53 protein-coding genes and 1 pseudogene (1 of these 54 cut by a window edge) are annotated in these 57,532 nt (G+C 70.7%); 17 read left to right on the forward strand and 37 right to left on the reverse strand.

From position 1 onward, the window contains the following. A partial coding sequence (locus tag AWB89_RS27290; RefSeq protein WP_193791363.1) for a hypothetical protein occupies positions 1-251 on the forward strand: 251 nt, incomplete at its 5' end. Positions 252-259: 8 nt separating this feature from the next. Here AWB89_RS27290 and AWB89_RS15275 read toward each other — a convergent pair. Continuing rightward, the gene (locus tag AWB89_RS15275) at positions 260-1,357 is read right to left on the reverse strand and encodes a M24 family metallopeptidase (protein WP_085174790.1); all 1,098 of its coding nucleotides are present in this window, start codon (positions 1,355-1,357) and stop codon (positions 260-262) included. A 33-nt stretch (positions 1,358-1,390) separates the two neighbouring features. On the opposite strand from AWB89_RS15275, the gene AWB89_RS15280 reads away from it, so the two are divergent. Then, complete coding sequence (locus tag AWB89_RS15280; RefSeq protein ID WP_085174792.1) at positions 1,391-2,077, forward strand: B-4DMT family transporter; 687 nt, start codon at positions 1,391-1,393, stop codon at positions 2,075-2,077. Here the strand turns inward: AWB89_RS15280 and aroQ are convergent. The 10 genes from aroQ to AWB89_RS15330 all read right to left on the reverse strand — a co-directional run bounded on the left by aroQ (position 2,074) and on the right by AWB89_RS15330 (position 11,528). After that, complete coding sequence (gene aroQ / locus AWB89_RS15285) at positions 2,074-2,505, reverse strand: type II 3-dehydroquinate dehydratase (RefSeq protein WP_085174795.1); 432 nt, start codon at positions 2,503-2,505, stop codon at positions 2,074-2,076. The two genes, AWB89_RS15280 and aroQ, sit on opposite strands and share 4 nt — an antisense overlap. Continuing rightward, positions 2,498-3,586, reverse strand: a complete 1,089-nt coding sequence (gene aroB, locus AWB89_RS15290; RefSeq protein WP_085174797.1) for a 3-dehydroquinate synthase — start codon at positions 3,584-3,586, stop codon at positions 2,498-2,500. The genes aroQ and aroB overlap by 8 nt, the downstream gene beginning before the upstream one ends. Next, entirely contained in the window at positions 3,583-4,107 is a 525-nt protein-coding gene (locus AWB89_RS15295) for a shikimate kinase (RefSeq protein ID WP_085104084.1), read from the reverse strand. Before AWB89_RS15295 ends, aroB begins: the two co-directional genes overlap by 4 nt. Next, positions 4,107-5,321 (reverse strand): chorismate synthase, encoded by a 1,215-nt coding sequence (gene aroC / locus AWB89_RS15300; protein WP_085174799.1) that lies wholly within the window; start codon positions 5,319-5,321, stop codon positions 4,107-4,109. The genes AWB89_RS15295 and aroC overlap by 1 nt, the downstream gene beginning before the upstream one ends. 118 nt (positions 5,322-5,439) lie before the next feature. Then, the gene (locus tag AWB89_RS15305) at positions 5,440-5,847 is read right to left on the reverse strand and encodes a prepilin peptidase (protein ID WP_085174801.1); all 408 of its coding nucleotides are present in this window, start codon (positions 5,845-5,847) and stop codon (positions 5,440-5,442) included. 10 nt (positions 5,848-5,857) lie between these two features. Beyond that, entirely contained in the window at positions 5,858-6,664 is an 807-nt protein-coding gene (locus tag AWB89_RS15310; RefSeq protein WP_241520508.1) for a shikimate dehydrogenase, read from the reverse strand. Then, on the reverse strand, positions 6,642-7,823 hold the full coding sequence (locus AWB89_RS15315; protein WP_139830885.1) for an endolytic transglycosylase MltG: 1,182 nt from the start codon (positions 7,821-7,823) through the stop codon (positions 6,642-6,644). The genes AWB89_RS15310 and AWB89_RS15315 overlap by 23 nt, the downstream gene beginning before the upstream one ends. A gap of 55 nt (positions 7,824-7,878) precedes the next feature. Next, a complete protein-coding gene (gene ruvX / locus AWB89_RS15320) occupies positions 7,879-8,370 on the reverse strand; it encodes a Holliday junction resolvase RuvX (RefSeq protein WP_085104075.1) in 492 nt (163 codons plus the stop codon). After that, positions 8,371-11,076, reverse strand: a complete 2,706-nt coding sequence (gene alaS / locus AWB89_RS15325) for an alanine--tRNA ligase (protein ID WP_085174805.1) — start codon at positions 11,074-11,076, stop codon at positions 8,371-8,373. A gap of 62 nt (positions 11,077-11,138) precedes the next feature. Then, a complete protein-coding gene (locus tag AWB89_RS15330) occupies positions 11,139-11,528 on the reverse strand; it encodes a secondary thiamine-phosphate synthase enzyme YjbQ (RefSeq protein ID WP_096866117.1) in 390 nt (129 codons plus the stop codon). Positions 11,529-11,698: 170 nt separating this feature from the next. On the opposite strand from AWB89_RS15330, the gene AWB89_RS15335 reads away from it, so the two are divergent. Beyond that, positions 11,699-12,319: an antibiotic biosynthesis monooxygenase gene (locus AWB89_RS15335; protein ID WP_085174807.1), complete on the forward strand. Its 621-nt coding sequence runs from the start codon at positions 11,699-11,701 to the stop codon at positions 12,317-12,319. Between the two features lie 111 nt (positions 12,320-12,430). After that, positions 12,431-13,054, forward strand: a complete 624-nt coding sequence (locus AWB89_RS15340; RefSeq protein WP_085104069.1) for a hypothetical protein — start codon at positions 12,431-12,433, stop codon at positions 13,052-13,054. On the opposite strand, the gene AWB89_RS15345 is transcribed toward AWB89_RS15340, so the two are convergent. After that, positions 13,051-13,386: a hypothetical protein gene (locus AWB89_RS15345; RefSeq protein WP_085104067.1), complete on the reverse strand. Its 336-nt coding sequence runs from the start codon at positions 13,384-13,386 to the stop codon at positions 13,051-13,053. The genes AWB89_RS15340 and AWB89_RS15345 overlap by 4 nt on opposite strands. Beyond that, positions 13,383-14,729 (reverse strand): replication-associated recombination protein A, encoded by a 1,347-nt coding sequence (locus tag AWB89_RS15350; protein ID WP_085174809.1) that lies wholly within the window; start codon positions 14,727-14,729, stop codon positions 13,383-13,385. The genes AWB89_RS15345 and AWB89_RS15350 overlap by 4 nt, the downstream gene beginning before the upstream one ends. A gap of 139 nt (positions 14,730-14,868) precedes the next feature. Between AWB89_RS15350 and AWB89_RS15355 the strand changes: the two genes are divergently transcribed. Genes AWB89_RS15355 through AWB89_RS15365 form a run of 3 tightly spaced genes read left to right on the forward strand, consistent with a single transcriptional unit; the run spans position 14,869 to position 21,784 of the window. Beyond that, positions 14,869-15,783, forward strand: coding sequence for a hypothetical protein (locus tag AWB89_RS15355; RefSeq protein ID WP_085174811.1), 915 nt, complete (start codon positions 14,869-14,871; stop codon positions 15,781-15,783). Positions 15,784-15,842: 59 nt separating this feature from the next. After that, the gene (locus tag AWB89_RS15360; protein ID WP_085104063.1) at positions 15,843-19,166 is read left to right on the forward strand and encodes a transglutaminase family protein; all 3,324 of its coding nucleotides are present in this window, start codon (positions 15,843-15,845) and stop codon (positions 19,164-19,166) included. After that, a complete protein-coding gene (locus AWB89_RS15365; protein WP_085174813.1) occupies positions 19,166-21,784 on the forward strand; it encodes a circularly permuted type 2 ATP-grasp protein in 2,619 nt (872 codons plus the stop codon). Before AWB89_RS15360 ends, AWB89_RS15365 begins: the two co-directional genes overlap by 1 nt. On the opposite strand, the gene AWB89_RS15370 is transcribed toward AWB89_RS15365, so the two are convergent. The 3 genes from AWB89_RS15370 to AWB89_RS15380 are packed head-to-tail and all read right to left on the reverse strand — an operon-like array spanning position 21,781 to position 24,454. Continuing rightward, positions 21,781-22,464, reverse strand: coding sequence for a DUF6629 family protein (locus tag AWB89_RS15370; RefSeq protein WP_085174815.1), 684 nt, complete (start codon positions 22,462-22,464; stop codon positions 21,781-21,783). The genes AWB89_RS15365 and AWB89_RS15370 overlap by 4 nt on opposite strands. A 9-nt stretch (positions 22,465-22,473) precedes the next feature. Then, positions 22,474-23,529: a zinc-binding metallopeptidase family protein gene (locus tag AWB89_RS15375; RefSeq protein WP_085174817.1), complete on the reverse strand. Its 1,056-nt coding sequence runs from the start codon at positions 23,527-23,529 to the stop codon at positions 22,474-22,476. Then, positions 23,522-24,454 (reverse strand): transglutaminase family protein, encoded by a 933-nt coding sequence (locus AWB89_RS15380; protein ID WP_085174819.1) that lies wholly within the window; start codon positions 24,452-24,454, stop codon positions 23,522-23,524. Before AWB89_RS15380 ends, AWB89_RS15375 begins: the two co-directional genes overlap by 8 nt. A 71-nt stretch (positions 24,455-24,525) precedes the next feature. Here AWB89_RS15380 and AWB89_RS15385 point away from each other — a divergent pair, with 71 nt between their 5' ends. Next, the gene (locus AWB89_RS15385) at positions 24,526-24,915 is read left to right on the forward strand and encodes an MmcQ/YjbR family DNA-binding protein (protein ID WP_085174821.1); all 390 of its coding nucleotides are present in this window, start codon (positions 24,526-24,528) and stop codon (positions 24,913-24,915) included. Here AWB89_RS15385 and AWB89_RS15390 read toward each other — a convergent pair. The 3 genes from AWB89_RS15390 to aspS are packed head-to-tail and all read right to left on the reverse strand — an operon-like array spanning position 24,910 to position 28,160. Continuing rightward, complete coding sequence (locus tag AWB89_RS15390; protein WP_085174823.1) at positions 24,910-25,941, reverse strand: FUSC family protein; 1,032 nt, start codon at positions 25,939-25,941, stop codon at positions 24,910-24,912. The genes AWB89_RS15385 and AWB89_RS15390 overlap by 6 nt on opposite strands. Before the next feature lie 9 nt (positions 25,942-25,950). Continuing rightward, on the reverse strand, positions 25,951-26,382 hold the full coding sequence (locus tag AWB89_RS15395) for a nitroreductase family deazaflavin-dependent oxidoreductase (protein ID WP_085104049.1): 432 nt from the start codon (positions 26,380-26,382) through the stop codon (positions 25,951-25,953). Continuing rightward, positions 26,379-28,160, reverse strand: coding sequence for an aspartate--tRNA ligase (aspS, locus tag AWB89_RS15400; RefSeq protein ID WP_142282548.1), 1,782 nt, complete (start codon positions 28,158-28,160; stop codon positions 26,379-26,381). Before aspS ends, AWB89_RS15395 begins: the two co-directional genes overlap by 4 nt. A 56-nt stretch (positions 28,161-28,216) precedes the next feature. Between aspS and AWB89_RS15405 the strand changes: the two genes are divergently transcribed. Genes AWB89_RS15405 through ypfJ form a run of 3 tightly spaced genes read left to right on the forward strand, consistent with a single transcriptional unit; the run spans position 28,217 to position 30,496 of the window. After that, entirely contained in the window at positions 28,217-29,104 is an 888-nt protein-coding gene (locus AWB89_RS15405; protein WP_193791364.1) for an oxidoreductase, read from the forward strand. Between the two features lie 9 nt (positions 29,105-29,113). Continuing rightward, the gene (locus tag AWB89_RS15410; RefSeq protein WP_085104047.1) at positions 29,114-29,611 is read left to right on the forward strand and encodes an SRPBCC family protein; all 498 of its coding nucleotides are present in this window, start codon (positions 29,114-29,116) and stop codon (positions 29,609-29,611) included. Between the two features lie 9 nt (positions 29,612-29,620). After that, positions 29,621-30,496 (forward strand): KPN_02809 family neutral zinc metallopeptidase, encoded by an 876-nt coding sequence (gene ypfJ / locus AWB89_RS15415; RefSeq protein WP_085104045.1) that lies wholly within the window; start codon positions 29,621-29,623, stop codon positions 30,494-30,496. Here ypfJ and AWB89_RS15420 read toward each other — a convergent pair whose 3' ends face one another. Beyond that, positions 30,497-30,928 (reverse strand): hypothetical protein, encoded by a 432-nt coding sequence (locus AWB89_RS15420; protein ID WP_085104043.1) that lies wholly within the window; start codon positions 30,926-30,928, stop codon positions 30,497-30,499. Between the two features lie 48 nt (positions 30,929-30,976). Here AWB89_RS15420 and AWB89_RS15425 point away from each other — a divergent pair, with 48 nt between their 5' ends. After that, positions 30,977-32,548: a purple acid phosphatase family protein gene (locus AWB89_RS15425; protein WP_085174825.1), complete on the forward strand. Its 1,572-nt coding sequence runs from the start codon at positions 30,977-30,979 to the stop codon at positions 32,546-32,548. Between the two features lies 1 nt (position 32,549). Here the strand turns inward: AWB89_RS15425 and AWB89_RS15430 are convergent, their stop codons facing one another. Beyond that, on the reverse strand, positions 32,550-33,575 hold the full coding sequence (locus tag AWB89_RS15430; RefSeq protein ID WP_085174827.1) for an Rv2578c family radical SAM protein: 1,026 nt from the start codon (positions 33,573-33,575) through the stop codon (positions 32,550-32,552). A gap of 86 nt (positions 33,576-33,661) precedes the next feature. Between AWB89_RS15430 and AWB89_RS15435 the strand changes: the two genes are divergently transcribed. Next, complete coding sequence (locus AWB89_RS15435) at positions 33,662-33,913, forward strand: DUF2510 domain-containing protein (RefSeq protein ID WP_241520509.1); 252 nt, start codon at positions 33,662-33,664, stop codon at positions 33,911-33,913. A gap of 12 nt (positions 33,914-33,925) precedes the next feature. On the opposite strand, the gene AWB89_RS15440 is transcribed toward AWB89_RS15435, so the two are convergent. The 3 genes from AWB89_RS15440 to AWB89_RS15450 are packed head-to-tail and all read right to left on the reverse strand — an operon-like array spanning position 33,926 to position 37,357. Beyond that, positions 33,926-35,395, reverse strand: a complete 1,470-nt coding sequence (locus tag AWB89_RS15440) for an HNH endonuclease signature motif containing protein (RefSeq protein ID WP_085174831.1) — start codon at positions 35,393-35,395, stop codon at positions 33,926-33,928. 43 nt (positions 35,396-35,438) lie between these two features. Further along, the gene (gene hisS / locus AWB89_RS15445; protein ID WP_085174833.1) at positions 35,439-36,698 is read right to left on the reverse strand and encodes a histidine--tRNA ligase; all 1,260 of its coding nucleotides are present in this window, start codon (positions 36,696-36,698) and stop codon (positions 35,439-35,441) included. Further along, entirely contained in the window at positions 36,695-37,357 is a 663-nt protein-coding gene (locus AWB89_RS15450; RefSeq protein ID WP_085104032.1) for an MBL fold metallo-hydrolase, read from the reverse strand. Before AWB89_RS15450 ends, hisS begins: the two co-directional genes overlap by 4 nt. Positions 37,358-37,462: 105 nt before the next feature. Here AWB89_RS15450 and AWB89_RS15455 point away from each other — a divergent pair, with 105 nt between their 5' ends. Both AWB89_RS15455 and AWB89_RS15460 read left to right on the forward strand, forming a co-directional pair. Continuing rightward, positions 37,463-38,371, forward strand: coding sequence for a peptidylprolyl isomerase (locus AWB89_RS15455; RefSeq protein ID WP_085104030.1), 909 nt, complete (start codon positions 37,463-37,465; stop codon positions 38,369-38,371). A 79-nt stretch (positions 38,372-38,450) separates the two neighbouring features. After that, entirely contained in the window at positions 38,451-40,184 is a 1,734-nt protein-coding gene (locus AWB89_RS15460; RefSeq protein WP_085104028.1) for a protein kinase domain-containing protein, read from the forward strand. Between the two features lie 4 nt (positions 40,185-40,188). Here AWB89_RS15460 and AWB89_RS15465 read toward each other — a convergent pair whose 3' ends face one another. The 6 genes from AWB89_RS15465 to yajC all read right to left on the reverse strand — a co-directional run bounded on the left by AWB89_RS15465 (position 40,189) and on the right by yajC (position 48,168). After that, entirely contained in the window at positions 40,189-42,537 is a 2,349-nt protein-coding gene (locus AWB89_RS15465; protein ID WP_085104094.1) for a RelA/SpoT family protein, read from the reverse strand. Between the two features lie 43 nt (positions 42,538-42,580). Next, positions 42,581-43,132: an adenine phosphoribosyltransferase gene (locus tag AWB89_RS15470; protein WP_085104024.1), complete on the reverse strand. Its 552-nt coding sequence runs from the start codon at positions 43,130-43,132 to the stop codon at positions 42,581-42,583. Next, positions 43,114-44,748, reverse strand: coding sequence for an ABC transporter substrate-binding protein (locus AWB89_RS15475; protein WP_085174835.1), 1,635 nt, complete (start codon positions 44,746-44,748; stop codon positions 43,114-43,116). The genes AWB89_RS15470 and AWB89_RS15475 overlap by 19 nt, the downstream gene beginning before the upstream one ends. Positions 44,749-44,753: 5 nt before the next feature. Continuing rightward, positions 44,754-45,986 (reverse strand): protein translocase subunit SecF, encoded by a 1,233-nt coding sequence (secF, locus tag AWB89_RS15480; protein WP_085174837.1) that lies wholly within the window; start codon positions 45,984-45,986, stop codon positions 44,754-44,756. Positions 45,987-45,989: 3 nt separating this feature from the next. Next, positions 45,990-47,786 carry a protein translocase subunit SecD gene (gene secD, locus AWB89_RS15485; RefSeq protein WP_085174839.1) on the reverse strand — a complete coding sequence of 599 codons (1,797 nt, stop codon included), beginning with the start codon at positions 47,784-47,786 and terminating at the stop codon, positions 45,990-45,992. 64 nt (positions 47,787-47,850) lie between these two features. Then, positions 47,851-48,168, reverse strand: coding sequence for a preprotein translocase subunit YajC (gene yajC / locus AWB89_RS15490; protein ID WP_085174841.1), 318 nt, complete (start codon positions 48,166-48,168; stop codon positions 47,851-47,853). Between the two features lie 112 nt (positions 48,169-48,280). Between yajC and gabT the strand changes: the two genes are divergently transcribed. Continuing rightward, complete coding sequence (gabT, locus tag AWB89_RS15495; protein WP_085174843.1) at positions 48,281-49,621, forward strand: 4-aminobutyrate--2-oxoglutarate transaminase; 1,341 nt, start codon at positions 48,281-48,283, stop codon at positions 49,619-49,621. Between the two features lie 128 nt (positions 49,622-49,749). Beyond that, positions 49,750-53,256, forward strand: a complete 3,507-nt coding sequence (car, locus tag AWB89_RS15500) for a carboxylic acid reductase (protein ID WP_085174845.1) — start codon at positions 49,750-49,752, stop codon at positions 53,254-53,256. Between the two features lie 60 nt (positions 53,257-53,316). On the opposite strand, the gene AWB89_RS15505 is transcribed toward car, so the two are convergent. The 7 genes and pseudogenes from AWB89_RS15505 to ruvC form a co-directional block, all read right to left on the reverse strand. Then, positions 53,317-54,057: a hypothetical protein gene (locus AWB89_RS15505; protein ID WP_085174847.1), complete on the reverse strand. Its 741-nt coding sequence runs from the start codon at positions 54,055-54,057 to the stop codon at positions 53,317-53,319. Positions 54,058-54,172: 115 nt separating this feature from the next. Next, a complete protein-coding gene (locus tag AWB89_RS15510) occupies positions 54,173-54,559 on the reverse strand; it encodes a DUF1304 domain-containing protein (protein WP_085174849.1) in 387 nt (128 codons plus the stop codon). Positions 54,560-54,669: 110 nt separating this feature from the next. Beyond that, positions 54,670-55,323 carry a hypothetical protein gene (locus AWB89_RS15515; protein ID WP_085104354.1) on the reverse strand — a complete coding sequence of 218 codons (654 nt, stop codon included), beginning with the start codon at positions 55,321-55,323 and terminating at the stop codon, positions 54,670-54,672. Between the two features lie 79 nt (positions 55,324-55,402). After that, positions 55,403-56,449 (reverse strand): Holliday junction branch migration DNA helicase RuvB, encoded by a 1,047-nt coding sequence (gene ruvB, locus AWB89_RS15520; protein ID WP_085174851.1) that lies wholly within the window; start codon positions 56,447-56,449, stop codon positions 55,403-55,405. Next, positions 56,446-56,529 (reverse strand): annotated as a pseudogene (locus tag AWB89_RS28465) (hypothetical protein); the annotation flags it as partial. The pseudogene AWB89_RS28465 and the gene ruvB, both read right to left, overlap by 4 nt. A gap of 2 nt (positions 56,530-56,531) precedes the next feature. After that, the gene (gene ruvA / locus AWB89_RS15525; RefSeq protein ID WP_085104350.1) at positions 56,532-57,122 is read right to left on the reverse strand and encodes a Holliday junction branch migration protein RuvA; all 591 of its coding nucleotides are present in this window, start codon (positions 57,120-57,122) and stop codon (positions 56,532-56,534) included. After that, positions 57,119-57,532 carry the 3' portion of a crossover junction endodeoxyribonuclease RuvC gene (gene ruvC, locus AWB89_RS15530; RefSeq protein WP_085104348.1) on the reverse strand. The gene runs 153 nt beyond the window's last position, so 414 of the gene's 567 nt are visible here — the last part of the coding sequence; the start codon falls outside the window, past its right edge; it ends in the stop codon at positions 57,119-57,121. Before ruvC ends, ruvA begins: the two co-directional genes overlap by 4 nt.

Raw genomic sequence — 57,532 nt, forward strand, 5'->3', positions numbered from 1 at the left:
CCGGTGCCGCCGTCACCCTGGGCACCGGCGGCACCGGCGGGACCGGCGGCGCGGTCGGCGGTGCGGGCGGCACGGCGGGCCACGCGGGCAGCCCCGGTACCGGCTTCCCACAGGTCGGCGGTGCCGCCACCGGTGGCCTCGGCGGCAGCGCCGGCGCGGAGGGCGGCGGCGGTGGTGGCGGCGGCAGCGGTGCCGCGGTCGGTGTCGGCGGGACCGGCACCGGCGGCAAGGGCGGCAACGGCGGCCCCTAGCGCGGCGGCTACGTCAGGACGGCCAGCTCCTTGGGGAACTTGGTCAGCAGTTCCGGTGCCTTATCGCCCACGACCAGCGTGTCCTCGATGCGGACACCGCCGCGGCCGGGCAGGTAGACCCCGGGCTCCACGGTCACCACCGAACCCGCGAGCAGCGTCCCGGCGGACGTCGCCCCGATTCCCGGCGCTTCGTGGATCTGCAGCCCCACGCCGTGGCCCAAGCCGTGGCCGAACTGCTCGCCGTAGCCGGCGTCGGCGATCGGCTGCCGCGCCGCGGCGTCCACGTCGCGCAGGTCGGCGCCCGGCCTCAGCGCCTCCCGGCCGGCCCGCTGCGCGTCGGCGACGAGTTCATAGATCTCCAGCTGCCATTCGGCGGCCTTGCCCAGCACGAACGTGCGGGTCATGTCCGAGTGGTAGCCGGCGACCAGGGCGCCGAAGTCGATCTTGACGAAATCGCCATCGGCCAGCACCGCGTCGGTCGGGCGGTGGTGCGGGATCGCCGAATTCGGCCCGGCGGCCACGATGGTGTCGAACGAGATCGCGTCCGCGCCGTGGTCGAGCATCAGCGACTCCAGCTCGCGGCCCACCTCGCGTTCGGTCCGGCCGGGCCGCAGCCCGCCGCGCTCGACCAGGTCGGCCAGCGCGGCGTCGGCGGCCTCGCAGGCCAGCCGCAGCAGCGCCACCTCGCCGGCGTCCTTGACCTCGCGCAGCGCCTCCACGGTCCCGGCGGCCCGCACCAGCTCGGTGGCGGCCTTGCGCTCCTCGACCTCGCTCCGCAGCGCGTCGAAGCCGTCGACGGTGACCACGTTGCTCTCGAAGCCCAGCTTGCCGACGCCGGCGTCGGCGGCCCGGCCGACCAGGTGGCGCCCGACGGCCCGCTCGATGGCGACCTCGAGGTCGGGGGCCTGCGCGGCCGCCTGCGTACGGTAGCGGCCGTCGGTGGCCAGCACGGGCCCGCGATCGTCGGCGAAAACCAGCAACGCGCCGTTCGAGCCGGTGAAACCCGACAGGTAGCGGACGTTGATCAGGTCCGTGACCAGCATCGCGTCCAGCCCGCTGGCTCCGATTTGCGCTTTCAGATTGTCTCGACGCTGGGAATGTGTCACGACCCTTGACGGTACTCGCTACGCTTTTCCTTCATGAGGAACTGGATGCTGCGCGGATTGGTGTTCGCCGCGGCCATGGTGGTACTTCGATTGCTCCAAGGTGCGCTCATCAACGCGTGGCAGACACAGGCCGGTCTGATCAGCATCGTGCTGCTGATCCTGTTCGTGATCGGCGTGGTCATCTGGGGGGTGCTCGACGGGCGGGCGGACGCCAAGGCCCAGCCGGATCCGGATCGCCGCCAGGACCTGGCGATGACCTGGCTGCTGGCCGGCCTGCTGGCGGGCATCCTCAGCGGCGCCGTCTCCTGGCTCATCGCGCTGTTCTATCAGGGGCTCTACACCGGCGGCCTGATCAACGAGGTGACGACGTTCGCGGCGTTCACCGCGCTGCTCGTCTTCGTGCCCGGGATCATCGGCGTGGCGGTGGGCCGCTGGCGGATCGACCGCAACCCGCCGCCCCGCCCACATGGCGAGGACGAGGAGCGCGCCGACACCGACGTCTTCTCGGCGGTCCGCGGCGACGAGACGCCCACCGGCGAGATACCCGCCCAGACGGCCCCCGGGGCCCGGGCCGAGGAGCGCACCGGGTCGGTCGCGACCGCCGAGCGCGACGCTCCCACCGAAACCATCCCGACGTCCGGCGACGACGCCAAGACCGAGGTGATCCGCACGGACGACGCCAGGCACGCCAAGCCGGGCGAGGAGCCGGAGAAGGGCTAACCCCAGGCCAGGTAGCGCAGGGCGAGCAGATAACCCTGAATGCCGAGCCCGACGATCACGCCGGTCGCGACCGGGCTGATGTAGGAGTGGCGCCGAAATTCCTCGCGCGCATGCACATTAGAGATGTGCACCTCGATCAGGGGCGCGCTCAGCTCGGCGCACGCGTCGCGCAGCGCCACCGACGTGTGGGTCAGGCCGCCGGCATTGAGGATCACGGGCTCGCCGGCATCGGCGGCCAGATGAATCCAGTCCAGCAGCTGGGCCTCGCTATCGCTTTGCCGCACAACGACTTTCAGATCCAGGGCGGCCGCCTCGCGCTCGATCAGCTCGGCCAGCTGGTCGTGCGTGGTGTCGCCGTACACCTCGGGCTCGCGCCGGCCCAGCCGCCCCAGGTTGGGGCCGTTGATGACGTGCACCGTCTTACTCATCGGCCAACCCCGCGTAGGCCGCCGCCAGCAGCGACGGATCCGGCCCCGTCAGCCGGCCCGGCTTCCCGAGCCCGTCCAGGACGACGAACCGCAGCACGCCGGCCCGAGTCTTCTTGTCCCCCGCCATGTATTCCAGCAACTGCGGCAGCGCGTCGGCGTCGTAGCTGACCGGCAGGCCCAGCGAGGTGAGGATGCTGCGGTGGCGCGCCGCGGTGGCGTCGTCGAGCCGGCCGGCGAGCCGGGCGAGCTCCGCGGCGAACACCAGCCCGACCGAGACCGCGGCGCCGTGCCGCCACCGGTAACGCTCCCGGCGCTCGATCGCGTGCGCCAAAGTGTGGCCGTAGTTCAGGATTTCGCGCAGCTCGGACTCCTTCTCGTCGGCGGAAACCACCTCGGCCTTGACCGCGATCGCGCGCCGGATCAGCTCCGGCAGCACCTCGCCCGCCGGGTCGAGGGCGGCCTCCGGGTCGGCTTCGATGAGGTCCAGGATCACCGGGTCGGCGATGAAGCCCGCCTTGACCACCTCCGCCATGCCGGCGACGAGTTCGTTGCGCGGCAACGTTTTCAGCGTCGCCAGGTCGACCAGCACGGCCAGCGGCTGGTGGAACGCCCCGACCAGATTCTTGCCCGCGTCGGTGTTGATGCCGGTCTTGCCGCCGACGGCCGCGTCCACCATGCCCAGCAGCGTGGTGGGCACGTGCACGATGTCGACCCCGCGCAGCCACGTCGCCGCCGCGAAACCGGCGACGTCGGTGGCCGCGCCGCCGCCGAGGCTGACCAGCGCATCCCTGCGGCCGATCCCGATGCGACCCAACACTTCCCAGATGAACCCCACGACGGGCAGGTCCTTGCCGGCCTCGGCGTCCGGGATCTCGATGCGGTGCGCGTCGATTCCCTTGCCCGCCAACCGGCTTCGAATTTCCTCGGCGGTGTCGCCCATGACGGGCTGGTGCAGGATCGCGACGCGGTGCCGACCGGCGAGCAGGCTTTCCAGCTCGCCCGTCAGCCCGGTGCCGATGACCACCGGGTACGGCTCGTCGACGGCCACGTACACGGTGACCGGCCCCTTGGTGTCCGTCACGTGGCGGCCTCGCTCGGCGTCTGCAGCCGCGAAACGATGTGGCGGACCACCGCGCCGGGATTGCGGCGGTTGGTGTCGACCCGGATGGTCGCGACGCGCCGGTACAGCGGGGCGCGCTCGGCCATCAGGGCGCGGTACTTCTCGGCGCGGTCGGGCCCGGCCAGCAGCGGCCGCACGGCGCCGCCGCCGGTGCGCCGCACCCCTTCCCGGGCGCCGATCTCCAGGTAGATGACGGTGTGGCCGGCGAGCGCGTCGCGCACGCCGGGGCTGGTGACCGCGCCGCCGCCGAGCGACAGGACGCCGTCGTGGTCGGCCAGCGCCGCGCGCACCACCTCTTCCTCGATGCGGCGGAACTCCGGCTCGCCGTCGGTGGCGAAGATGTCGGCGATGGTGCGGCCGGTGCGCTGCTCGATCGCCACGTCGGTGTCGAGCAGGCCGACGCCGAGCGCCTTGGCCAGCCGCCGGCCGATGGTGGACTTGCCCGAGCCCGGCAGCCCCACGAGCACCGCTTTGGGGGCCATCACGCGGTACCGCGCGCGGCCGGCGCTTCCCGGTCGGCGACCGCGCGCTGGTAGGACTCGATGTTGCGGCGGGTCTCGGTCAGGGAGTCGCCGCCGAACTTCTCCAGCGCCGCGCGGGCCAGCACCAGCGCCACCATGGTCTCGACGACGACCCCGGCGGCCGGCACCGCGCACACGTCCGAGCGCTGATGGATGGCGACGGCCTCGTCGCCGGTCGCCATGTCGACGGTGGCCAGCGCCCGCGGCACGGTGGAGATCGGCTTCATCGCGGCCCGCACGCGCAGCGGCTGCCCGTTGGTCATGCCGCCCTCCAGCCCACCGGCCCGGTTGGTGGAGCGGACCACGCCGTCGGGCCCCGGGTACATCTCGTCGTGCGCGCGGCTGCCGCGGCGGCGCGCGGTCTCGAAGCCGTCGCCGATCTCGACGCCCTTGATCGCCTGGATGCCCATGACGGCGGCGGCCAGCTGGCTGTCCAGCCGGTTGTCGCCGCTGGTGAACGAGCCCAGCCCCACCGGCAGGCCCGTTGCCACCACCTCGACCACGCCGCCGAGGGTGTCGCCGTCCTTCTTGGCGGCCTCGATCTCGGCGATCATGGCCGCTTCGGCGGCCTTGTCGAACGCGCGAACCGGGCTGTCGTCGATGGCGGGCAGGTCGGCGGGCGCCGGTGGCGGGCCGTCGTACGGCGCCGACGGGCCGATCGAGACGACGTGCGAGAGCACCTCGACGCCGAGCGCCTGGCGCAGGAACGACCGCGCGATGGTCCCGGCGGCGACGCGGGCGGCCGTCTCCCGGGCGCTGGCCCGCTCCAGCACAGGCCGGGCGTCGTCGAAGCCGTACTTGAGCATCCCGGCGTAGTCGGCGTGGCCGGGCCGCGGCCGGGTCAGCGGTTCGTTGCGGGCTGAGCTTTCCAGGTTCGCCAGTTGGCCTGGGTCGACGGGGTCGGTGGCCATCACGGTTTCCCACTTCGGCCACTCGGTGTTGCCGATCTCGACGGCGATCGGGCCGCCGAGGGTGACGCCGTGGCGTATCCCGGACAGGATGGTCACCGCGTCGCGCTCGAACTTCATCCGCGCGCCGCGGCCGTAGCCGAGGCGGCGCCGAGCCAGCTGGTCGGCGATTTCGGTGGAGGTGACCTCCACGCCGGCGACCATGCCGTCGACCACGGCCACCAGCGCGCGGCCATGGGATTCTCCGGCGGTGATCCAGCGCAACACCCGTTCATCTTCCCATGTGGGTACGCGCTGACTTAAATCCCGAGCCATCCGCCGAAATCGACGCCAGCGCGTGGGTCTCTCGCACTTTTCCGCGCTGCCGTCGATTTCGAAAGGAAGGTCACGCAAGTGCCAGGCCGACCGCGGCGGCGGTGGCCAGGCACATCGCGGGGCCGTGCGGAACCGCCCGCATGCCACGGCACACCCCGACCAGTGCCGTGAGCAGCGGCGCGCCCAGCGCCGCCAAGAACCACACCGGGGCGCCGAAGCAGCCGGCCAGCCCGCCCAGCCCGATCGCCAGCTTGACGTCACCGGCCCCCATCGCGTTCGGCGCCAGCAGGTGGACCAGCAGGTACGTCCCGCTCAGCGCCGCCGCCCCGGCGAGCGCGGGCAGCCCGCGGCCGGCCACCGCACCGCCCAGCAGGATCGCGGCGGCCCCCGGCAATGTCCGCGAATTGGGCAGCCTGCGCCGCCAGATGTCGCAGCAGCTCAGGGCGCCCATCCAGAGCAACACGACCCCGGCCACCATGCGCGGCAGGCTAGCGCAGCGCCGCCTCCATCGCCGCTCGCGGCGCCGGCAGCCCGGTGAACTGCTCGACCTGGGAGAAGGCCTGGTGCAGCAGCATCTGCAGGCCGTTGATCACCCGGCCGCGGGCGGCGTCGACCGCGGCGGCCAGCGGCGTGGGCCACGGGTCGTAGACGGCGTCCAGCAGCACCGGGATGGCGGCCAGCGTTGCGGCGTAGCGCGCGGCCACGTCGGCGGGGATGGTGCTGACCAGCACCTCCGCGCCCGCCACCTCGCCGGCCAGCCCGTCGCTGTCCAGCGCGCAGAACCGCGTCGCCACGCCGACCCGCGCGCCGAGCTCCACCAACCGCGACGCCTTGCCCGGGTCGCGGGCCACCACCGTGATGCCCGTGACGCCGAGCCCGGCCAGGCCCACGACGGCCGCCGGGGCGGTGCCACCCGATCCACAGACCAGCGCCCATCCCGAAGCCGAGCCGATGGCGCCGGTGACACCGTCGACGTCGGTGTTGTCGGCCCGCCAGCCCGCCGGGGTGCGCACCAGGGTGTTGGCCGACCCGACGAGCTCCGCGCGCGCGGTGCGTTCGTCGGCGACTCGCAGCGCGGCGAACTTGCCCGGCATCGTGACCGAGACGCCCACCCACTCCGGCCCGAAGCCGCCGACGACGCCCGGCAGCTCCTCGGCGCCGCAGTCGATGCGCTCGTAGGTCCAGCCGTCCAGGCCCAGCGCGCGGTAGGCCGCCAGGTGCAGGTCCGGGGACTTCGAATGGGCGATGGGGCGCCCGAGCACCCCCGCCTTCCTAGCGGGCCGAGTCGAGGACACCGTTGCGCTTAGCCAGCTCGATATTGGCCAAATGCTGCTGATAGTCCTTCGTGAACAGCGTCGTGCCCTGGGCATCGATGGTGACGAAGTACAGCCAGTCCCCCGGCTCCGGATGCTCGGCCGCGCGCAGCGCATCGACGCCGGGCGAGCAGATCGCCGTGGCCGGCAGCCCCTGGGACACGTACGTGTTCCACGGCGTCTTCTGGCCCCGGTCGGCGTCGGTGGTGGCGACCTCGCGGCGGTCCAGCGGATAGTTCACCGTCGAGTCGAACTCCAGCGTGTGGTGCGCATGCAGCCGGTTGTAGATGACCTGCGCCACCTTCGGGAAGTCCTGCGTGTTGGATTCCTGCTGCACCAGCGAGGCGACCACCAGGATGTCGTAGGGCGACAGGCCCATCGCCTGCGCGGAATCCACCAGACCCGACTTCGCGTACTCCACGGCGCCCGCGCTGATCAGGCTCGTCAGGATGCTCTCGGCCGACGACGAGGGGTCGACGTTGAACGTTCCCGGCGCGATCAGGCCCTCGATCCGGCGATGATCCTTGCCCAGCTCGGTGACCGGCTCGACCGCCCACGGCGGCACCGCCAGGGTCGTCGGCGCGGCGTTGGAGGCCGCCGCGCGCAGGTCGTCCACCGAGACGCAGCGCTTGTTGCCGTCGAGGTCCACGCAGGTGGCGCGCGAGATCAACGAGAAGATGCCGGGGTTCACCACGTTGGTCTTCATGTCGGTGGTGTCGTCGAGCTGACGGCCCTCGGGGATGACCAGCCGCCCCACCCGGCTGTTCGGGTCGGCCAGCCGGGCGACGGCGTTGGCCGCCGGGATTTCGGTGCGCATCCGGTAGAAGCCGGGCTGGATCGAGTTGATCGCGGCGTTGCCATGCGCCGCGTTGACGAACGCGCGCACCGTGGCGACCACGCCCTGGTTGTGCAGCGTCTCCCCGACCATCGTCGTCGAGTCGCCGGATTGGATCTGAATCACGATGTCGCGCTTGCCGTTTCCGCTGTAGTCGTCACCGGAGCCGAACACCGTGTTCCACAGCCTGGTGCCGACGAAGACGGCGACCACCGCGATCACGACGAGCACCACCAGGGTGATTCGGCCGGCGACGCGTTTGCGCTGTTTCCCGCGTTCCGCGCGGTTGCGGTCGACGCGGCTCATCCTGCGCCGGGGCGGCCCGACCGCGCTGGGCTCGGCGCGCTCGCGCCGCGCGCTGTCAACCACGGCCGGCTCCCCTGCGCTGGTCGAGCCAGCTCTGCAGGATCGCCACCGCGGCCGCCTGGTCGATCACCGACCGCTGCTGTTTGGCCCGCACGCCCGCGGCCCGCAGCGACCGCTGCGCGCTCACGGTGGTCAACCGCTCGTCGGCCAGCCGCACCGGCGTGGGCGCGATCCGCCGGCCCAGCGACTCGGCGAGCTCGATCGCGTCCTGCGCCGACGGCCCGGTCCGGTCGGCCAGCGTCCGCGGCAGCCCGACGACCACCTCGACGGCTTCCAGCTCGGCGACGAGCTCGGCCAGCCGGCGCAGGTGCCTGCCGGAGCGGTCGCGGCGCACGGTTTCCACCGGGGTGGCCAGGATGCCGTCGGGGTCGCTGACGGCCACGCCGATGCGCACGCTGCCGACATCGACGCCCAGGCTCCTCCCTCGCCCGGGGTCCTGATCGGGATCGCCGGGCCGGTCGGGGAGGCGGTGCTCTGTCAAAACCACTCAGCCGACCCGCGCTATCGCCCTGTGCACTGCAGCAAGCGCGGCGTCGATTCCGGTGGGATTCTTTCCTGAGCCCTGCGCCAGGTCGGCCTTGCCGCCACCGCGGCCGTCGACCTCCACGGCGAGCTCTTTGACCAGGTCGTTAGCGCTGAGACCGAGGTCCTGGGCGGCCCGGTTGGCGGCGACGACGTACGGCACGGTCCCGCCGTCGCCCTCGGCGATGAGCACCACCACCGCCGGGTCGTTGCCCAGCTTGCCGCGGATGTCGCCCACCAGGGAACGCAGGTCGGCCGCCGTCATCCCGCTCGACATCCGCTGCGCCACCACACGCACGTTACCGATCCGCTCCGCGCCGGCGGCGGCGTTGGTGGCGGCGGCGCGGGCGCTCGCCAGCCGGGCGCGTTCGAGTTCCTTCTCGGCGGCCTTGAGCCGGTCGACCAGGTTGGCGACCCGGGCCGGCACCTCGTCGGAGGGCACCTTCAGCGACGACGCCAGCCCGGCCATCAGCGCGCGCTCCTTGGCCAGGTGCCGGAACGACTCCAGCCCCACGTAGGCCTCGACCCGGCGCACCCCGGAGCCGATCGACGACTCGCCCAGGATGGTGACCGGGCCGATCTGCGCCGAGTTGTGCACGTGGGTGCCGCCGCACAGCTCCAGGGAGAACGGCCCGCCGATCTCCACCACCCGCACCTCGTCGGGGTAGGCCTCGCCGAACAGCGCCATCGCGCCCATCGCCTTGGCCTTTTCCAGCTTCTCGGTGAAGGTGTGCACCTCGAAGTCGGCCTGCACGGCCTCGTTGGTGACCTCTTCGATCTGGGTGCGCTGGTCTTCGGTCAGCGGCCCCTGCCAGTTGAAGTCGAAACGCAGGTAGCCCGGCCGGTTCAGCGACCCGGCCTGAACGGCGTTGGGCCCCAGCACTTGTCGCAGCGCGGCGTGCACCATGTGGGTGCCGGAATGCCCCTGGGTGGCGCCCCGGCGCCAGCCCGGGTCCACGGCGGCGACGACGGTGTCGCCCTCGACGAATTCGCCGGACTCCACGTTGACCCGGTGCACCCACAGCGTTTTGGCGATCTTCTGCACGTCGGTGACGGCGGCGCGGGCGCTCTCGTTGGCGCCGGTTCCGCTGATGCTGCCCTCGTCGGCGATCTGGCCGCCCGACTCGGCGTAGAGCGGGGTGCGGTCCAGCACCAGTTCGACCCGGTCCGCGCCGGCCCCCTCCCCCTGCAAGCCGTGCGCGACCACCGGCACCCGCTTGCCGTCGGCGAAGATCCCCAAAATCCTTGCCTCGGAGGTCAACTCGTCGAACCCGGTGAACTCGGTGGGCCCGGCGTCGACCAGCTCGCGGTAGGCGCTCAGGTCGGCGTGCGCGTGCTTGCGCGCGGCGGCGTCGGCCTTGGCCCGCTGGCGCTGTTGCAGCATCAGCTCGTGAAAGCCGCTCTGGTCGACCTGCAGGCCGGCCTCCGAGGCCATCTCGAGGGTGAGCTCGATGGGGAACCCGTAGGTGTCGTGCAGGGTGAAGGCATCCGAGCCCGAGACCACCTGGGCGCCCGACGATTTCGTCGCGCTGACCACCTCGTCGAACAACCGCGAACCCGACGACAGCGTCCGGTTGAAGGCCGTCTCCTCGGCCACGGCGATGCGCCGGATTCGGTCGAAGTCGGTGACCAGCTCGGGATACGACGGGCCCATCGAGTCGCGCACGGTGGCCATCAGGTCGCCGACGATCGGGTCCTCGATGCCCAGCAGCTTGGCCGACCGGATCACCCGGCGCAGCAGCCGGCGCAGCACGTAGCCGCGCCCGTCGTTGCCGGGGCTGACGCCGTCGCCGATCAGGATCGCCGCGGTGCGGCTGTGGTCGGCGATGACGCGGTAGCGCACGTCGTCGTCGTGGTTGCCGACGTCGTAGGGCCGCGGGGCGCGCGCCGCCACGACATCGATGATCGGCCGCAGCAGGTCGGTTTCGTAGACGTTGTGCACGCCCTGCAGCACCAGCGCGATCCGCTCGACGCCCATGCCGGTGTCGATGTTCTTGCGCGGCAACGGCCCAAGGATCGGGTAGTCCTCCTTGGTGCTGCCCTCACCGCGCTCGTTCTGCATGAACACCAGGTTCCAGACCTCGAGGTAGCGGTCCTCGTTGGCGACGGGTCCGCCCTCGGGGCCGAACTCGGGGCCGCGGTCGTAGTAGATCTCCGACGACGGCCCGCACGGCCCGGGAATGCCCATCGACCAGTAGTTGTCGGCCATGCCGCGGCGCTGGATCCGCTCGGCGGGCAAGCCGGCGATCTCCTGCCACAGCTGGACGGCCTCGTCGTCGTCGTGAAACACGGTGGCCCACAGCCGATTCGGATCCAGGCCGTAGCCGCCGTCGGCGATCGGATTGGTCAGCAGCGACCAGGCCAGCTCGATCGCGCCACGCTTGAAGTAGTCGCCGAACGAGAAGTTGCCCGCCATCTGGAAGAAGGTGTTGTGCCGGGTGGTGATGCCCACCTCGTCGATGTCGGGGGTGCGGATGCACTTCTGGATGCTGGTGGCCGTCGCGTAGGGCGGGGTGCGGGCGCCCAGGAAAAACGGCACGAACTGAACCATGCCGGCGTTGACGAACAGCAGGTTGGGGTCGTCGAGGATCACCGATGCGCTCGGCACCTCGGTGTGGCCCGCCTTCACGAAATGATCGAGGAATCGCTTCCTGATCTCGTGTGTCTGCACTTTGAGTTCGCTTCTTCCTGTTGCTTCGACTTGCCTTGATCGGGGATTCCCAGCCTAGACAGCTAGCCCTCCAGGAAGCTCAACCGCACCGACCGCCGCGGATTGTCCCGGTTGAGGTCGACCAGCACGATGCTTTGCCAGGTGCCCAGCTGGGGGTCGCCGCTGGCGACCGGCACCGTCACCGACGGCGCGACGATGGCCGGCAGCACATGGTCGGCGCCGTGTCCCGCCGAGCCGTGCGCGTGCCGGTAGCGGTCGTCGCGCGGCAGCAGCCGTTCCAGCGTGTCGACCAGGTCGTCGTCGGAGCCGGCGCCGGTCTCGATGATCGCGACCCCGGCCGTCGCGTGCGGGACGAACACGTTGCACAGGCCGTCGCCGTAGCTGAAGCAGAACCGCCGCACCGCATCGGTCAAATCGACGACGCGGCGACGGGCGGTGTCCACCTCCAGCACATCGGTATGCACCTGGTCAAGCCTACGGCGAGGCCGGCATGACCGGCCAACCGACTGTGAGGGCGGCCACACCCCCGGGGGGCATTGCCAGCCCGGGCCGGCAGGAGGAACGTATCTCGTTGGACCGGTGGCGCCACCGGGGCGCTGCCCCGACCGGGAGGGGGTGGACCGTGTACGCACGCTCTACCACTATTCAGGCGCAACCCTCGTCCATCGACGCCGGAATTGCGCACGTCCGCGATGAGGTGATGCCCGCGCTGCAAGGCATGCCCGGTTGCGTCGGGGTGTCGCTGCTGGTTGACCGTGACTCCGGCCGGTGCATCGCCACCAGCGCCTGGGAGAGCGACGAGGCCATGCGCGCGAGCACTGAGACCGTGCGGCCGATCCGCGATCGCGCGGCGGAAACGTTCGGGGGCGCGGCAGAAACGAACGAGTGGGAGATCGCGGCACTTCATCGTGACCACCGCGCGCCCGAGGGTGCCGGCGTCCGAGCGACCTGGGTCAAGGTACCCGAAGGTCAAATGGATTCGGGCATCGAGTTCTACAAGTCGTCCGTCCTGCACCAGCTGGAGGACCTCGACGGCTTTTGCAGCGCCAGCCTGCTGATCGACCGGGCCTCCGGGCGTGGCGTGTCGTCCGTGACGTTCGACAGCCTGGACGCGATGGAGCGCAACCGGGACCAGGCGAGCGCGCTGAAGATCGCGTCGATGCGCGAGGCGGGCGTCCAGGAACTCGACGAGCGCGAATTCGAGCTGGCGTTGGCCCATCTGCGGGTACCCGAGCTGGTCTGATCTCGGTTCGAACCCATTGCCACCCCCAGCCGCGAGGAGGAAGGTATTCGTTGGGCCCCGGTGGCTCCCGGGGCCCAACGACATACCCGCCCCGACACGGGAGGCCCGACCATGTACGCACGCTCCACCACCATTCAGGCGCAACCCCTGTCCGTCGACATCGGCATCGCGCACGTCCGCGATGTCGTCATGCCGGCGTTGCAGGAGATGAACGGGTATGTCGGGTTGTCGTTGCTGGTGGATCGCCAGTCGGGCAGATGCATCGCCACCAGCGCCTGGCAGACGATGGAAGCGATGCGCGCCAGCGCCGAGCGGGTGGCGCCGGTCCGCGACCGCGCCGCGTTGATGTTCGACGGCAGCGCCAAGGTCGAGGAGTGGGACATCGCCTTCCTGCACCGCGACCACCACTCCCAGGACGGGGCCTGCGTGCGGGCCACCTGGCTCAAGGTGGTGCCGGATCAGCTGAGCCGGTCCCTGGACTTCTACCGGACCTCGCTGCTGCCGGAGATGGAAAAGCTCGACGGCTTCTGCAGCGCCAGCCTGATGGTCGACCACCCCGCCTGCCGGCGGGCCGTGTCGTGCTCGACGTTCGACAGCATGGACGCGATGGCCCGCAACCGCGACCGGGCCACCGAATTGCGCAGCTCACGCGCGCGCGACCTGGGCGCCGAGATCGTCGACGTGGCCGAGTTCGAGCTGGCGATCGCCCACCTGCGGGTGCCCGAACTGGTCTAGGGCAGGGCGTCCCCGGGGAATCCGCGGCAGGGGTGCACCTGGTAGGTGAACACCCCGGCCGCCACGCCGGGATCGTCGTTCATGATCGCGGTGGTCTCCTCGACCGGCGCGGCGAACACCCCGATGCCGCAGACGTCGGACTCGTCGGTGACCGGCAGCACCACCGCGAGCACCCCGTCGTCGCGCAGCCCGAAGTTGCGCCGGCCGTGCTCCCAGATGACCCCCGGGGACGACTCGTCGCCGAACCTCGGGCCGCGCTTGAGGATCACGACGCTGTATTCCTTGGCGGTGGGCAGCAGTTGGCCCATCTCCTCGTCGGTGAAGGTCTTCATGCCCGCCTCCTGCGGATGATCGCGCGCAGCCGGTCCAGCCGGCCGGCCAGTTCCCGTTCGCCGCCGTGGGCGGTGGGGCGATAGTAGTCCACGCCCACCAGCTCGTCCGGCGGATATTGTTGCGCCACAACGCCATCGGGATCGTCGTGGGAATAGCGGTAGCCCTGGGCGTTGCCCAGCCCCGCGGCGCCGGCGTAGTGCCCGTCGCGCAGGTGGGGCGGCACCAGCCCGGCCTTGCCCGCCCTGATGTCGTCCATCGCCGCCGCCAGCGCGGTGGTGACGGCGTTCGACTTCGGCGCGGTGGCCAGGTGGATGGTGGCGTGCGCCAGCGTCAGCTGCGCCTCGGGCATGCCGATCAGCTGCACGGTCTGGGCGGCCGCGACCGCGGTCGGCAGCGCGGTCGGGTCGGCCAGCCCGATGTCCTCGCTGGCCAGGATCATCAGCCGGCGCGCGACGAACCGCGGGTCCTCCCCGGCGACCAGCATGCGGGCCAGGTAGTGCAGCGCGGCGTCGACGTCGGAGCCGCGGACCGACTTGATGAACGCGCTGATCACGTCGTAGTGCTGGTCGCCGTCGCGGTCGTAGCGCACCGCGGCCTTGTCCAGGGACTGCTCGATGGTCTCGACGCTGACGGATTCGCCGGCCTCGGCCGCCACCTCCAGCGCGGTCAGGGCCCGGCGGGCGTCGCCGGCCGCCAGCTGCACCAGCAGGTCGACAGCCTCGGGCGCGACGGCGACCTTGCCGCCCAGCCCGCGCGGGTCCTCGACGGCGCGCTGCACGACGGTGCGGACGTCGTCGGCCGAAAGCGGCCGCAGCTGCAGGATCAGCGACCGCGACAGCAGCGGCGCCACCACGGAAAACGACGGGTTCTCGGTGGTCGCCGCCACCAGCAGCACCACCCGGTTCTCCACGGCGGACAGCAGCGCGTCCTGCTGGGTCTTGGAGAACCGGTGCACCTCGTCGATGAACAGGACGGTCTGCTCGCCGTTCAACAGGGCCCGGCGCGCCACATCGATGACCGCCCGGACCTCCTTGACCCCGGCCGACAGCGCCGACAGCGCCTCGAACCGGCGCCCGGTGGCCTGCGAGATCAGCGCGGCCAGCGTCGTCTTTCCGCTGCCCGGCGGGCCGTACAGAATGACCGACGCCATGCCCGAGCCCTCGACCAGGCGGCGCAGCGGCGATCCGGGTGTCAGCAGGTGGTCCTGCCCCACCACCTCGTCCAGCGACGCCGGCCGCATCCGCACCGCCAGCGGCGCACCGGCCGACACGCCCAGGCCGTGGCCGGTTGTCTGGGGTGCGCCGGGGAGGTCAAACAGACCGTCGGACACGGTTTTAGGCATACCACGTGGCGGCGACGGCATGCGCCGCTCGAGCCGGCCCGAAATCAATGCGCGCGCCCCGGGCACTTATTTGCTAAGTTCCGGTTTGCCGAGTTTGGACGCGCGTGCCCACAAGTTGAATCCAACAGCTAGGACGGACATGAGCCAGCCTCCCGAATACCCAGGCCAGAACGTCCCAAGTCAGGGCCCTCCCGGCTACCCGCCTCCGCCCGGCTACGGCGCCCCGCCACCGCCGCCCCCCGGCTACGGCGCCCCGCCGGCCGGTTACGGACCGCAGGCGGGCTACGGCGCCCCGCAGGGCCCGCAGTTCAGCGTCGGCGAGGCGTTCCGTTGGGCGTGGGGCAAGTTCACGCAGAACGCCATGCCGTTGGTGGTGTCGGCGCTCATCTACGGGCTGGTGTTCGGCGCCGCCTACGCCCTGATCCCCATCGGCGGCAGCATGGGCTCGACCACCACCACGACCAACTCCGACGGCTACGCGACCACGACGGCGAACATCAGCGCCGCCGGGCTGGCCGTCATGATCGTCGGCTACATCCTGGTCTACGCGATCGGCATCTTCGCCCAGGCCGCGTTCCTGAGCGGATGCCTTGACCTCGCCGACGGCCGGCCGGTGAGCATCGGCTCGTTCTTCAAGCCCCGCAACCTCGGCATGGTGATCCTCGCCGGGATCATCGTCGGGATCCTGACGTCGATCGCCTCGGCCTGCTTCGTCCTGCCCGGCCTCATCGTGGGCCTCTTCGCGCAGTTCACCATCCCGTTCGTCATCGACCGGTCGCAGGGCGCCATCGACGCGTTGAAGTCGAGCTTCTCCACGGTCTCGTCGAACTTCGCCAACGCCCTGCTGGCGTGGCTGGTGCAGCTGGCCGCCGTCGTCGTCGGCGCGGTGCTGTGCGGCGTGGGGCTGCTCGTCGGCGGACCCATCGCCGCGCTGGTCTTGACCTACAGCTACCGCAAGCTTTCCGGCGGCCAGGTGGTCCCGCTGGAGCAGCCTGGCGGCGGCTACCAGGCCGGACCGCCACCCGGCCCGCCGCCGGGCCCGCAGTTCGGGTAGGCCCGGCCGCCGAATCTCGCTGCGCTGCAGGCTTGTCGCGCTTGTGATGAGATCAGCGGGTGAGCATCAAAGTCGCGCTGGAGCACCGCACCAGCTACACCTTTGACCGCCTGGTCCGAGTGTACCCGCACGTGGTGCGGCTGCGCCCGGCGCCCCACTCCCGCACCGCCATCGAGGCGTATTCGTTGCGGGTCGAGCCGGGCGACCACTTCGTCAACTGGCAACAGGACGCGGTGGGCAATTTCCTTGCCCGGCTGGTGTTTCCGAATCCGATGAGCCGCCTGACCATCACGGTCGGACTCATCGCCGACCTCAAGGTGATCAACCCCTTCGACTTCTTCATCGAGGACTGGGCCGAGACGTGGCCCGCCGGCGGGTGGACCTACCCCAAGGCGCTGGCCGACGACCTCAAGCCCTACCTGCGGCCCGTCGACGAGGACGGCCCGGACTCCGAAGGCGCGGGCCCCGGCGAGCTGGTGCGGGCGTGGCTGCAGAACTTCACCGTGCGCGACGGCACGCGCACCATCGACTTCCTGGTCGCCCTCAACCGCGCCGTCAACGCCGACGTCGCCTACAGCCTGCGGATGGAACCCGGCGTGCAGACACCGGATTTCACGTTGCGCAACGGGGTCGGCTCGTGCCGGGACTCGGCGTGGCTGCTCGTCTCGATCCTGCGCCAGCTGGGCCTGGCCGCCCGGTTCGTGTCCGGCTACCTGGTGCAGCTGGCGTCGGACGTCGAGGCGCTCGACGGCCCGTCCGGACCGGCCGCCGACTTCACCGACCTGCACGCGTGGACCGAGGTGTACATCCCCGGCGCGGGCTGGATCGGGCTGGACCCGACGTCGGGGCTGTTCGCCGGCGAGGGTCACATCCCGCTGGCGGCCACGCCGCACCCGGCGACCGCGGCGCCCATCAGCGGCGGCACCGAGCCCTGCGAATCGACGCTGGAGTTTTCCAACACCGTCACCCGCGTGCACGAGGACCCGCGCGTCACGTTGCCCTACCCCGACGACGCCTGGCGGGCGATCTGCGACGTGGGGCGGCGCGTCGACGAGCGGCTGGCCGCCGCCGACGTCCGGCTGACCGTCGGCGGTGAGCCCACGTTCGTGTCGGTCGACAACCAGGTCGACGAGGAGTGGACCACCGCCGCCGACGGCCCGCACAAGCGGCAGCGGGCCTCCGATCTGGCCGCCCGGCTCCGGCAGGCGTGGGCCCCGCAGGGGCTGATCCAGCGCGGACAGGGCCGGTGGTATCCGGGAGAACCGTTGCCGCGCTGGCAGATTGCGCTCTTCTGGCGAACCGACGGGCGGCCGCTGTGGGCCGACGCCGCGCTGCTGGCCGACCCCTGGGACGGGTCGCCGGGCCTGGTGCACCCCGACGCGGCCTACGACGTGCTCTGCGGGGTGGCCGACGGCTTCGCGCTGCCGGCCGCCCAGGTGCGGCCGGCCTACGAGGACCCGCTGGCCCGGCTGGCCGCCAAGGTGCGCAAGCCCCACGGCGATCCGGTGCCACCGGGCGACGACCTCGGCACCGACACGGCCGACGGGCGCGCGGAGCTGCTGGCGCGCCTCGACGAATCCACCACGGCCCCGGCCGCTTTCGTGTTACCGCTGCACCGCCGCGACGACGACCTGGGCTGGGCCAGCGCGAACTGGCGGCTGCGCCGCGGCCGGATCGTGTTGCTGGAAGGCGATTCCCCGGCCGGCCTGCGGCTGCCGCTGGACTCGATCAGCTGGCGGCCGCCCCGGCCGGCGTTCGACGCCGATCCACTGTCCGCGGGAGGCGAGCTCGCGGCGGACGCCGCGAGCGACGCCGTCGTCGTCGAACCCGGCTCGGCGCCGCCGACCGCGATGGTCGCCGAGGTCCGCCGCGGCCTGCTGTACGTGTTCCTGCCGCCCACCGAGGCCCTGGAACACTTCGTGGACCTCGTCGCCCGGGTCGAGGCGGCCGCGGCCAAGGCGGACTGCCCGGTGGTGATCGAGGGCTACGGACCCCCGCCGGACCCGCGGCTGAGGTCGGTGACGATCACCCCCGACCCGGGCGTCATCGAGGTCAACGTGCCGCCCACCGCCAGTTTCGACGAACAGGCGCAGCTGCTGGGCAGCCTCTACGAGCAGGCCCGCCTGGCCCGGCTGTCCACCGAGTCGTTCGACGTCGACGGGACGCACGGCGGCACCGGCGGGGGCAACCACATCACGCTCGGCGGCGTGACGCCCGCGGACTCGCCGCTGCTGCGCCGCCCCGACCTGCTGGTTTCGCTGCTGACCTACTGGCAGCGCCACCCGTCGCTGTCCTACCTGTTCGCCGGGCGATTCGTCGGCACCACGTCGCAGGCCCCGCGGGTGGACGAGGGCCGCGCCGAGGCGCTCTACGAGCTCGAGATCGCGTTCTCCGAGATCGCCCGGCTGTGCGCCGGCGGGGCCGCCAAGCCGTGGGTCACCGACCGCGCGCTGCGGCACCTGCTCACCGACATCACCGGCAACACCCATCGCGCCGAGTTCTGCATCGACAAGCTGTACAGCCCCGACGGCCCCCGCGGCCGGCTCGGCCTGCTCGAGCTGCGCGGCTTCGAGATGCCGCCGCACCTGCGCATGGCGATGGTGCAGTCGCTGCTGGTGCGCTCGCTGGTGGCGTGGTTCTGGGACGAACCGCTGCGCGCCCCGCTGATCCGGCACGGCGCCAACCTGCACGGGCGATACCTGTTGCCGCACTTCCTGATCCACGACATCGCCGACGTCGCCGCCGACCTGCGCGCGCACGGCATACCCTTCGAGACCAGCTGGCTGGACCCGTTCACCGAGTTCCGCTTCCCGCGCATCGGCACCGCTGTCTTCGACGGCGTGGAGATCGAGCTGCGCGGGGCGATCGAACCGTGGAACACCCTCGGCGAGGAGTCCACCGCCACCGGCACGGCGCGCTACGTCGACTCGTCGGTCGAACGCATCCAGGTCCGCATCATCGGCGCCGACCGGCACCGCTACGTGGTGACCGCCAACGGCTACCCGGTGCCGCTGCTGGCCACCGACAACCCCGACATCCACGTCGGCGGCGTGCGGTTCAAGGCCTGGCAGCCGCCCAGCGCGCTGCACCCGACCATCAGCACCGACGTCCCCCTGCAGTTCGAGCTCGTCGACCTCACCACCGGGACGTCGCGCGGCGGCTGCACCTACCACGTCGCGCACCCCGGCGGCCGCGCCTACGACGAGCCGCCGGTCAACGCCGTCGAGGCCGAGTCGCGCCGCGCGCGGCGCTTCGAGGCGACCGGCTTCACCCCGGGCAAGCTGGACCTGGCCGCCATCCGGGAGCGCCAGGCGCGGATCTTCACCGACATCGGCGCGCCGGGCATCCTTGACCTGCGGCGCGTCCGTACCGTGCAGCAGTGATGGCGCTTCCCAACTCGGCACTGGACACCGGCGGGCACTACGACGCCGACCGGCTGCTGGCGGGGTACCGGACCGCGCGGGCCCAAGAGGCGCTGTTCGACCTGCGGCACGGCCCCGGGATCGGCTACGACGAGTTCGTCGACGGCGAAGGCGACGTGCGGCCGGCGTGGTCCGAGCTGGCCGACGCCGTCGCCGAGCGCGGCCGGGCCGGGCTCAACCGGCTGCGCTCGGTGGTGGACAGCCTCATCGACAACGACGGCATCACCTACACCGACGTCGACGCCGGCCGCGAGCCCCGGCCCTGGCGGCTGGACGCCCTGCCGATCGTGGTTTCCGCCGCCGACTGGGAGGCGCTGGAGACCGGGCTGGTGCAGCGGTCGCGCCTGCTCGACGCGGTGCTGGCCGACCTATACGGGCCGCGCACGCTGCTCACCGAGGGCGTGCTGCCGCCGCAGCTGGTGTTCGCCCATCCCGGTTACGTGCGGCCCGCCAACGGCATCGAGGTGCCCGGGCACCACCAGCTGTTCATGCACGCCTGTGACGTCAGCCGGCAGCCCGACGGCAGCTTCCAGGTCAACGCCGACTGGACGCAGGCGCCGTCGGGCGCGGGCTACGCGCTGGCCGACCGGCGCGTGGTGGCGCACTCGATTCCGGACCTCTACGAACGGATCGCGCCGCGACCCACGACGCCGTTCGCGCAGGCGTTGCGGCTGGCGCTCATCGACGCCGCGCCCGACGTCGCGCAGGACCCGGTCGTCGTGGTGCTGTCCCCCGGCATCTACTCGGAGACCGCGTTCGACCAGGCGTACCTGGCGACCCTGCTGGGCTTCCCGCTGGTGGAGAGCGCGGACCTGGTGGTGCGCGACGGCAAGCTGTGGATGCGCTCGCTGGGCACGCTCAAACGCGTCGACGTGGTCCTGCGCCGGGTCGACGCCGAGTACACCGACCCGCTGGATCTGCGCGCCGATTCGCGGCTCGGCGTGGTCGGCCTGGTGGAGGCGCAGCACCGCGGGACGGTCACGGTTGTCAACACGCTGGGCAGCGGCATCCTGGAAAGCCCTGGGCTGCTGCGCTTTCTGCCCGAGCTGGCGCAGCGGCTGCTCGGCGAGGAGCCGCTGCTGCACACCGCGCCGGTGTATTGGGGCGGCATCGCGGGCGAGCGCTCGCACCTGCTGGCCAACCTGTCGTCGCTGCTGATCAAGTCGACCGTCGGCGGCAATACCCTTGTCGGGCCGACGCTTTCGTCGGCGCAACTGACGGGGCTGGCCGCGCGCATCGAGGACATGCCGTGGCAGTGGGTCGGCCAGGAGCTGCCGCAGTTCTCGTCGGCGCCCACCGACCATGCCGGTGTGCTGTCGTCGGCCGGGGTCGGCATGCGGCTGTTCACCGTCGCCCAGCGCGGCGGCTACGCGCCCATGATCGGCGGCGCCGGCTACGTGCTGGCCCCCGGACCGGCCGCCTACACGCTGAAAACCGTTGCGGCGAAGGATGTCTGGGTGCGCCCGACCGAACGCGCGCGGGCCGAGACGATCACGCTGCCGTCGGCGCCCCCACCCGCGAAGACCGCCGCGGGCACCTGGGGCGTCAGCTCGCCGCGCGTGCTGTCCGACCTGTTCTGGATGGGGCGCTACGGCGAGCGCGCCGAGCAGATGGCCCGGTTGCTGATCGTCGCCCGCGACCGCTTCCACGTGTACCGGCACCACCAGGACATCGAGGAGAGCGAGTGCGTGCCGGTGCTGATGGCCGCGCTGGGCCGAATCACCGGCAACGACACCGGCTTTGGCGGCGACGGGGCCGAGACGATCGCCGTCGCCCCCTCCACGCTGTGGACGCTGACCGTGGACCCCCACCGGTCCGGGTCGCTGGTGCAGTCGGTGGAGGGGCTGGCGCTGGCCGCCCGCGCGGTGCGCGACCAGCTGTCCAACGACACGTGGACGGTGTTGGCCGGCGTGGAGCGTGCGATCGCGCTGCGGCCCGACCCGCCGGACTCGCTGGCCGAGGCCGACGCCCTGCTCGCCTCGGCCCAGGCGCAGACGCTGGCCGGGATGCTGACGCTGTCGGGGGTGGCCGGCGAGTCGATGGTGCGCGACGTGGGCTGGACGATGATGGACATCGGCAAACGCATCGAGCGCGGGCTGTGGCTGACCGCGCTGTTGCGCGCCACGCTGACCGAGGTCCGCAGCGCGCCCGCCGAGCAGACGATCATCGAGGCGACGCTGGTCGCGTGCGAGTCGTCGGTGAGCTACCGGCGCCGCACCGTGGGCAAGGTCAGCGTGGCCGCCGTCGCCGAGCTGATGCTCTACGACACGACCAACCCGCGGTCGCTGCTGTACCAGCTGGAGCGGCTGCGCACCGACCTCAAGGACCTGCCGAGCTCGTCGGGGTCGTCGCGTCCCGAGCGGGTGGTGGAGGAGATCGGCACCCTGGTGCGCCGGTCGCACCCCGAGGAGCTGGAGGCGGTCACCGGCGGGCGCCGTGCGGAGCTGGCCGAACTGCTCGACGCCATCCACACCGAGCTGCGCAACCTGGCCGAGGTCATCGCCGAGACCCAGTTGCGGCTCCCCGGCGGCATCCAGCCGCTGTGGGGCCCCGACGAGCGCCGCGTCATGCCGGCCTAGCCGACCTCCGTTGTGGCCGGCTCCCGCTCGTCGCCCTGGTACCGGTGTGGATCGGGCAACCGCCGGCGACGCACCATGTGCACCAGCACCAGGACCGACATCACGGCGGCGTAGATGCACCACAGCGACGCGAACGCCCGCAGGTACAAAATGGCGACCAGGACCAGCCCCACCAGGTTCGCCAGCCCGAACGCGACAATGGAGCGATAGCCCGACAGCAGGGCCGGCCCGATCACGGCGAGGATGTAGAGCACCGCCCAGAAGTAGCTGTTGTGCGCGCCGGTCTGGTATTCCAGCGCATGCGGGCACCGTTGCACCCCAACCGGTTTGGTGAACACGACGTAGGCCAGGTAGGCCGACACGACGGCGCCGAGCGCCACGAACGGCGCCACCCGCAGCCGGGCGCCGCGGGGCTCGAGCAGCAACACCGCCACCGGGACCAGCGCCGGCAGCAACGGCAGCGCGATGAACACATAGGCATACATCGCGAAGTGGGCCACCCCGGCGGACACAAAGCGATTGGGCCACACCGCCGCCTCGAGGAACTGGTGAACCGCGAAGACCGTCGGCAGCAAGGCGAACGGCAGCTCGCGCCAGTGCTTCACCTCGCGCAGGGTCGCCACCGCGACCGGCACCAGCGCGGTTCCCACCACCAGATCCGCCGTGATCGAAAAGCACATGGCCGCGGCCTATCCCGCGACCGCCGCGGGCCCGCTCAGCTCCGAGGTCACCTCGTCGATCACGTCGTGGATGAACTGCATCTTGTCCAGCACCGCCACCGGCAACACGAACGGGTACAGGTCGTCGTGTCCCATCGAGCGGTTCACCATGTTCAGCGACCAGGACAGCGGCAGCCACATCTCGATGATGGTGGGAAAAGCGCTGGGGCCCAAAGGAGTACGGTCGAAGGTCGCCGACGCCGGCGCGAACGCGCACCACGCCGAGGTGTCCAGGGTGTCGCGGATGTGCAGGTAGTGGGCGAACGTCTCGGCCCAGTCCTCGGCGGCGTGCATGGTCGCGTACGAGGAGACGAAGCTCTCCTGCCAACCGTCGGGCGCGCCCTCGTTGTAGTGGCGGTCCAGCGCCTCCTGGTAGTCCGCGTCGGGATCGCCGAACAGCTCGGTGAACCGCGCCACGTACTCGCTCGACGGGGTGATCAGCCGGTAGAAGTAGTAGTGCCCGACCTCGTGGCGAAAGTGCCCGAGCAGCGTCCGGTACGGCTCCTCCATCTCGACCCGCAGCTGCTCGCGGTGCACGTCGTCGCCCTCGGCGAGATCGATTGTGATGACGCCGTTCTCGTGGCCGGTGAACACCTTTTCGTGCGCGCTGGACAGCAGCCGAAAGCCCAGCCCGTAGTCCCGGTCGCGGTCGCGCCCGATGATCGGCAGCTTCATTTCGTGCAGCTCGGCGATCAGCCGCCGCTTGGCCGCCTCGGCGCGGGCGAACGCGGCCAGGCCCTCGGTGTCGGCGTCGTTGGGCCGCTCCAGCGTAAGCGCGCACGACGTGCACAGCCCGCCGGGCAGGTTGGTGGGCACCAGCCAATTACATTCGGCGAGATGGCGATTGGCGCACAGCTCGTATTCGGCGGCGCTGACGAAACCGGCCCGATCGGCGTCGTCGCCGTCGGTGATCACCAGTAGGGCCATCTGCTCGAGGGAGAACCCCAGCGCGCTGCCGCACGACAGGCACGCGGAGTTCTCGAACGTCAGGCGCTGGCCGCAGTTGGGGCAGTGGAAATCACGCATGCAAGGGGTCGCCTTCAATAGGGTCTGTGTAGGGCACCACGTCGACGGCGACGTCGATCACGCTGTGCTCGGAGTTGGTGTAGATGATGCCGCGCAGCGGCGGGACGTCGGCGTAGTCACGCCCGCGGCCCACGACGATGTACCGCTCGTCGACCAGTTGGTCGTTAGTGGGATCGAGGCCCAGCCACTCGAACTGGCCGGGTTCCTGGGGGGTCCACACCGCCGCCCACGCGTGGGTGGCGTCGATACCGATCATCCGATCCTTTCCCGGGGGCGGGTCGGTGGCCAGGTAACCGGACACGTAGCTGGCCGCCAGACCGTTGGCGCGCAGGCAGGCGATCGCCAGCCTCGCAAAGTCCTGACATACCCCTTCCCGGGCCGCCAGAACCTCGCCGACCCCGGTGGAAATCGTCGTCGATCCCGAGCGGTAGGTGAAGTCGGCGAAAATCCGCGACGTGAGGTCGCGGAGCACCTCGACCAGGGGCCGCTCGGGCGCGAAACTGGGCGCCGCGTACTCACGCACCTCGTCCGTGATCTCCGGCGGATTCAGGTCGAGGGCGAACTCCGTCGCCAGCGCTCCCCGGCGCCCGGCCGGCCGGGCGGCCTCCCACGGTTGCAGCGCCGGCCCGCTGCTGTACCGCTGCGCGGGCGGCGGATACACGTCGACGATGGAGTCGCTGGTGATGGTCAGGACCTGGTGCGGCTCGGTGACGTGGAAGTAGGAGCTGACGTTGCCGTAGCTGTCGACGCTGGTCGAGCTGTCGGCGGGCGCCGGGTCGATGGTCAGCACGTGCGCCACGCACCGCTGGCGTTGCGAGTCCCGCGGCGTCAGGAAGCCGCGGCCATAAGAGCTGGTCACGACGTCGGAATAGCGGTACTCGGTGCGATGGGTGACCCGATGCCGGCGGGCCTGGCCTTCTGACACAGGCTGATCCCATCACACCCCGTTTGCCGATCGCGAGCCAAGCGCGCCGTTTCGGGAGCACAATCGAAAGCGTGGCCACGTGGAACGACGTCGCCCGCATCGTTGGTGAGCTGGCACTTACCTCCGAGCCGTCACCGCACGAGTGGCGGGTCGGCAAGAAGTTGCTGGCGTGGGAGCGGCCGCTGCGTTCGTCGGACCGCGAGGCGCTGGCGCACAACGGCGTCGAGCCGCCCGAGGGCGACATCCTCGGCGTCCGGGTCTCCGACGAGGGCGTCAAGTTCGCGTTGATCGCCGACGAGCCGGGGGTCTACTTCACCACCCCGCATTTCGACGGCTACCCGGCGGTGCTGATCAGGCTGGCCGAGATCGGGGTGCGCGACCTCGTGGAGGTGATCACCGAGGCCTGGCTCACGCAGGCGCCGAAGAAACTCGTCCAGGAGTACCTGGCCGATTCGCTATGAGCGCAGGTCGATGACCCGCTGCAGGTCGTCGACGCAGGCCTGGACGGCGTCGGCGAGCACCACCTGCGTTCTCTCGCGGGCGGCGGCGTGCAGCTCCGAGGCGTGGTGGCGCGCGGAGGCGGTGTAGGCGCAGGCCCCTGCGGGGTCGGACTCGGCCAGCGCCGTCGCGGCCGCGAGCACCACCAGCACGCTGTGCACCGGCTGCGGGAGCCGCGCGCAGCAGCCGTCCACGCCGGGCGCGACGGCCCGGGCCAGCTCCAGCACCGAGCCGGCCAGCAGCGCCACGTGCACGGCCTGGTGGTCGGCGGCCCGCACGGCGTCGCGCAGCCCGAAGCGGCGTGGCGCGATCCGCACGACCTGGTGGGCGGTGGTGCGTGCCTCGATGAGCCCGCCGAGCTGTGCGTGCACCCGATCGACGGCCGACAGCGGCCAGTCGGGCGGGGGCTCCCGGCGCCCGGCGGCGAGGTCCGCCGCGCGGGTCAGGACGCCCTGCAGCACGCCCAACACGCCGACGCGGGCGCTGCGCAGCAGCGCCAAGGGATCCGCCGGGAACAGCAGCACGGCGAAGACGATCGCCACGAGGCCGCCGATCAGCGCGTCGTAGGTGCGCTCGAAGCCGACATTGGTGCGATACAGGGCCAGCACCAGGATCGCGGAGATGGCGGTCTGGTTGGCGAACATCATGCCCTGCCCGATGAAGCCGTGCCCGATGAGCACGGCGACGACCAGCGCCAGGAACGCCGCGACCGCGATGGCGAGCGCACCCGGCCCGAGCACACCCTGCACCGCGATGCCCACGCCGATCCCCAGAATCACGCCGAAGATCATCTGCACGGCGCGCATCGCGCGCAGCACGTTACTGATCGACAGCGACACCGCGGCGGCGATCGGCGCGAAGAACGGCTGCGGGTGACCGAGCAGGTCGTGCGCGAGGTACCAGGACAGACCTGACGCGACCGACGTCTGGACGAGGTAGAACCACAGCGCGCGGAGCCGTTTGACGCCGGCGCGCGCTGCTCGTTTCATCGCTCGCGGTCAGGCGCGCTGCAACTCGAACAGCGGAATGACCCTGCTCGTCTTGGACTGATACTCGGCGAACCCGGGCGCCGCGGCGGCGACCTTGTCGAACAGCTCGTCGCGCTCGGCGCGCGGCAGTTCGTGGGCGGTCACGTCGAACTCCTCGGTGCCGATCTCCACGTGCGCCGCCGGGTTGGCGCGCAGGTTGTGCACCCAGGCCGGGTTGACCGGCGCGCCGGCGAACGAGCCGATGATGATCAGCTTGCCGTCGATGCGGAAGTAGGCCAGCGGGTTGACCCGGGGCTGGCCCGACTTGGCGCCCGTGGTGGTCAGCAGCAGCAGGTTGGCGCCCTCGAACTGGCCCCCGACCTTGCCCTGGTTGGCGCGGAACTCGTCGATGATGCTCGTGTTGAAGGCGTGGATGGTCTCGGCGTCAGGTGTTTCCGTCATGCCCGCTCAACCTTCTCCGGCTTGGCATCTATTCCGGACTCCTTGCGCTGCTGCGCGGTGATCGGGGCGGGCGCGTCGGTGAGCGGGTCGACGCCGCCGCCCGTCTTCGGGAAGGCGATCACCTCGCGGATCGAGTCGACGCCGGACAGCAGCGCGTTGATCCGGTCCCAGCCGAACGCGATGCCGCCGTGCGGGGGTGCGCCAAACGTGAACGCCTCCAACAGGAATCCGAACTTCTCCTCCGCCTCGGCCTTGTCCAGGCCCATCACCGCGAACACCCGCTCCTGGATGTCGCGGCGGTGGATACGGATCGAGCCGCCGCCGATCTCGTTGCCGTTGCAGACGATGTCGTAGGCGTCGGCCAGCACGCTGCCGGGATCCTTGTCGACCGCGTCCTCGAACTCCGGCTTCGGCGAGGTGAACGCGTGGTGCACGGCCGTCCACGCCCCGGCGCCGACCGCCACGTCGCCGGCGGCGGTCGCGTCCTCGGCGGGCTCGAACAGCGGCGGGTCGACCACCCACACGAACGCCCATGCGTCGGGGTCGATCAGGCCCAGCCGCTTGGCGATCTCGCCGCGCGCCGCGCCCAGCAGCGCCCGCGACGGCTTCGGCGGGCCCGCCGAGAAGAAGATGCAGTCGCCCGGCTTGGCGCCGACGTGGCCGGCCAGCCCGCCGCGCTCGGCGTCGGACAGGTTCTTGGCGACCGGGCCGGCCAGCTCGCCGTCCTCGCCGACCAGCACGTAGGCCAGCCCGCGATGCCCGCGCTGCTTGGCCCATTCCTGCCAGCCGTCCAGGGTGCGCCGCGGCTGCGAGGCGCCGCCGGGCATGACGACCGCGCCGACGTAGGGCGCCTGGAAGACGCGAAAGGTGGTGTCGGAGAAGAACTCCGTGCACTCGACGAGCTCCAGCCCAAAGCGCATGTCGGGCTTGTCGGAGCCGAACCGGCGCATGGCGTCGGCGTAGCTGATCCGCGGGATCGGCGTCGGGATCTGGTAGCCGATCAGCGCCCACAGCGCGGTCAGGATCTCCTCGGAGACGGCGATGATGTCCTCGGCGTCGACGAAGCTCATCTCCATGTCGAGCTGGGTGAACTCGGGCTGCCGGTCGGCGCGGAAGTCCTCGTCGCGGTAGCAGCGGGCGATCTGGTAGTAGCGCTCCATCCCGGCCACCATCAGCAACTGCTTGAACAGCTGCGGGCTCTGCGGCAGGGCGTAGAACGAACCGGGGTGCAGGCGGGACGGCACCAGGAAGTCGCGGGCGCCCTCCGGGGTCGAGCGGGTGATGGTCGGCGTCTCGATCTCGACGAAGTCGTGCCGCGCCAGCACCGCGCGGGCCGCGGCATTCACCTTGGAGCGCAACCGCATTGCCGCGGCCGGCCCGTCGCGGCGCAGGTCGAGGTAGCGGTACTTCAGCCGGAGCTCCTCACCGGCCGGCTCGTCCAGCTGGAACGGCAGCGGCGCGCTCTCCCCCAGCACGGTCAGCGAGGTGGCGTTGACCTCGATGTCGCCGGTCGCGATCTCCGGGTTGGCGTTGCCCTCCGGGCGGACCTCGACGACGCCGGTGACCGCGACGCAGAACTCGGCCCGCAGCCGGTGGGCCTGGGCCAGGACGTCGGCCGCGCGGAACACCACCTGGGCGACCCCGGAGGCGTCGCGCAGGTCGATGAAGATCACCCCGCCGTGGTCGCGGCGGCGGGCCACCCAACCGGCCAACGTCACCTGCTGGCCGGCGTCGCTGCTTCTCAGCGAACCGGCGGCGTGGCTGCGCAGCACAAACACTCCCTTTCCCGAGGTTGGAACGAGTGCCCAGTCTAGAGGCAGGTAATTTCGGTCCTATCGTCACCAACATCGCACTCGTCGGTCCCGGCGCCGTCGGCACGACGGTCGCCGCGCTGCTGCACAGGGCCGGGCATCCGGTGCTGCTGTGCGGCCACACGCCCCGCGACGGCATCGAATTGCGGCCCGACGGCGCCGATCCCATCGTCGTCCCCGGTCCGGTGCACACCGATCCCGCCGAGGTGAGCGGCCCCGTCGACCTCCTGGTGCTGGCGGTCAAGGCCACCCAGAACGACGACGCGGCACCCTGGTTGGCCCGCCTGTGCGGCGAGCACACCATCGTCGTCGTGCTGCAGAACGGGGTCGAGCAGGTCGAGCAGGTGCAGCCGCACTGCCCGTCGTCGCCGGTGGTCCCCGGGATCGTCTGGTACAGCGCCGAGACGCAACCGCAAGGGTGGGTGCGGCTGCGCACCGAGGCCCGGCTGGTGCTGCCGTCGGGCCCCTCGGCGGAAACCGTCGCCGAGTTGCTGCGCGGCGCCGGCTGCCAGGTGGACTGCGACCCCGATTTCCTTACCGCCGCGTGGCGCAAGCTGCTCACCAACGCGCTGGCCGGCTTCATGGCGCTGTCGCGGCGCCGGTCCGGCATGTTCCGCCGCGACGACGTCGCCGAACTGTCGCGGCGCTATGTGGCCGAATGCCTGGCCGTCGCGCGGGCGGAGGGCGCCCGGCTGCCCGACGACGTGGTCGACGAGCTGCCCGGGCTCTTCCGGCATGCCCCCGAGGACATGGGCACCTCGATTTTGGCCGACGCCGAGGGCCGCCGGCGGATGGAGTGGGACATCCGCAACGGCGTGATCGTCCGGAAGGGCCGCGCCCACGGGCTGGCGACGCCGATCAGCGACGTGCTGGTGCCGCTTCTGGCGGCGGCGGGCGACGGCCCGGGCTAGATTCGAGCCATGTTCCCCTGCGAGCGCGTCGACCTGAGCTTCGTCGACAGCGCGCCGTTCCGCTTTTCCAACAGTGTCGACCTGGCCGTCACCCCCGAGCAGCTGTTCGAGGTGCTGGCCGACGCCGAGTCCTGGCCGCGCTGGGCGCCGGTGATCACCAAGGTCACCTGGACCAGTCCCGAGCCGTTCGGCGTCGGCACCACCCGCACGGTCGAGATGCGCGGTGGCATGGTCGGCAACGAGGAGTTCCTCGCGTGGGAGCCGTTCTCCCGCATGGCATTCCGGTTCAACGAGTGCTCCACCCAGGCCGTCGCCGCGTTCGCCGAGGATTACCGGGTCGAGGTGACCCCCGGCGGCTGCCGGCTGACCTGGATCATGGCGCAGAAGCCGGCCGGCCCGGCGTGGCCGGCGATGTTCGTGGCGCGGCCGCTGCTGAACCTGGGCCTGCGCCGGTTCCTGCGCAACCTGCGCAGCTACACCGACGCCCTTGCGACCCGGCAACCTTAGGAGCGTGCGATGACCTTCAACGAGGGCATGCAGATCGACACCAGCACCGCGTCGTCGTCCGGTGGCGGCGGCATGGGGATGGCCCTGGGGGGCGGCGGAATCGGGCTGCTGATCCTCATCGGCGCGTTGTTTTTCGGAATCGACCCGGGCCGCGTGATGAACTCGCAGATGAACACCGGCGGCTATTCGGCACCCGGTTTCGACCTGAGCCAGTGCAAGACCGGGGCCGACGCCAACAAGTACGTGCAGTGCCGCGTGATCGCGACCGGCAACTCCGTGGATGCGGTGTGGCATCAGCTGATGCCGGGCTACACCCGCCCGCACGTGCGCCTGTTCACCGGCTCGGTCGACACCGGCTGCGGGCCCGCCACCACCGCGGTGGGCCCGTTCTACTGCCCGGTGGACCAGACCGCGTACTTCGACACCGACTTCTTCAAGGAGCTGGTCGACCGATTCGGTTCCAGCGGTGGGCCTTTCGCGCAGGAGTACGTGGTCGCGCACGAGTACGGCCACCACGTGCAGCAGCTGCAGGGCATCCTGGGCCGCTCCCAGCAGGGGGCGCAGGGCGCCGGCGGCAACGGCGTGCGCACCGAGCTACAGGCCGACTGCTACGCCGGGATCTGGGCGCACTACGCGTCGACGGTGAAGCAGGAAAGCACCGGCGTGCCGTACCTGCAGCCGTTGAGCGACCAGGACATCGCCGACGCGCTCTCGGCGGCGGCGTCGGTGGGCGATGACCGGATTCAGAAGGAGTCGACGGGACGCGTCAACCCCGAGTCGTGGACGCACGGCTCGTCGGCGGAACGGCAGAAGTGGTTCACCATCGGGTACCAGACCGGCGACCCGCACAAGTGCGACACGTTCTCCGCGACGAACCTGGGCTAGCTAGCCCCTGCCCGTGCAGGTGACGGTGGTCGTGGCGTCCTGGTGGGCGACCACCTGGCCGTCCACGGCGATCTCGCAGTGGAACTGCGCGGGACCGTTGCCCGAGTCCGGCCAGTGCAGCATCCCGCTGGCGGTGATGCTCGCCCACTGGGCGGGGTTCGCCAGCGTGGCCGTGTAGGTGACCGGCGCTCCCCCGCTCAGCGGCGCCTGCACGCTGGTCATGAACTTCGACGGGTCCGCGTTGTAGGCGGCCTGGCTGGGCGGATCGGAACTCACGTAGTTGACCGTGGCGGTGAGGTTGTTGGGGCTCGACACGGTGTAGGTCACCTGGTGGGCATCCGCATGGGCAGTCGCGGGGATGACGGCCGCCGCGGCAGCCGCTGCAAACGTGGCCGACGCGACGGCGCTGATCACTTTTCGCACGTTCGTCATATCGAAAACGCTACCGGATTCGTTACCTGCCTCAGGTATGAAGCAGCTATGAGCGACGGGCCCACCGGCTGGATCAGCCGCCGCCGGCTGCTGACCTCGACCGCGGCTTCGGCCGCCCTCGGGGCGGGCATCGGCGGCGGGGCGACGCTGCTGTGGTCGCATCCCCGGCCGCCCGCGTTGTGGTATCGGCCCGACCGCAACGGCGCCCCGCCGGTGACGGGCCTGCATCTGCAGTTCGGCGCGAACGCCGCTACCGAGGTGGTGGTCTCCTGGCACACCACCGAGGCCGTCCGCAACCCGCGCGTCATGCTGGGCACCCCGGACTCCGGGTTCGGGCGCACCGTGCAGGCCGAAACCCGCACCTACCGGGACGCCAAGTCAGGCGTCGAGGTTCGCGTCAACCACGCCCGCCTGACGGGCCTGGCGCCCGATTCCGACTACGTGTACGCCGCGGTGCACGACGGGGCCGAGCCGGACAGCGGGACGGTGCGGACGGCGCCGTCGGGACGAAAAGCGCTGCGCTTCACCAGCTTCGGCGACCAGTCCACGCCGACGCTGGCCAGGCTGCCCGACGGCAGGTATGCCACCGACAACATCGGGTCGCCCGCGGCCGCCGACACCACGCTGGCGGTCGAGCGCCTCGGCCCGCTGTTCAACCTCGTCAACGGCGACCTGTGCTACGCCAACCTTGCGCAGGACCGCATCCGGACCTGGTCGAACTGGTTCGAGAACAACACGCGCTCGGCGCGATACCGGCCCTGGATGCCGGCCGCGGGCAACCACGAGAACGAATTGGGCAACGGCCCAATCGGTTACGGCGCCTATCAGACCTACTTCGCGTTGCCGGATTCGGGGTCGGGCCCGGAAACCCGCGGGCTGTGGTACTCGTTCACCGCCGGCTCGGTACGGGTGATCAGCCTCAACAACGACGACATCGCCTTCCAGGACGGCGGTAATTTCTATGTGCACGGCTATTCGGGCGGGGAGCAAAAGCGTTGGCTGGCAGGCGAACTCGCCGCCGCGCGGCGCGACCCGGACGTCGACTGGATCGTGGTCTGCATGCACCAGACGGCCATCTCCACCGCCGACAAGGCCAACGGCGCCGACCTGGGCATCCGTGAGGAATGGCTGCCGTTGTTCGACCAGTATCAGGTCGACCTGGTGGTGTGCGGCCACGAGCACCACTACGAGCGCTCGCACCCGCTGCGCGGCACGATGGGCACCGACACCCGCACGCCGGTACCCGTCGACACCCGCAACGACGTCATCGATTCGACCCGCGGCACCGTGCACCTCGTCATCGGCGGCGGCGGCACGTCGGCGCCGAGCAACGGGTTCTTCTTTCCCGAGCCGCGGTGCCGCGTGCTGACCGGCGTCGGCGCGTTCGACCCCGGGCTCGGCCGCAAGGCGCCGATCTACGTGCTGGAGGACGCGCCCTGGTCGGCATTCCGCGACCGCGACAACCCTTACGGCTTCGCGTCTTTCGACGTGGACCCCGGTCAGCAGGGCGGGAACACCTCGATCAAGGCCACGCATTACGCGCTCAGCGGTCCGTCCGGCCAAGTCACCGCGGTGGACGAGTTCACGCTGACCAAGCCGCGCGGCGACCGGCCCGGCTAGCTCAAAACAGCGTCGCCTGCTGCGGCTCCGGGGCGGCCTCGGGCGCGCGCATCGGGTTCGGGCGCTGATCTCCGGTCAACCGATGCTTAGCGATCAGCGGCGCGGCCCGCGCGCGCAGCGCGTCGCGGTAGCTCGGCGGCAGGTAGGGCCCGCGGCGGTACAGCTCGCGGTAGCGGCCGACCAGTTCGGGGTGCGAGCGGGCCAGCCAGGCCATGAACCAGCCGCGGGTCGAGCTGCGCAGGTGCAGGCCGAACACCGTCACGCCCGTCGCGCCCGCCGCGGCGATCTGGCCCAGCAGGCGATCGAGGTGCTCGGCGGAATCGGTGAGGTGCGGCAGCACCGGGGCGACCATCACGTGGCAGTCCAGGCCGGCGTCGCGGATCGCGGTGATGAGGCCCAGCCGCGCCTGGGGTGTCGGCGTGCCCGGTTCCACGTCGCGGTGCAGCTCCGGGTCGCCGACCGCCAGCGACACCGCGACCGACACCGGAACCTGTTGGGCCGCATCGGTTATCAGCGGGAGGTCGCGCCGCAACAGCGTGCCCTTGGTGAGGATCGACAGCGGCGTGCCGGAGCCCGCGAGCGCTTGGATGATGCCCGGCATCAGCGCGTAGCGGCCCTCGGCGCGCTGGTAGGGATCGGTGTTGGTGCCCAGCGCGACGGTCTCACGCTGCCACGACGGCCGGCGCAGCTCGCGGTTGAGGACTTCGGCAACGTTGGTCTTGACCACCACCTGGGTGTCGAAGTCGGTGCCGCAGTCGAAGTCGAGGTACTCGTGGGTGGGCCGTGCGAAGCAGTAGCGGCACGCGTGCGAGCAGCCGCGGTAGCCGTTGACGGTGTACCGGAACGGCAGGGCCGAGGCGTTGGGCACCTTGTTCAGCGCCGACTTGCAGAGCACCTCGTGAAAGGTGATGCCCTCGAACTGCGGCGCGCGCACGCTGCGCACCAGGCCGATGCGTTGCAGCCCGGGCAGCGCCCCGTCGTCGACGGGGTCCCCGTTGACCGCGACGGCCTGGTTCGCCCAGCGCATACCTTCCATTCGAACAATCGTTCGATGCGAAGTCAAGTTTCGGCGCCAGGCGGTGAGGGTATGGGGGCCTCATGATTGCGGGCGCTGTGAATTCGCTGATCTGGATATTGGTGCTGATCGCGATCGTCGCGGTGGTGATCGCCGTCGTGCGCGCGATGGCGAGGCCGAGCGCCGCACGGCCGGTGGAACGGCCGGTCGTCGAACAGCCGGTGGTGCAACAACAGCCGGTCGTGACGACCGGGCTGGCGCCCGGCTGGTATCCCGACCAGCAGGACCCCAATCAGATGCGCTACTTCGATGGCCGGGTGTGGACCGCCCAGACTCAGCCCCGCGCGTGACGTAGTGCCGCGCTAGAAGGGCGGCGGCTCGTCATCCTCGGCCGGCGTGGGCGGCGGTTGTGCGCTCCGGGTGGCCAGTCGGATTTTGCGGTTGCTTCGGCGTTCGGCGGCGATGCGCGCGGCCCGGTTTTGGGCTCGGGTGCGGCGGCGCTTGGGCATCATCGCGGTGCGTTCGGCGCAGTCGTCCAGCGGCGGGTCGGCTTCGGGGGACGCGAAGCCGCCGACCGATCGGCACAGGCTGGGAAACAGCAGCGCGCTACCCGGGGTGGTCACATAGGTGTGCCCGGCCGGTGTCGTCACGATCAACGTCCCGTCGGGCAACTGCTTTTCATCCCAACCCCAGAACGTCTTGATCAAATGATGAAACCGGCAGTAGCACTTGAGGTTTGAGGCGTGCGTGGGGCCGCCCTGGGCGTAGGGAATCGTATGGTCGATGTCGCAGTCGAATGCCGGGCGCTCACACCCCGGGGCGCGGCACGTCAGGTCGCGGCACCGCACGAAATCGGCCAAAGCCTTCGACGGCACGTAGCCGTTCTCGGGTGGCGCATCGGCGGGGTGGACCAACGCCACCAGCTTGGCCGAGGCCGCCAACTCCTCAACCAGTTCCGGGGGGATCAACCCGTCGGCGCACACCTCGGATCCCGGGGCGGTGCCGGTGCCATCAAGGGTGGCCTGCTCGGCGATCACGTGAACGACCACCGGGCCGGCTGCGGGCCGCTTCCCGGCGGCACAGTCGGGGCGCCCACACCGGCAGGCCAGCCGATCCGCCCCGGCCGCCAGCGCCCCGAGGGCGTCGGCGCGCCGCTGGTCTCTGGTGCGCGGATCCTGCGCGCACACCGTGGTGGCCAAGGCGTCCAACCGCCGGTCCAACGCGTGGGCGTCGGACGCGAACAGGCTGCCGTGGATCTCGGCGAGCCCATCTTGGACCCGATCGCCGATCCAGACGTCACGTTCAACCTGGCGCTCCTTGCGCCGGCGCACCGCATCAACGTCGGCGCGGGCCACGACCTTGTCCACCTGGGCGGCCAGCCGGCCCCGCGTCATCGACGGCCACCGCACCACGTTGGCCGCCAACTCCGCATCCACCGCCGCCAGCAGCTGGTCATCGGTGATCAGATCGGTGCGAAACACCAACGTCCGAAACATCAGGTGATCGATGTCCCCGGCCACAAACAGCGCGGCCACGCGCGGCAGCCGCTGCCGCATGGCCAACGCGTCACCGAGGTAGCTGCCCGCCATCGCCAGACTGATCCGCAACTCCGCGGCCACCTCGGCGCCGACCGCCGCCCACGTATCCACCGCCCAGTCAGCCGCCTCACCACGCTGGGCGCGGCGCATCTCAAAGAGCTCCCCGATCGCGACCAGCCGATCCGCGGCGGCCCGCGCCTCGGCGCGCCCCGACGCACACATCCGCTCGACTAACGCGCGCGAGCCCTCCGTCTGCGGGGGCTCCCAGTACTCGTGAAGCCGGGTATCGAACATACGTTCGAGTATGCCAGCGCCCACCGACAAGACGGCGGCAAGCTCAACCCAGCCGCGCGACCACCTCGGCGACAACCGAATCCAGCGGCACGGACACCTGATCGCCCGTCCCCAGATCCTTGACCCCGACGGTCCCGGACTCGAGGTCCCGGTCGCCCGCCACCAGCGCGATCCGCGCGCCGGAACGGTCGGCCGCGCGCATCGCGCCCTTGAGCCCGCGGTCGCCGTAGGCCATGTCGACGCGGGCACCGGCGGCGCGCAGCCGCGCCGCGAGCACCGCCAGCTGCAGTTTGGCCGGCTCGCTCAGCGGCACCGCGAACACGTCGCAGCGCGTGGTCTGCCCGACGCTCTTGCCCTCGGCGCGCAGCGCCAGCAGGGTCCGGTCGACGCCGAGCCCGAAACCGATGCCCGACAGGTCTTGCCCACCCAACTCGCGCATCAGGCCGTCGTAGCGGCCGCCGCCGCCGATCCCGGACTGCGCGCCCAGGCCGTCGTGCACGAACTCGAACGTGGTCTTGGTGTAGTAGTCGAGCCCGCGCACCATCCGCGGGTTGATGACGTAGGGCACCCCGAGCGCATCCAAATGCGCCAGCACCGTGTCGAAGTGCTGCTTGGCGCCGTCGGACAGGTGATCCAGCAGCACCGGCGCGTCGGCCGTCATCGCCCGCACTTCGGGTCGTTTGTCGTCGAGGACACGAAGCGGGTTGATCTCGGCGCGCCGCCGCGTCTCCTCGTCGAGGTCGAGGCCAAACAGGAACTCCTGCAACAGTTCCCGGTACTGCGGGCGGCAGGTTTCGTCGCCGAGCGAGGTGATCTCCAGCCGGAAGCCGTCCAGGCCCAGCGAGCGGAAACCGGCGTCGGCGACGGCGATCACCTCGGCGTCCAGCGCGGGGTCGTCGACGCCGATCGCCTCCACCCCGACCTGCTGCAGCTGGCGGTACCGGCCGGCCTGCGGGCGCTCGTAGCGGAAAAACGGTCCCGCGTAACAGAGTTTGACCGGCAGCGCGCCGCGGTCCAGGCCGTGTTCGATCACGGCGCGCACCACACCCGCGGTGCCCTCCGGCCGCAGCGTCACCGAGCGGTCACCGCGGTCGGCGAAGGTGTACATCTCCTTGGAGACGACGTCGGTGGATTCGCCTACGCCGCGGGCGAATAGGGCGGTGTCTTCGAAGATGGGCAGCTCGACGTCGCCGTAGCCGGCCCGCCGCGCGGCGGCCAGCAGCCCGTCGCGCACCGCGACGAACTGCGCCGAATCCGGCGGGAGGTAGTCCGGCACCCCCTTGGGAGCAGAGAACTCCGTCACCGGCTCAGGCCCTCGAGAAACGGGTTGAAGCGCCGCTCGGCGCCGATGGTGGTGGCGTTGCCGTGGCCGGGCAGCACGACGGTGTCGTCGTCGAGCACCAACAGCTTGTCCATGATCGACGTCAGCAGGTCGCGGCCGCTCCCACCGAACAGGTCCGTGCGGCCCACCGAGCGCTCGAACAGCGTGTCCCCGGTGAAGACGACATCCTTGTCCTCCGACACCCGAAAACACACCGAGCCGCGGGTGTGCCCCGGCGTGTGGTCGACGTTGACGGTCACGCTGCCCAGGTCCAGCTTGTCGCCGTCGCGGTCCAGCTCCACCACCTGCTTGGGCTCGCGGAAGAACGCGCCGGTCACCAGCTGCGCCAGCCGCGGGCCGTAGCCGTGGATGGGGTCGGTCAGCATGAACCGGTCCTCGGGGTGGATGTAGGTGGGGCAGCCGAAGGTGTCGGACACCTTCTGGGCCGACCACATGTGGTCGATGTGCCCGTGGGTGATCAGCACCGCGGCCGGGGTCAGCCGGTTCTCGTCGAGGATTCGCCGCAGCGCGCCCATCGCGCGCTGTCCGGGATCGACGATGACGGCGTCGGTTCCGGGGCGTTCGGCCAGCACATAGCAGTTGCACGCCAACATGCCGGCGGGGAATCCGGTGATCAACACGGTTCCCAGTTTCCCACGGGGGCCGGTTGGCGCCGGTCAGGGCGCCCCCATATAGCCTGGGCTGGCTATCTCGGGCCCGACGACCGACATGGAGGCATACCGGCCGTGCCGACCAATGAACAGCGACGTGCCACAGCCAAGCGCAAACTCGAGCGGCAGCTGGAGCGGCGCCAGAAGCAGGCGAAGCGGCGCCGCATCATGGTGATCGCCGGGGGCTCGATCGCGGCCGTGGCCGTGATCGCCGCGGTCGTGATCGCCATCGTCAACACCAAGCACGAGCACAAGAACAACACCGCGGCGCCGACGAGCTCCCCCGCCGCCAGCAGCGCCCCGGAGACCTCCACTTCCGCGACGCCCAGCGGTCCACCACCGCCGGTGCCTCCGCTGCCGGCGTTCAAGCCGTCGGCCAACCTCGGCGCCAACTGCCAATACCCGGCGTCGTCGGACGCGGCGGCCAAACAGGTCAAGCCGCCGCGCACCGGCAAGGTCCCGACGGACCCGGCGCAGGTGAGCGCCAGCATGGCCACCAGCCAGGGCAACATCGGCCTGATGCTGGCCAACAACGAATCGCCTTGCACGGTCAACAGTTTCGCGAGCCTGATCGGCCAGAAGTACTTCGACGGCACCAAATGCCACCGGTTGACAACGTCGGACACGCTGGGCGTCCTGCAATGCGGCGACCCCAAGGGCGACGGCACCGGCGGCCCCGGCTATCAATTCGCCAACGAGTACCCGACCGACCAGTACCCGCCGAACGATCCCAAGCTGCAGCAGCCGGTGCTCTATCCGCGCGGCACCCTGGCGATGGCCAACGCCGGGCCCGGCACCAACGGCAGCCAGTTCTTCATGGTCTACAAGGACTCCCAGCTGCCGCCGCAGTACACGGTGTTCGGCACCATCCAGCCCGACGGGCTCGCCGTCCTGGACAAGGTCGCCAAGGCCGGCGTCGCCGGCGGCGGTGAAGACGGGGCGCCGGCCAGCGAGGTCACCATCAAGTCGCTGCTGCTCGACTAAACGTGGAGCAGCGCAACACCATCGCGCGGATTGCTGAGAATCACCAGACTCGCTTGCTCCACCGTTTAGGGTTCGTGGGGTGAGTATTGATCCGGAGTCCTTCGGTCATTACCAAATACTGGAGTTGCTGGGCCGCGGCGGCATGGGGCGCGTATACCGCGCTTTCGATGCGTCCACCGATCGAGTGGTGGCCCTCAAAGTGCTCCCGCCACATCTGGCCGAGGATCAGGACTTTCAGCACCGCTTTCGCCGAGAGGCGCGCATCGCGGCCGGCCTGAACGACCCGCACATCGTTCCCATCCACGGTTACGGCGAGATCGACGGCCAGCTGTATGTCGACATGCGGCTGATCGAGGGCCGCGACCTGTCGCAGTACATCGACGAGAGCGGCGGACGGCTGTCCCCCGAGCGCACGGTCGCGGTGATCGAACAGGTTGCCGCGGCGCTGGATAGCGCCCACCGGGTGGGGCTGGTGCACCGCGACATCAAGCCGAAGAACATCCTCGTGACCACTGCGCAGAATTTCGTCTACCTGATCGACTTCGGCCTCGCCCGAGCGGAGTCCGACACGCAGCTGACCCACACCGGGGCCACCATGGGCACCGTGGCGTACCTGGCGCCCGAGCGCTTCAGGGGGACAACCGATCACCGCGCCGACGTGTATTCGTTGGCCTGCGTGCTGTACGAGTGCCTGACCGGAAGCCGCCCCTACCCCGGCGACAGCCTCGAGGAACAGCTGCACGCGCACGTCAACGCGCCGCCGCCGCGAGCGTCGATCATGGCGCCCGGCATACCGCCGGCCTTCGACGCGGTGATCTCGCGCGGCATGGCGAAGGATCCCGAAGCCCGCTACCAGTCGGCAATCGAGCTCGCGGAGGCCGCCCGGGCGGCGCTCACCGGCCACGTCGACTCGGCGGTGCCGCCGCCCGCCGCTCCGGCGCCGGCGCCGGAGCCCCCGCGGCCGTCAGGCGCGGGGAGCTCGAACCGGCGCCTGGTCCTGGGAATCGTGGGCGGATCGCTCGTCGCGCTGGCGGCGGTGGTGGCGTTGGTCATCTCCCTGGTCACCCAGAACCACGGCTCCACGAACACCGCGGCGTCCAGCACGCCGACGCGCGCCAGGGTCCCGGCCCGGCCGGGCTCCGCGCCGGGGACGTCCTCCCCCGCCGCCGCGAGCGTGCCGCCGTTGCCGGCGTTCGCACCCCCGCCCGGCGTCGGCGCCAATTGCCAATACCCGCCGTCGCCGGATCCCGCGAGCAAGCCCGCCAGCTTGCCGCCATCCGGCAGGGTCTCCACCGAGCCGGCCACGATCCACGCCGTCATCTCGACCAACTTCGGCGATCTCGGCGTCCAGCTCGCCAACAACGAGTCCCCGTGCACGGTGAACAGCTTCGTCAGCCTGGCCAAGCAGGGCTTCTTCGACAACACGATCTGCGGGCGGATGATCGACGAGCCGGAGGGCGGGACGCTGCTGTTCGGCGGCGGCGATGCCGACGGCGGCGGCGGCGCCGGCTACGAGTACGCCGACGAATACCCCACCAACCAGTACAAGGCCAACGATCCCGAGCTCAAGCAAACCGTGATCTATCCGCGCGGGACGGTGGCGATGGCCACGAACGGGCCCAACACCAACGAAAGCCAGTTCTTCATCGTCTTCCGCGACGCCGAGATAGAGCCGACGTCCACGGTGTTCGGCGCGGTCGACCAGGCCGGCCTGGACACCCTCGACAAGATGGCCAGGGTCGGGGTGGCCGGCAACCGCACCCGGGGCATGCCGACGAGCACGATCACCATCAACTCGGTACGGGTGGGCTAGTACCTCAGGCCGCGGACGTCACCCGGTAGACGTCGTACACGCCTTCGACGTTGCGCACCACGTTGAGCAGGTGCCCGAGGTGCTTGGGGTCACCCATCTCGAAGGTGAACCGGCTGATCGCCACGCGGTCACCCGAGGTGGTGACCGACGCCGAGAGGATGTTGACCTTCTCGTCGGCGAGCACCCGGGTGATGTCCGACAGCAGCCGGTGCCGGTCGAGCGCCTCGACCTGAATGGCGACCAGGAACACCGACGACGCCGACGGCGCCCACAGCACCTCGATGATCCGCTCGGACTGCTGTTGCAGCGACGCGGCGTTGGTGCAGTCGGTGCGGTGCACGCTGACCCCGCCGCCGCGGGTGACGAACCCCATGATCTGGTCGCCGGGCACCGGGGTGCAGCACTTGGCCAGCTTGGTCAGCACGCCCGGGGCGCCGGGGACCGAGACCCCGACGTCGTCGCTGCTGCGCGGGCGTCGCAGCATGGTGGTCGGCGTGGACCGCTCGGCGAGTTCCTCCTCGGCCTGGTCGATGCCGCCGAGCTCGGCCAGCAGCCGCTGCACGGCGTGCTTGGCCGACACGTGCCCCTCACCGATCGCGGTGTAGAGCGCGGACACGTCGGCGTAGTGCAGCTCGCGGGCCACCGCGGCCATCGACTCGCCATTGACCAAGCGCTGCAACGGAAGTCCGCCGCGCCGCACCTCGCGGGCCATCGCCTCCTTGCCGGCCTCCAGCGCCTCCTCGCGGCGCTCCTTGGCGAACCACTGCCGGATCTTCGCCTTGGCCCGCGGCGACACCACGAACTGCTGCCAGTCCCGCGACGGCCCGGCGTTGGGCGCCTTGGACGTGAAAACCTCGACGACTTCGCCGTTTTCGAGCTTGCGCTCCAGCGCCACCAGCCGGCCGTTGACCCTGGCGCCGATGCAGCGGTGGCCGACCTCGGTGTGCACCGCATAGGCGAAGTCGATCGGCGTGGATCCCGTCGGCAGCGTGATCACGTCGCCCTTGGGCGTGAAGACGAAGATCTCTTGGACCGCAAGGTCATAACGCAGCGACTCCAGGAACTCGCCCGGGTCGGCGGCCTCACGCTGCCAGTCGAGCAGCTGACGCATCCAGGCCATATCGTCGATCTCGGCGGCGGCGTGCGGATGCGGAAGGCCGTTGCGGCCCTTGGCTTCCTTGTAGCGCCAGTGCGCGGCGATGCCGTACTCGGCGGTGCGGTGCATGTCGCGGGTACGGATCTGCACCTCCAGCGGCTTGCCCTCCGGCCCGACGACGGTGGTGTGCAGCGACTGGTAGACGCCGTATCTCGGCTGCGCGATGTAGTCCTTGAACCGCCCGGCCATCGGCTGCCACAGCGAATGCACCACGCCGACGGCGGCGTAACAGTCCCGGATCTCGTCGCACAGGATGCGGATGCCGACCAGGTCGTGGATGTCGTCGAAGTCGCGCCCCTTGACGATCATCTTCTGGTAGATCGACCAGTAGTGCTTGGGGCGGCCCTCGACCGTCGCCTTGATCTTCGACGCGTTCAGCGTGTTGATGATCTCGGTGCGCACCTTGGCCAGATAGGTGTCCCGCGACGGCGCACGGCCGGCCACCAGCCGCACGATCTCCTCGTACTTCTTGGGGTGCAGGATCGCGAACGACAGGTCCTCCAGCTCCCACTTGACGCTGGCCATACCCAGCCGATGGGCAAGGGGCGCAATGACTTCCAGCGTCTCGCGGGCCTTGCGCGCCTGCTTCTCGGGCGGCAGGAAGCGCATGGTGCGCATGTTGTGCAGCCGGTCGGCGACCTTGATCACCAGCACCCGCGGGTCGCGGGCCATGGCGGTGATCATCTTGCGGATGGTCTCGCCCTCGGCGGCGCTACCCAGCACCACCCGGTCCAGCTTGGTCACGCCGTCGACGAGGTGGCCGACCTCCTCGCCGAATTCCTCGCTCAGCGCCTCGAGCGTGTACCCGGTGTCCTCGACGGTGTCGTGCAGCAGCGCGGCCACCAAAGTGGTGGTGTCCATGCCCAATTCGGCCAGGATGTTGGCGACGGCCAGGGGGTGGGTGATGTAGGGGTCACCGGAGTGCCGCAACTGGGTGGCGTGCCGCTGGTCGGCGACCTCGAAGGCGCGCTGCAGCATCGACAGATCCGCTTTGGGGTAGACCTCGCGGTGCACCGCGACCAGCGGCTCGAGCACGGGGTTGAGGGTGCTGCGCTGGGCCGTCATCCGGCGGGCAAGGCGGGCCCGCACCCGGCGCGAGGCGCTCGTCTTCTCGACCGGCGCCTCCCCGACCAACAGGGGTTGCGTGACGTCCGCGGGCGCGTCGAGGGCCTGCGCCCCGCTCTTCTCGTCAGCCACGTTGGTCACCTCCGACCTCGAGGATATCGCTTATGGGCCCCGGCTAGGCCCTGCTCAGGCTGTATACCGGCAACGGCGCGACGGCCTCGCGGCCGCCCAGCCCGGTGAGTTCCATGACCACCGCGGCCGCGCTCACGTGGGCCCCGGCGCGTTGCAGCAGCCGGGCGGCGGCGCCCAGCGTGCCGCCGGTCGCGAGCACGTCGTCGATGACGACAACGTCGCGGCCGCGCAGATCGATCCCGTCGGCGGGGATCTCCAGCGTCGCGGTGCCGTACTCCAGGTCGTATTGCTCGGAATGCACCGGCGGCGGCAGCTTGCCGGACTTGCGGATCGCCAGCACGCCCGTGCCCAGCCGGCCGGCGACCGCCGCGGCCACCAGAAAGCCCCGGGAGTCGATGCCGGCCACCAGGTCCGCGCCGGACGCGACGTCGATCAGCGCGTCGACGACGGCGGTCATCCCGGCCCGGTCGGCGAAGACGGGCGTGAGGTCCTTGAACTGGACGCCTGGCTTCGGAAAATCCGCGACATCCCGGGCCAGCGAGGCGATCAGCTCGGTCACCGGCGCGCCGGCGCCCGTCACTGGACCAGCGCCCATCGGTCCATGTTCCAGCCCACGCCCCAGCGCGTCGGATTCCTGCTCACGGCGTACATCTTCTTCGACTTCAGCAGCGTGCGCTGCTGGCGGTACAGCGGCAGCGTCGGCATGTCGGCCCACAGGATCGGCGCCGCCTGCGCCAGCAGCCGGGCGCGCTCGGCGGGGTCGGCCGACACCGCCAGCGCGCTGATCGCGCCGTCGACCTGGGGGTTGGAGTACCCGGACAGGTTGTTGCCGTTGCCGCTGTGCAGGTCGTAGGCGTCCATCGCCGAGGAACCGGTCGACCCGCTGCCGCTGGCCCCGCCGGTGCTGGCCAGCAGCACGTCGATCTTGCCGTCCCGCAACGCCTGCGGCCCCGGGGCGTCCAGCTTGGTGTCGGCCACCGTGATGCCGGCCGCGGCGCACGACTTGGTGATGACGCCGACGGTCACCGCCAGCCGCGCGTTGGGCCCCTGGTAGCCGATCCGCACCGGCTGCGGTGCGCCGCCCAGCGCGTCGCGAGCGGCGGCGGGGTCCGCCTTGGCAAACGGGCCGGCCTCGGCGGCGCCCTCACCGGCGGCGATCGCATCGTCGGTGGCCGGCTGCAGGCGCGTGTTGGCGATCGCCACCCCGGCGTCGTGCGCGATCGTGTCGCGCGGGGTGCACAGCGCGACGGCGCGCCGGGTCTTCGGCTGCGCCAGCGGCCCCTGCGGCGCGAAGATCATCTGCACGATGCCGTCCGACGGCGACTCGTTGCGCTCGTAGTTGTCCGGGGTGGACAGCGTCCCGGACGAGCCGGAGGCGACGTCGACGACGTCGACGCTGCGGTTGTTGACCCGGTCCTGGATGTCGGGACCCTGCGGCCACACGGTGATGCGCTTGGTGATCGGCTTGGGACCCCACCAGCGGTCGTTGGCGACGAGCACCACGGCGCCGCCGCTGAGCATCGATTCGATCTTGTAGGGCCCCGACGACGGGAAGCGCTTCAGATCCAGGCCGGGCTTGAGGTCCCAGGTGGTGTTCCACAGCTTGGCGATCTGCTGCACGACCTGCGAATTGTTGCTCAGCAGCGCGGCGGTCACGTCCACGTTCAGCTCGTCGGCGATCACGTGCGACGGCATCATCGAGGTCGCGCCGAACAGCTGGTTGTAGTCGACGACCCCGCGGTCGGGGGCGAAGGACACCCGCGCCTTCTTCTGGCCCGGGATGCACTCGATGTTGGCGATGTCGACGTATCCGGCCTGGCTGGCGGCGTCGAACCCGGGAAACCGCCCGGATTGCGCCGCCCACGCGAGGACGAGGTCGTCGCAGGTCACCGGCTTGCCGTCGCTGTAGACGGCGTTGTCGGCGATCTGGTAGTCGAGGACCAGTGGCGACCCGCCGACGACCGAGATGCTCCCGAAGTCGTGGTCGGCGACGACCTGGCCGTCCGGGCCGTGATAGCCGAAGCCGGTGAGCGTGCGGGCGAAAGCCTGCGCCCCCGCCGATGCGGCACCGATGACGGTGTTGGTGTTATAGGTGCTCACCGGGCCGTCGACGACGTAGTCGATCTGCGAGGCGGCGCTACCCGAACAGGCCGTCAGCCCGAAAGCCGCCACCACGAGCCCGGCCAATGCCAGCCGACACCAGGTGGCCATCGGGGCTACCGCCGGCCGGCGTTTCGCTTGCCGCTCGGGCGCCGGGTTCCGGTGGGGCGCACCGGTCGCGCGCCCGGCGCCGGCTTGTTCGCCGCGGGCTTGCTGGGCGTCTCGGGCGCCTCGGCGGTCTCGGCGGCTTCGGTGGCTTCGGTGCCGCCCTCGGCGGGCTCCTCGGCGGCCGACTCGCCGTGGGAGGGCTTGCGCCGCTTGAGGACCCGGCGGGTGTGCGTGCGCACCAGCTCGGTGCGTTCGCGCAGGCTGACCAGCAGCGGGGTGGCGAAGAAGATCGAGGAGTAGGTGCCGACCAGGATGCCCACCAGCTGCACCAGCGCCAGGTCCTTCAGCGTGCCGACGCCCAGCAGCCACACGGCCACGACCATCAGCGCCAGCACCGGCAGCACCCCGATCAGGCTGGTGTTGATCGAGCGCATGAACGTCTGGTTGATCGCCAGGTTCGCGTGCTCGGCGAAGGTCCGCCGGTTGGTGTGCTGGAAATCGCGGGTGTTCTCCTCGACCTTGTCGAACACGATGACGGTGTCATAGAGCGAGAAGCCCAGGATGGTCAGCAGGCCGATGACCGTCGCCGGGGTGACCTCGAAGCCGATCAGCGAGTACACGCCGGCGGTGACGCTGAGGTCGAAACACATGGTGGTCAGCGCGGAGATCGCCATGTAGCGCTCGTAGCGCACGGTGATGTAGAGGCTGACCAGCGCCAGGAACACCACCAGCGCGATCAGCGCCTTCTTGGTGATCTGGTCGCCCCAGGTCTCCGACACCGCCGAGTCGCTGATGGCCTGCTTGCTCGGCTTGCCGTCGTTGCCCTTCGGCTGGAACGCGTCGAACAGGGCGTTGCGCAGCTTGGTGGTCTGGTCGTTGGTCAGCGTTTCCGACCGGATCTGCACCGTCGCCGAGGCGCCGTTGCCGACGATCACCACCGACTCCGGGTCCTTGCCGATGGCCTTGCGGAAGACGTCGGACACCTGCGCCGTCTGCGCGCTGCCCCGCGGCATCGACACCGTCGTGCCGCCCTTGAAGTCGATCCCGAAGGTGAAGCCCCGCAGGATGATGCTGAGCAGGGCGATCGCGACGATCGCGCCGCTGATCCCGTACCACAGCTTGCGGCGCCCGATCACCTCGAACGCGCCCGTGCCGGTGTAGAGCCGGGAGATGAAGTTGTGGTGCGGCAGCTGCGCGCCGGTCAGCTCGACCGCGCCCTCGGACGCCTTGGAGGAAGTCATCCGCTAACCCCGTCCCATCTGCGCATCCGCCGCGGCGAGGCGTTCGCGCGCGACCTGCTGCACGGCCCCGAGGCCGTTGTAGGCCGGCTTGGCCAGCGTCGGAGACTTGGAAGCCAGGTAGACCAGCGGCCAGGTGACCAGGAACACCACCACCACGTCGAGGATCGTGGTGAGGCCCAGGGTGAACGCGAACCCCCGCACCTGGCCGATCGCCAGGGCGTAGAGCACCGCGGCGGCCAGGAAGGTGACCGCGTTGCCCGACACGATCGTCCTGCGGGCCCGCACCCAGCCCCGTGGCACCGCCGAGCGGAACCTACGGCCGTCGCGGATCTCGTCCTTGATGCGTTCGAAGAACACCACGAACGAGTCGGCGGTGGTGCCGATGCCGATGATCAGACCCGCGATGCCCGCCAGGTCGAGGGTGTAGTTGATCTGGCGGCCCAAGATCACCAGGATCGCGAAAATCATTGCGCCCGAAGCGGTTAGCGACAACGCCGTGAGCAAGCCGAGCACGCGGTAGTAGAGCAGCGAATACAGCAGCACCAGGACGAGGCCGATCGCGCCGGCGAGCAGGCCGGCCCGCAGCGAGGTCAATCCCAATGTCGCCGAGACGGTTTGGGCCTCCGAGGACTCGAAGGACAGCGGCAGCGACCCGTATTTCAGGACGTTGGCCAACTGCTTGGCGGTGGAGGCGTTGAACGGCGGCTGGCCGCCGGAGATCTGGGTGCGCCCGCCGGGGATCGCCTCCTGGATCATCGGGGCGCTGACCACCTGGGAGTCCAGCGTGAACGCGGTCTGGGTGCCGACGTGGGCGGCGGTGAAGTCCGCCCAGGTGTTCGCCGCGGCGGGCTTGAACTGCAGGTCGACGACGTAGCCGATGCCGCGCTGGTTCTGGCTCGACGTGGCGTTGGCGATCTGGTCACCGCTGATGATCGACGGGCCCAGCAGATAGGCGACCTTGTGGTCGGTCGAGCAGGTCACCAGCGGCAGGGTGGGGTCGTCGTTGCCGGCGAGGATGTCGTCCTTCTTGTCGCACTGGGTCGCCTGGAACTGCAGGGCGAGGAACTGGATGCCCTGGCGGGTGCTCTGCCGCCATTCCTTCTCCTCGGCGATGCGGTCGGCGAGGTCCTTGCGCGGGTCGGGCGGCGCCGGCGCCGCGGGTGGCGGCGCCTGGGGCGCGGGCGCCGGGGCCGGGGCGGGCGCCGGGCTCGGCGTGGGCGGCGGGTCCTGCGGGTAGGGCCGCGGTTGCGCGCCCGGCTGGCCGGGCGGCGGCGGTGCTTGGCCGGGAGGTGGTGCTTGGCCGGGCGGTGGTGGTGGCGTTTGGCCGGGCGCCGGAGCGCCGGGCGCCGGCGCGCCGCCCGGAGGGGGCGCCGGTTGGCCGGGGGGCACCTGGGCGGGCGGCTTGGGCTGGGCGGCCTGCGCCGGCATCGAGTTGAGCACCGGCCGGATGTACAACCGCGCGGTCTGCCCGAGGTTGCGCGCCTCGCTGCCGTCGCTCCCGGGCACGGTGATGACCAGGTTGTCGCCGTCGACGACGACCTCCGAACCGGACACGCCGAGCCCGTTGACGCGCGCGCTGATGATCTGCTGCGCCTGCGCCAACGCCTCGCGGCTCGGCCGCGAGCCGTCCGGCGTACGCGCGGTGAGCGTGACGCGGGTGCCGCCCTGCAGGTCGATGCCCAGTTTCGGCGCGGCGCGCTTGTCGCCCGTCAGGAACACCAGCAGGTAGGCGCCGATCAGCAGCAACAAGAAGACAGACAGGTAGCGGGCAGGGTGCACCGGCGGCGAAGACGATGCCACGTTCCTCGTATCTCCTTGGAAATCGGTTTCTTGCCCTGACGGAGCCTCTGAAGAGCGTACGTGCCTATCGGCCCGGGTCGGTCAGTCCCTCGGATTCTTCCAAGTCGTTGCCCGAGGGGTCGTCGGGCAGGATCTTGTCGCGCACGGCCAGCTTCATCCAGGTCGTCACCACGCCGGACGCGATCTCCAGGTCGACGGTGTCCTCGGTGATAGCGACGATGGTGCCCTCCAGCCCGGACGTGGTGTGCACCCGGTCGCCGGGCCGCAACGACTCCTGCAGGTCGATGGTGGCCTGGATCGCCCGCCGCTGCCGACGCTGCGAGAAGTACATGACGCCGATCATGAGGATCACGAACGGCAAGAACAGGATCAAGCTATTCATGCGGCCAGTCTGCCAGCACCGCAGGTCGCCACCTACTGACCCCGCTCACTCGCGTCCGAGCGGATAGGCTTGAGCGGCGACGTGACAGCCGCGCCGCGGTGAGGAGGACGTCGTGGCCAGCCTCGAGCAGAGCCGCCAGCTGGTCACCGAAATCCCCGGTCCCACATCGCTGGAGCTCAACAAGCGCCGGGCCGCGGCCGTGTCGGGCGGCGTGAACGTCTCCCTGCCGGTGTACGTCGCGCGGGCCGGCGGCGGCATCGTCGAGGACGTCGACGGCAACCGGCTCATCGACCTGGGTTCGGGCATCGCGGTAACCACGATCGGCAACTCGTCGCCCCGCGTCGTCGACGCGGTGCGCGCGCAGGTCGACGACTTCACCCACACCTGCTTCATGGTGACGCCGTACGAGGAGTACGTCGCCGTCGCCGAGGAACTCAACCGGATCACCCCCGGCTCGGGCGAGAAGCGCTCGGTGTTGTTCAACTCCGGCGCCGAGGCCGTCGAGAACGCCGTCAAGGTCGCCCGGGCCCACACCCGCAAGCCCGCGGTGGTGGCGTTCAACCACGCCTATCACGGGCGCACCAACCTGGCGATGGCGCTCACCGCCAAATCCATGCCCTACAAGAGCGGCTTCGGCCCGTTCGCGCCGGAGGTGTACCGGGCCCCGCTGTCCTACCCCTACCGGGACGGGCTGCACGACAAGGAACTCGCCACCGACGGCGAAAAGGCCGCCGCGCGCACCATCGGCATCATCGAAAACCAGGTCGGCGCCGACAGCCTGGCCGCCGTCATCATCGAGCCGATCGCCGGCGAGGGCGGATTCATCGTTCCCGCAGAGGGATTCCTGCCCGCGCTGCTCGACTGGTGCCGCCGCAACGACGTGGTGTTCATCGCCGACGAGGTGCAGACCGGCTTCGCCCGCACCGGCGCCATGTTCGCCTGCGAGCACGAGGGGATCGTGCCCGACCTGATCTGCACCGCCAAGGGCATCGCCGACGGGCTGCCGCTGTCGGCGGTCACCGGCCGCGCCGAAATCATGGACGCATCGCACGTGGGCGGTTTGGGCGGCACGTTCGGCGGAAACCCGATTGCGTGTGCGGCCGCACTGGCCACCATCGCGACGATCGAAAGCGACGGGCTGGTCGAGCGGGCACGGCAGCTGGAACGGCTGATCACCGCACCGTTGTTGCGCCTGCAGGCCGCCGATGACCGGATCGGCGACGTGCGCGGTCGGGGCGCCATGATCGCCATCGAGCTGGTGAAGTCGGGGACCGCCGAGCCCGATGCGGAACTGACCAAAAAGCTGTCCACCGCGGCCCACGCGGCCGGAGTGATCGTGTTGACCTGCGGCATGTTCGGCAACATCATCCGGCTGCTGCCGCCACTGACCATCAGCGACGAGCTGTTGATCGAGGGGATCGACATCCTGGGCGGGCTGCTGGGCGAGCTCTAGCCCGGTGCCGAAGATCACATCAACGGTGTCCCGTTAAGGAATACCATTAGTTTTGCTAACGTTTTACGGATCAGCGCAACGTCGCGCAACCGGAACCACTTACTCCTTAAACAATCAAGGGAAGCCTTATGTCGACTTTTTCCGAAGAGCGGCTCGCACGCCGAGTCGACGAGCTCACCGCCTCTGACCCGCAGTTCGCCGCGGCCCGCCCCGACCCGGCGGTCGCCGCCGCCCTCGAACAGCCCGGGCTGCCGCTGCCGCAGGTGATCCGGACGGTGCTGGACGGCTACGCCGAGCGACCCGCGCTGGGCCAGCGCGCCGTCGAGTTCGTCAAGGACCCCAAGACGGGTCGCACCACCGTCGAGCTGCTCCCCCGCTACGAGACCATCACCTACCGCGAGGTCGGCGAGCGCGTCGCCGCGCTGGCGCGCGCCCTGAGCCACGACTCGCTGAGCGTCGGGGACCGGGTCTGCGTGCTGGGCTTCAACAGCGTCGACTACGCCACCATCGACATGGCGCTGGGCGTCGTCGGCGCGGTGAGCGTTCCGCTGCAGACCAGCGCCGCGCTCGCCCAGCTGCAGCCGATCGTGGCCGAGACGCAGCCGAGCGTGATCGCCTCCAGCGTCAACCAGCTGCCGGACGCCGTCGAGCTGATCCTGAACGGTCACACGCCCGCCCACCTGGTCGTCTTCGACTACCACCCGGAGGCCGACGACGAGCGCGAGGCCGTCGAGGCCGCCCGCGCGCGGCTGGCGGACACGCCCATCACCATCCAGACGCTGGCCGACGTGCTCGAGCGCGGCAAGTCGCTGCCCGACGCACCGCTGCCGGCGCCGTCGGACGAGGACCCGCTGGCGCTGTTGATCTACACCTCCGGCAGCACCGGCGCGCCCAAGGGCGCGATGTACCCGGCGCGCAACGTCGGGAAGATGTGGCGCCGGTCGAGCCACAACTGGTTCGGGGAGACCCCCGCGTCGATCACCCTCAACTTCATGCCGATGAGCCACGTCATGGGCCGCGGCATCCTCTACGGCACCCTCGGCAACGGCGGCACCGCGTACTTCGCCGCCCGCAGTGACCTTTCGACGCTGCTCGAGGACCTCGAGCTGGTCCGGCCGACCGAGCTGAACTTTGTGCCGCGGATCTGGGAGACGCTGTTCGGCGAATTCCAGCGCCAGGTCGACCGGCGGCTGCCCGAGGGCGCCGGCCAGGACGAACGCCAGGCCGTCGAGGCCGAGGTCCTCGACGAGCAGCGGCGCTACCTGCTGGGCGGCCGGTTCATCTTCGCGATGACGGGCTCCGCGCCGACCTCCCCCGAGCTGAGGAACTGGGTCGAGGCGCTGCTCGAGATGGAGTTGGTGGACGGCTACGGCTCCACCGAGGCCGGCATGGTCCTGTTCAACGGCGAAGTCCAGCGCCCGCCCGTCGTCGACTACAAGCTGGTCGACGTGCCGGACCTGGGCTACTTCTCCACCGACCGGCCGCACCCGCGCGGTGAACTGTTGCTCAAGACCGAGAACATGTTCCCCGGCTACTACAAGCGGGCCGAGACCACCGCCAACGTGTTCGACGAGGACGGCTACTACCGGACCGGCGACGTCTTCGCGGAGGTCGCGCCCGACAAGCTGGTCTACGTCGACCGCCGCAACAACGTGCTGAAGCTCGCGCAGGGCGAGTTCGTCACCCTGGCCAAGCTGGAGGCGGAGTTCGGCAACAGCCCGCTGGTGCGCCAGATCTACATCTACGGCAACAGCGCGCAGCCCTACCTGCTGGCCGTCGTGGTGCCCACCGAGGAGGCCCTGGAGCGCTACCAGGCCGACGAGCTGAAGCCGCTGATCGCCGATTCGCTGCAGAACGTCGCGCGCGACGCGGGCCTGCAGTCCTACGAGGTGCCGCGCGACTTCCTCATCGAGACCACGCCGTTCAGCCTGGAGAACGGTCTGCTGACCGGCATCCGCAAGCTGGCGTGGCCGAAGCTGAAGCAGCACTACGGCGAGCGGCTCGAGGCGCTCTACGCCGAGCTGGCCCAGGGCCAGGCCAACGAGCTGAGCGAGCTGCGCAGCAGCGGGGCGGACCGTCCGGTGCTCGAGACCGTGAGCCGCGCCGCGGCCGCGATGCTGGGCACCGCGACCAGCGACCTGTCCGGCGAGGCGCACTTCACCGATTTGGGCGGGGACTCGTTGTCCGCCTTGACATTCGGCAACCTGCTGCGCGAGATCTTCGAGGTCGACGTGCCGGTGGGCGTCATCGTCAGCCCGGCCAACGACCTGCGGGCCATCGCCGACTACATCGAGGCCGAGCGCAAGGGCACCAAGCGGCCCACGTTCGCGGCCGTGCACGGTCGCGACGCGACCGAGGTGCGCGCGAGCGACCTGACGCTCGACAAGTTCCTGGAGCCCTCGACGCTGGCCGGTGCGCCCGAGCTGCCGAAGCCCACCTCCGAGGTGCGCACGGTGCTGCTGACCGGTGCGACGGGCTTCCTCGGCCGCTACCTGGCGCTCGACTGGCTCGAGCGGATGGACCTGGTCGACGGCAAGGTGATCGCGCTGGTGCGGGCCCGCTCCGACGAGGAGGCCCGCGCGCGGCTGGACAACACCTTCGACAGCGGTGACCCCGCGCTGCTGGCGCACTATCAGGCGCTGGCGGCCAAGCACCTCGAGGTGCTCGCCGGCGACAAGGGTGAGCCCAACCTCGGCCTGGACCAGGCGACGTGGCAGCGGCTGGCCGACACCGTCGACCTCATCGTCGACCCGGCGGCCCTGGTCAACCACGTGCTGCCGTACAGCGAGCTGTTCGGGCCCAACGCGCTCGGCACCGCCGAGCTGATCCGGATCGCGCTGACCACCAAGCAGAAGCCGTACGTCTACGTGTCGACGATCGGGGTCGGCGACCAGATCGAGCCGGGCAAGTTCGTCGAGGACGCCGACATCCGCGAGATCAGCGCGACGCGGGCGATCAACGACAACTACGCCAACGGCTACGGCAACAGCAAGTGGGCCGGCGAGGTGCTGCTGCGCGAGGCCCACGACCTGTGCGGCCTGCCCGTCGCGGTGTTCCGGTGCGACATGATCCTGGCCGACACCACCTACGCGGGGCAGCTCAACCTGCCGGACATGTTCACCCGGCTGATGCTGAGCCTGGTGGCCACCGGCGTCGCTCCCGGCTCGTTCTACGAGCTGGACGCCGACGGCAACCGGCAGCGCGCGCACTACGACGGGCTGCCCGTCGAGTTCATCGCCTCGGCGATCTCCACCCTGGGAACCCAGACGGAGGGCTTCCAGACGTACCACGTGATGAACCCGTACGACGACGGCATCGGGCTCGACGAGTACGTCGACTGGCTGATCGAGGCCGGCTACCCGCTGCACCGGGTGGACGACTACGCCGAATGGCTGCGCCGGTTCGAGGGATCGATGCGGGCCCTGCCGGAACGGCAGCGCCAGTACTCGCTGCTGCCGCTGCTGCACAACTACCAGAAGCCGGAGAAGCCGCTGCGCGGGTCGCTGGCACCGACCGACCGGTTCCGCGCCGCGGTGCAGGAGGCGAAAATCGGCCCCGACAAGGACATCCCGCATGTCTCGGCGCCGATCATCGTCAAGTACATCACCGACCTGCAGTTGCTCGGCTTGCTGTAAGGCACCAACGCGATCGCCGAGCCCCCGCGGGGGCTCGGCGATTCGCTTTGTCGGGGGTGGTCAGCCTTGGGGATGCGGCCAGCGCAGGTAAGCGGGCCCCGGTGTTCCCTCGCCGCGTTGGCGGCGCCATCCGCGCTTGGGCTGATCTTCACCGGCGCCGTACCGGTCGACCCGCGGCTGGGTGAGCGCGCCCGAGGACACCTCCGCCGGCGGCTCCGCCGCCGAATCGGACTTGTACTCCGGCTCGGAATAGGCCGGCTGGGCGTACGCCGGGTCGGCGGCCCGCGCGGCACGCGCCTCGGCCACCCGACTCAGGACCTCGGCATCACGCGCCGACCGCACCGCCAAGCGCGCCACGGCGACCGCCCCGACGAAGATGATCAGGGCACCCAGACCGGAGAAGTAGGAAACCTCGAGAACGGCCCGCTTGCGGTCGGAGGCGGCGATCGGATCGCCGGCGGAACCGATGCCCAACATCGGGGCGACGTCGCCGCCGATCACGAACCACGCGCCGGCGAGCACCGCCAGCCAGCCGCCCACCATCGCCGTGACCCGGTTTCCGGAAAAGATCAGCAGCAGGCCGGCCAGCACCGCCGCGCCGCCGGGGAGCACCTCGAGCCAGCCCCGGGCCGTCGTCCACGTCCAGTCCTGGTCCGGCGTGTAGGCGAAATTGAAGTGGGGGCCGACGAACGGTATCAACGCACCCCAAGCGCCCAGAACGACCAGGATCAATCCGCTGAGCGCGCCGCGCGACCGCGGCATCCACATTGCGCTGGGTCGGCTGTTTTCTGCGTCTGTCATCAATTTCCCCTCGAATAGAAGCCGGACTACTTCAGCCCCGCAGGGGTACCCACGGCCGCCGGGGGTGTAACGCGGCCGATCGAGGTCGTGGCCAATGGGCCCAGTGTGACTGGTGTTACCGGTAAAGACCGATGACGACCAGCGCGATGGCGATCACCGGGAAGGTGCCCTGGATGACGGCGGCCCGCGCCTTCTCCGGCGCCGACAGCAGCAGCACGACCGCGGCGGCGGCCATCGACCCGACGCCCGCCAGGATGAGCGCCACTCCCACGGCGGTGTCCCCCATCACCACGGGCGGAATGCCGAGGCCGGTGACGATCGCCAGGAACAGGTTGTAGAACCCCTGATTGAAGGCGAGCAGCTTGGTGGCCTCCGCCTCTTCGGCCGACGTGCCGAACCTGGCGCGGGTGCGTTCCGAGGTCCAGGTCAACGACTCCATCGTGAAGATGTAGACGTGCAACAGGGCGGCCAGCGCGGCGAACACCAACCCGGCGGTGAGCATCGCTCCTCCTCGCTAGTCGAACAGCCCGTTTGCGGCGTCAAGAAGAATACCGACCGGCGGGTGCGCAAGCTGCCCTGACGCGCGAAGGCGCGTTGCCTGCCGAGGAGGAGCTACACGCCGGCGTGGTGGTGGCGTCGGCCGAAGAGCCCGCCGCCGGCGCGCCGGTGGAACAGGCCGCCGCGGGCGCGCTCGTCGGCGCGCACGTCGCGAGCCGATTCGTCGTACATGGCCGGCTCCGCCGCCGGGGTGGTCGCCATGGGCGCGGGTTCGGTCACCACGACGTCGCGGGCGTGCCGGACGGCCACGCGAGCCAGCGCGGCGCCGCCGAGGAACACGATCAGCGCGCCCAGCCCGGTGAAGTAGGTGACCTCGAGCAGGGCCCTCTTCAGGTCCGACGCGGCCGCGGGTTGGCCGACGTCGCCGATTTGCAGGGTCGGCGCGAACGCCCGGCCGACCACGAACCAGGCGCCGGCGAAGACCGCCAGCCAGCCGCCGAGCATGGCGCTGGCGCGGTTTCCGGAGACGATCAGGATCAGGCCGCCCACCGCGGCGACGACGCCGGGGAAGACCTCGAGCCAGCCTTTCGCGGCCGTCCAGGTCCATGCGGGGTCGAGGGAATAGGTCCACCTGATCAGGGGTCCGATGAACGGTGCCAGCGCACCCCAGGCACCCAAGAGGATCAGGAGTAGCCCGCTCACGGCGCCGCGGGTGCGGGGCATGTAAGGCGCGGATGCGCGGTCATAGTCGGGGCCGGTGTGCCTCATCAGAAACCTCCTACAGTAAGTACTGATGCTGCGTGGGTACCCCGGGCGGCGGTGACGTAACACACACGCCTAACCGGCGCTAGTCGAAGAGGCCTGGTTGGCCCAGCCCGGCGGCCCCGGCCGGCGGGGTCAGGCCGAGGTGCGTCCAGGCCTGCGCGGTGGCGACCCGGCCGCGCGGGGTGCGCGCGACCATGCCGGCGCGCACCAAGAACGGCTCGCACACCTCCTCGACGGTCGCGGCCTCCTCGCCCACCGCGACCGCCAGCGTCGAAACGCCGACCGGGCCGCCGCCGAAGCCGCGGGTCAGCGCCGACAGCACCGCCCGGTCCAGGCGGTCCAGGCCCAGCTCGTCGACGTCGTAGACCGCCAGCGCGGACTTGGCGACGTCGCGGGTGATCACGCCGTCGGCGCGCACCTCGGCGAAGTCGCGGACCCGGCGCAGCAGCCGGTTGGCGATCCGCGGGGTGCCCCGCGAGCGCCGGGCGATCTCGGCGCCGGCCTCGGCGCCCAGCTCGATGCCGAGAATCCCGGCCGAACGCGCCAGCACCCGCTCCAGCTCGGCGGGTTCGTAGAAGTCCATGTGCGCGGTGAACCCGAACCGGTCGCGCAGCGGGCCGGTCAGCGCGCCGGACCGGGTGGTGGCGCCGACCAGGGTGAAGGGCGCCACCTCCAGCGGGATCGACGTCGCCCCGGGCCCTTTGCCGACCACCACGTCGACCCGGAAATCCTCCATCGCCAGGTAGAGCATCTCCTCGGCGGGCCGCGCGATGCGGTGGATCTCGTCGATGAACAGCACGTCGTGCTCGACCAGGTTGGACAGCATCGCGGCCAGGTCGCCCGCGCGTTCCAGCGCCGGGCCGGACGTCACCCGCAGCGACGAGCCGAGCTCGGCCGCGATGATCATCGCCAGCGACGTCTTGCCCAGCCCCGGCGGGCCGGACAGCAGGATGTGATCCGGTGTGCCGCCGCGGTTCTTGGCCCCCTCGATGACCAGCTGCAGCTGTTCGCGCACCCGCGGCTGGCCGATGAACTCCGACAGCGAGCGCGGCCGCAGGCTGACGTCGATGTCACCCTCGCCCACGGTCAGGGCCGGCGAGACGTCCCGTTCGGAGTAGTCGTCCGTCATTTGCGCCGCTCCTCCTCATCGCTCCGTCCCCCTCGCCGCTTCGCGGCTGGGGGCGCCCCCACTGCATCGTCGCCGGCGCGCATCATCGCGACTTACCCAGCAACGACAGCGCGGCGCGCAGGGCGCTGGACGTCGAGGCGTCGTGGTCGTCGGACAGCACCTTGTCGGTCGCCTCCTCGGCCTGCTTGACCGCGAAACCGAGGCCGACCAGCGCCTCCACCACCGGGCCGCGCACCGCGTGGCCGTTGACCGCCGGAGCGGCTCCCGCGGCGACGATCCCGACCTTGTCGCGCAACTCCAGCACCATCCGTTCGGCGCCGCGTTTGCCGATGCCGGGCACCCGGGTCAGCGCGGCGACGTCGCTGTCGTGCAGCGCCTGGCGCAGGGCCGCGGCGTCGTGCACGGCGAGCGTCGCCATCGCCAGCCGCGGCCCGACTCCCGACACCGACAGCAGCGTCAGGAACAGGTCGCGGGTCTCGGTGTCCGTGAAGCCGTACAGCGTCATGGAATCCTCGCGGACGACCATCGCGGTGATCAGCCGCGCCTGGGTCCCCTGCCGCAACGTCGCCAGCGTCGACGGCGTCGCGTTGACCCGGTAGCCGACGCCGGCGGCCTCGATCACCACGTGGTCGAGCGCCACCTCGAGCACCTCGCCGCGCACCGAGGCGATCATCGAGCGGCCTTCAGCTTGGCCTGCACCTTTGCCCGGTAGGCGTGGCGCTGCTGCGCGGCCAGGGCCTCGGCGGCGGCCATCCGGGCCAGCATCGGCGCCCGCCAGCAGTGGCAGATCGCCAGTGCGAGCGCGTCGGCGGCGTCGGCCGGCGTCGGCTTGGCTTGCAGCGCAAGGATTCTGGTGACCATCGCGGTGACCTGTTCCTTGTTGGCGGCGCCGTTGCCGGTGACCGCGGCCTTGACCTCGGTGGGGGTGTGGAAGTGCACGTCGATGCCGCGCCGGGCCGCGGCCAGCGCCACCACGCCGCCGGCCTGCGCGGTGCCCATCACGGTCGTGACGTTCAGTTGGGAGAACACCCGCTCGATGGCCACCACGTCGGGTTGATGGGTGGCCAGCCAGTGCTCGACGGC

The organism is Mycobacterium paraense (assembly GCF_002101815.1).
Taxonomy (GTDB): Bacteria; Actinomycetota; Actinomycetes; order Mycobacteriales; family Mycobacteriaceae; genus Mycobacterium; species Mycobacterium paraense.

Coding starts and splice junctions, on each gene's coding strand:
- AWB89_RS15515 (WP_085104354.1), bottom strand. CDS start 55,323: ATGAGGCACACCGGCCCCGACTATGACCGCGCATCCGCGCCTTACATG.
- aroQ (WP_085174795.1), bottom strand. CDS start 2,505: ATGAGTAAGACGGTGCACGTCATCAACGGCCCCAACCTGGGGCGGCTG.
- AWB89_RS15510 (WP_085174849.1), bottom strand. CDS start 54,559: ATGCTCACCGCCGGGTTGGTGTTCGCCGCGCTGGCCGCCCTGTTGCAC.
- AWB89_RS15395 (WP_085104049.1), bottom strand. CDS start 26,382: ATGACGGAAACACCTGACGCCGAGACCATCCACGCCTTCAACACGAGC.
- AWB89_RS15390 (WP_085174823.1), bottom strand. CDS start 25,941: ATGAAACGAGCAGCGCGCGCCGGCGTCAAACGGCTCCGCGCGCTGTGG.
- AWB89_RS15475 (WP_085174835.1), bottom strand. CDS start 44,748: ATGGCCACCTGGTGTCGGCTGGCATTGGCCGGGCTCGTGGTGGCGGCT.
- AWB89_RS15440 (WP_085174831.1), bottom strand. CDS start 35,395: ATGTTCGATACCCGGCTTCACGAGTACTGGGAGCCCCCGCAGACGGAG.
- AWB89_RS15470 (WP_085104024.1), bottom strand. CDS start 43,132: ATGGGCGCTGGTCCAGTGACGGGCGCCGGCGCGCCGGTGACCGAGCTG.
- AWB89_RS15355 (WP_085174811.1), top strand. CDS start 14,869: ATGAGCCAGCCTCCCGAATACCCAGGCCAGAACGTCCCAAGTCAGGGC.
- AWB89_RS15410 (WP_085104047.1), top strand. CDS start 29,114: ATGTTCCCCTGCGAGCGCGTCGACCTGAGCTTCGTCGACAGCGCGCCG.
- ypfJ (WP_085104045.1), top strand. CDS start 29,621: ATGACCTTCAACGAGGGCATGCAGATCGACACCAGCACCGCGTCGTCG.
- car (WP_085174845.1), top strand. CDS start 49,750: ATGTCGACTTTTTCCGAAGAGCGGCTCGCACGCCGAGTCGACGAGCTC.
- AWB89_RS15315 (WP_139830885.1), bottom strand. CDS start 7,823: ATGAGCCGCGTCGACCGCAACCGCGCGGAACGCGGGAAACAGCGCAAA.
- AWB89_RS15340 (WP_085104069.1), top strand. CDS start 12,431: ATGTACGCACGCTCCACCACCATTCAGGCGCAACCCCTGTCCGTCGAC.
- AWB89_RS15505 (WP_085174847.1), bottom strand. CDS start 54,057: ATGACAGACGCAGAAAACAGCCGACCCAGCGCAATGTGGATGCCGCGG.
- ruvA (WP_085104350.1), bottom strand. CDS start 57,122: ATGATCGCCTCGGTGCGCGGCGAGGTGCTCGAGGTGGCGCTCGACCAC.
- AWB89_RS15345 (WP_085104067.1), bottom strand. CDS start 13,386: ATGAAGACCTTCACCGACGAGGAGATGGGCCAACTGCTGCCCACCGCC.
- AWB89_RS15425 (WP_085174825.1), top strand. CDS start 30,977: ATGAGCGACGGGCCCACCGGCTGGATCAGCCGCCGCCGGCTGCTGACC.
- AWB89_RS15295 (WP_085104084.1), bottom strand. CDS start 4,107: ATGGCCCCCAAAGCGGTGCTCGTGGGGCTGCCGGGCTCGGGCAAGTCC.
- AWB89_RS15305 (WP_085174801.1), bottom strand. CDS start 5,847: ATGGTGGCCGGGGTCGTGTTGCTCTGGATGGGCGCCCTGAGCTGCTGC.
- AWB89_RS15365 (WP_085174813.1), top strand. CDS start 19,166: ATGGCGCTTCCCAACTCGGCACTGGACACCGGCGGGCACTACGACGCC.
- AWB89_RS15280 (WP_085174792.1), top strand. CDS start 1,391: ATGAGGAACTGGATGCTGCGCGGATTGGTGTTCGCCGCGGCCATGGTG.
- ruvB (WP_085174851.1), bottom strand. CDS start 56,449: ATGACGGACGACTACTCCGAACGGGACGTCTCGCCGGCCCTGACCGTG.
- AWB89_RS15420 (WP_085104043.1), bottom strand. CDS start 30,928: ATGACGAACGTGCGAAAAGTGATCAGCGCCGTCGCGTCGGCCACGTTT.
- AWB89_RS15350 (WP_085174809.1), bottom strand. CDS start 14,729: ATGCCTAAAACCGTGTCCGACGGTCTGTTTGACCTCCCCGGCGCACCC.
- AWB89_RS15375 (WP_085174817.1), bottom strand. CDS start 23,529: ATGCGTGATTTCCACTGCCCCAACTGCGGCCAGCGCCTGACGTTCGAG.
- AWB89_RS15370 (WP_085174815.1), bottom strand. CDS start 22,464: ATGTGCTTTTCGATCACGGCGGATCTGGTGGTGGGAACCGCGCTGGTG.
- AWB89_RS15430 (WP_085174827.1), bottom strand. CDS start 33,575: ATGCGCTGGGCGAACCAGGCCGTCGCGGTCAACGGGGACCCCGTCGAC.
- secF (WP_085174837.1), bottom strand. CDS start 45,986: ATGACTTCCTCCAAGGCGTCCGAGGGCGCGGTCGAGCTGACCGGCGCG.
- yajC (WP_085174841.1), bottom strand. CDS start 48,168: ATGAATAGCTTGATCCTGTTCTTGCCGTTCGTGATCCTCATGATCGGC.